Consider the following 57,671-nt stretch of genomic DNA (forward strand, 5'->3'; position numbering starts at 1 on the left):
CATAGTCGGAAATCAGATCAACAGAGCTATACAAGGCGATAAAACTCGGGATGAGGTCGTATTCTTAAAGAGCGATGCCGCTTTTGCGCAGCTGCGCGGTACCCGCTGACAAAGTCACTGATTCAGATCATAAGCATTATTCAAATGAATCGTGTCTTCATGAAAACCATACGTACCATTTTTATGGTCTTCAATAAACAGTGTCAGTGTTTTAGTGACACTGCTGAAAGCTAATTCATCCCAAGGAATATCTTTTAAGTCAAACAGCGCCACTTCTGAGCTTTCTTCTGTCGCGTGAAAATCATCTCGTTCTAGTTCTGCAATATAGAATAAATGAATCTGGTTGATATGAGGGATGCTAATCATGCTAAAAGCTTGCTTGCAAATGGCAACAGAACCGCTTTCTTCCAGTGTCTCTCTTAACGCACCCTCAGAGGTAGTTTCCTGGTTTTCCATAAAACCAGCAGGCAGTGTCCAAAAGCCAAGACGCGGTTCTATATTACGACGACACAACAAGAGCTTGCCCTTGTAAAGAGGAATGGTGCCCGTGATGACTCTTGGGTTATCGTAATCAATAAAGTCACAACTAGGGCACACTGCTCGAACGCGATTGTCCCCTGGTGGGGTTGTCATATTAACGGCATGACCACATTGCGGGCAGTATCTCATGATGCTTCCTTATCTTTTAAGTTGAACGCGAGCGTATTTGACGACTTTGTCTTCAATTTCTTGAATTTCTATAATGTAGTGGCCCACTTTTAAGCTAATGGGGTGCTCCGGTATAAATTCCAAGGTTTCTATTATCAGTCCGTTGAGTGTTTTTGGGCCATCGGTTGGCAAGTGCCAATCAAGCGTTTTGTTGATCTCTCGAATATGTGTGGAGCCTTCGATTCTAAAGGCGCCATCATCAAGGATTTGAATCTCTTCTTCTTCATCTTGTGTGGGTGGGGTAAATTCTCCCACGATTTCTTCCAATACGTCTTCGAGCGCGGCAATACCTTGTACGTCACCGTATTCATCGACCACGATCCCCATCTGCTGGTGATCTTTTTGGAAGTTGAGCAAGACCGTATTCAAAGAGGTGCTTTCAGGGATGAAGTAGGGTTCAAAAGTGGCTTTTAATAGCGCTGCTTTTGATGGTTCTGGATCGCGCAAAAACATCGCCGCATGGCGAGCATGTAAAATACCGATGACTTTATTGATCTCACCATTGTATACCGGCATGCGAGTGTGTCGACTTTGACAAATTTGCTCAATGATTTCTTCAATAGAGTCTTCTATATCGATTCCTACTACATCGTTACGAGGAATCATAATATCTTCAACGGATACCTTTTCTAAATCTAAAATAGAAATCAGCATTTCTTGGTGTGCCGCAGGGATGAGTCCGCTGGCTTCATTGACGACCGTTCTAAGCTCTTCGGAGTCGAGGGTATCTTGATTGCCTTGCGCGGTACTGACCCCTATTAATCTTAATAGGCCGTTTGACAAGGTGTTCACCAAGAAGACTAATGGGTAAAGCACTTTGAGTAAGATGGCCAGAATCCAAGATGCGGGAAAAGCAATTTTTTCTGGGTGTAGGGCTGCCAAAGTCTTTGGTGTTACTTCAGCAAAAATTAAAACCACCATGGTAAGGGCTGCTGTCGCGATTGCTACCCCTGCATCGCCCCAAATTCTTACAGCGATAATGGTTGCAATGGCCGAGGCCAGTATATTGACGAAGTTATTACCAATAAGAATAACACCGATTAATCGATCGGGTCTTTCTAAAAGAGAGCTGACTTTCATCGCCGATTTATTTTTGCCTTTAACGAGATGTTTGAGTCGATATTTGTTAATCGACAACATGCCTGTTTCAGAGCTTGAAAAAAATGCTGATAGCAAAATAAGACAGAACAGTATTCCACCAAGAATACCTAAGGGTACTTCGTTCAAAAAGGGATCGCCTCGATTGTTTAGATAACAGGATTATTGGTTCTTAAGATCAGACTGTCAAACATACTTTACAGGATTTTGAATCAGCGCTGTAAGATTTCTAACGCAATTTGACTGCCAAAATACCCAAGCATCAGTAAAAAGAAACCGCTTAGTGTAAGTTTCACGGCCAACTGGCCGCGCCAACCGGCGTAGTGTCTACCGATTAGCAGTCCAGCAAACACAAACCAAGAGGCAATAGTGAAGAACGTTTTGTGGACAATATGCTGCGCAAACATGTCGTCGATAAAGTAGAAGCCGGTTGCGATTGTAATGGTCAATAAAACAAAAGCGGCCCAAATAAACTCGAACATAAGTTGTTCTAATACTTGCAATGGCGGAACACGAAGCAGTTGTTTCAGTTTGTGGTGTTTGAGCTGATATTCCTGGATAGACAGCAAGATGCCAACACCACATGCGGTGGTAAACAAACTATAGGCGACTGACGCAATCAGAATGTGTGCACTGGTTCCCCAAGAGTTACTGTGTAGCTGAGTGATGCCCCAAGGCTCAAGTGCATTAAAAGCGATAACAATTGCGCCGAGAGGGAAGGCCGCACCCAATAATAGAGAGAGGTCTTTGTCGCGGTTACTAAACCAAAGCAGGCTGTTACCAATTAATGAAATCAATAACCCGATGGTCAAAAAGTTAAAACCATCGCGACTTAATAAAAGCTGAGTCAGGGAAAATGTATGAATAATGATGGCTGCCGCGCCTGCAAACTGAGTTGCACGGCTTTTCGGACGCATAAAATACGCTGTGCCAGCAACAAAACAAGCAATACAAGCAAGCCAAAGCGATAATTGAGTCATGAAACTAAAGGTTCCGCAGAGTAAAGGTATAGGGCGATAATCATTTATCCGTTATAATAGAGACAATTTCATCTTGGATAAACTGAAACCGTAGGTTTTTTCCATTCAGAACCAAAATTTGAGGGCAATATGTTCGACAATTTATCGAATCGCTTAACTTCCTCGCTTGATCGTATTCGAGGTCGAGCTAAATTAACCGAAGACAACATTCAAGAAGTGCTTCGTGAAGTCCGCATGGCCTTGTTAGAAGCTGATGTGGCTTTGCCTGTTGTTAAAGACTTCATTGCCGCCGTTAAAGAGCGTGCTATTGGCACGGAAGTCTCAAAAAGCTTAAGTCCTGGTCAAGTGTTCCTGAAAATTGTTAAGCAGGAACTTGAAAATGTGATGGGGCAGGCTAACGACGGCCTTAACCTTAGAGCGGCTCGTCCTGCTGTTATTCTATTGGCGGGTCTTCAAGGGGCGGGTAAAACCACCTCGGCTGCGAAGTTAGCAAAATACTTAAAAGAACGTGAGAAGAAGTCCGTATCTGTCGTCAGTGCCGATGTGTATCGTCCGGCGGCGATCAAGCAGCTGGAAACTCTAGCGGGCGAAGTAGGGGTGAATTTTATCCCTAGTGACTTGTCGCAAAAGCCAATTGATATCGTCAACAACGCGATTGATTATGCGAAGAAAGCGCACAAAGATGTGCTTATTGTTGATACCGCAGGTCGTCTTGCTATAGACGATGACATGATGGTTGAGATTAAAGCTTTGCACGCCGCGGTGAACCCCATTGAAACCTTGTTTGTGGTCGATGCCATGACAGGTCAAGATGCGGCGAACACAGCAAAAGCATTTGGCGATGTATTGCCATTGACCGGTGTCGTACTGACTAAAACAGATGGCGATGCCCGTGGCGGTGCGGCCTTATCTGTTCGTCATATTACTGGTAAGCCGATTAAATTTTTGGGTGTTGGTGAGAAAACCGACGCATTAGAGCCTTTCCACCCTGATCGCCTCGCTTCTCGTATTTTAGGCATGGGTGATATGCTTTCCTTAATCGAGCAGGCTGAGCAGCAGATCGATAAAGGTAAAGCCGAGAAACTGGCCGGTAAGCTGAAGAAAGGCAAAGGTTTTGACCTAGAAGACTTTAAAGAGCAGCTTCAGCAAATGAAAAACATGGGGGGAATGACCTCTATGTTGGATAAGCTCCCCGGTATGGGGCAGCTAGGCAATATTCAAGATAAGGTAAACGACAAAATGTTTGTGCAAATGGAGGCACTCATCAACTCCATGACTCAAGCCGAGCGTCGTAACCCAGACTTAATTAATGGTTCTCGTAAAAAACGTATCTCAGCGGGTGCGGGCTTACAGATTCAAGATCTAAATCGTTTGCTAAAACAGCATAAGCAAATGCAAAAGATGATGAAGAAAATGTCCGCCAAAGGTGGAATGCAGAAAATGATGCGTGGATTGGGTGGTATGATGCCCGGCGGTGGTTTCCCTGGTAGTCGTTAGACCTTCCATGAGATGTATCTACTTGTTCTAATTGGAAGATTGAAAAAACTTCTAATTAAAGTGTGGGGGTGAGTAATTCGCCCTTTTGTTTTTCTGGTTTATCGACTAGAATATGCCGCCTTCTTGTAGTATGAGTCAAAAATTCGACTCGGCAAGGGGTGTTTCGTTAAGCAATAAGGAACCAATAATATGGTAACTATTCGTCTTTCTCGTGGTGGCTCTAAAAAGCGCCCATTCTATCATTTGAACGTGGCTGATAGCCGTCGTGCACGTGATGGTCGTTATATCGAGCGTTTGGGTTTCTTTAACCCGGTTGCTCGTGGTCAAGAAGAACGTCTACGCATCGATTTAGATCGCGTAAACCATTGGGTTAGCCAAGGCGCTCAACTTTCTGACCGTGCTGCGCAGCTTGTAAAAGATGCTAGCAAAAACGCTTAATACTGAGGTAATGCTATGTCTGCATTAAAACAAGCGGCCGCTCCTGAGCAAGCCCTTGTGGTCGGACGCATTACATCGGTTTATGGTGTTAAAGGGTGGGTGAAACTTTATTCACACACCGATCCAATGCAAGGAATCTTTGATTACAAGCGTTGGTGGTTGAAAACTCCTAGTGGGTGGAAAACCGTAGAATTAAGCCAAGGACGTTTGCAAGGACGTGGTTTGGTGGCATCTGTAAAAGGTTATAGCGACAGAGATCAAGTAAAAGAGATCTGCGGTATGGACGTTTACATCGATGCGGCAGAATTGCCAGAACTTGATGAAGGTGATTATTACTGGAGTCAGCTGGAAGGTCTGCGGGTAATTACCAAAGAGGGTGTCCTCTTAGGGAAGGTTTCTCAACTGATGGAAACCGGTGCGAATGATGTGGTTGTTGTCCGTGCGTGTGAAGGTAGCTTTGATCGTGAAGAGCGATTGATTCCATATGCTCCAGGAACCTATGTTTTAAACATCGATTTAGAACAGCAGGAAATGGTTGTTGATTGGGATCCAGAATTTTAAACAGATAAGCTGAGGTCACGACGTGAAGGTTAGCGTTATATCGCTCTTTCCGGAGATGTTTCAAGCTATTACTCAATATGGGGTAACGGGCAGAGCCATCAAGTCTGGGTTAGTTGAAGTGGATTTCTTTAATCCTCGCGACTATACGCATGACAAACATAAAACAGTAGACGATCGGCCTTACGGTGGTGGTCCAGGGATGCTCATGAAAGTGCAGCCTCTCAAAGATGCGATTGACAGTGCCAAATTATTGGTACCCAACGCAAAAGTTATTTATCTGTCCCCTCAAGGGCGTACGCTAACGCAAGAAGGCGTGCAACAGCTTGCTAAACAAGCAGAACTTATTCTGGTAGCAGGTCGTTATGAAGGCGTTGATGAGCGTTTGATTCAATCACAGGTTGATGAAGAATGGTCAATTGGCGACTTTGTCCTAAGCGGTGGTGAGTTGCCGGCTATGGTGCTAATGGATACCGTGTTTCGCATGGTGCCTGGTGTGCTTGGAAAACAAGCGTCTGCAGATGAAGATTCATTTGCTGATGGTTTGTTGGATTGTCCGCATTATACTCGCCCTGAAGTATTGAATGGCCAACCTGTGCCGTCAGTGCTACTTAGTGGCAACCACGAGGAGATCAGACGCTGGCGTTTAAAGCAGAAACTCGTAAGAACTTTGCAGCGCCGGCCAGACCTTCTGCAAGACCTTGAGTTGGACAAGGAACAGCAGTTGTTGTTAGAAGAGTTTATTCGCGAAACTGAAGATTCAACCTCGGCAGAGTAGGAATTGCGAGCTTATTGAACCGAAGAACCTTCATTCAATAAGAAACCATATCATTAGGAGTTACATCCATGAGTAACAAGACTAAACTGATTCAGCAATTAGAAGCTGAACAGATGACAAAAGACGTCCCAGCCTTCGGTCCTGGTGACACTGTTGTTGTCCAAGTTAAAGTTAAAGAAGGTTCACGCGAGCGTCTACAGGCCTATGAAGGCATTGTAATCTCCAAGCGTAACCGTGGTCTAAACTCAGCATTCACCGTTCGTAAAATTTCAAGCGGTATTGGTGTTGAGCGTGCTTTCCAAACTTACAGCCCATTGGTTGAAAGCATCGAAGTTAAACGCCGCGGTGACGTGCGTCAAGCTAAGATCTACTACCTACGCGAGCGTTCTGGTAAATCTGCACGTATTAAAGAGAAGTTGGCAAAACGCTAAGTTTTCTTATTTAAAAAAGGCGACGCGAGTCGCCTTTTTTAATGCTACTTTTTAATGGAACTCCCCCCCTTTAGTATGGCCTAATAGAAGCATATTTATGATGTTTTGAGGTTAACTATGACGCGTTTTCTCCGTTCTGTCTCTCGCACTACTTTGGCGAGCTTATGTATCTTACCCTTATCCCATTTTGCTTTTGCAGACCAATCTGCTGTTATTTCTGCGGTTGAAACGGCTTTACCTCAATATGAGATTGACAGTGCTACCTTACACCAAGGGTCAGGACTGTACGTTGTTGCTTTAAAGGAAGGGCCTACCATACACGTCACACAAGATGGGCAGTATTTTATAGCGGGCGATTTGTACCGCATGGACAATACTCGTCTTGAGAACGAAACTGAAAAAGCAAAATTGGCGAAAGTGAATGCGGTGCCTGAATCTGAAATGATTACTTATAAGGCCACCAATGAAAAAGCGCACATTACGGTATTTACTGATATAGATTGCGGTTACTGCCGTAAGCTTCATGAGGAAGTGCCCGAGTTAAATGCCGCGGGTGTTACCGTGCGTTACCTTGCTTATCCGCGAGCCGGTATTGGTTCTGAGTCGTATCAAAAAATGGTCAGTGTCTGGTGTTCTGCGGACCCTCAGGCGTCATTGACGCAATCAAAAGAAGGCTTAGACGTTCCTGAAAATACCTGCGTAAACCCAATAGCGGATCAGTACAAGCTGGGTAATGAGGTCGGAGTACGTGGCACACCAACGATTGTGCTAGAGAATGGTTCACGCTTACCTGGGTATTTACCGGCGGATGCATTGCTTAAAGAGTTAGGCCTGTAATTTTAATCGTTAAAAATCCCTCTGATATGGCCTCGTATGTGTGCTTTCTTCGTTGGGTTTGGGTTATACAGGCGCTATAATATGTGTACATTATTGTTTACTGAGTGCGATTTTTGTCGATAAATCGGTAAACAACCAATAAAAATTAAATTATCTCTGTGGGGTGTTCTTTTGAAACCGGTAAAAGTCGGAATTTGTGGGCTTGGGACAGTGGGGTCCGGTAGTTTTAACATTCTTCGCGATAATGCAGAAGAAATCACACGACGTGTTGGTCGCTGTATTGAAGTTGCTCAAGTGGGAGCGCGCCGCGACAATGATGCGTGTGATACCTCTGATATTCAGGTAACTCGTGACGTATTTGATGTCGTTAATAACCCAGAGATTGATATTGTTCTTGAGCTAATTGGCGGCACGACGGTGGCCAAAGAGCTTGTGTTGTTGGCCATCGAAAATGGCAAGCATGTGGTGACAGCAAATAAAGCCTTAATTGCAGAGCATGGCAACGAAATTTTTGCCAAAGCTCAAGAGAAAGGCGTCATTGTTGCGTTTGAGGCGGCGGTGGCTGGTGGCATTCCGATCATCAAGCAAATTCGTGAAGGTTTGTCAGCCAATCAAATAGAGTGGTTAGCAGGTATCATAAATGGTACAGGGAACTTCATTTTAAGCGAAATGAGCCAAAAAGGTCGTGACTTTGAAGATGTTCTAGCCGAAGCCCAAGCGTTGGGTTACGCGGAAGCCGATCCAACGTTCGATATTGAAGGCATCGATGCTGCCCATAAGTTAACGATTCTTGCGTCGATTGCGTTTGGTATTCCCCTGCAGTTTGAAAAAACATACACCGAAGGGATCAGTCGCATTACCTCCGAAGATGTTGCGTTTGCGAATGACCTTGGGTATGCGATTAAGCACTTAGGCATTGCACGACGTTCTAAGACAGGCATCGAGTTGCGTGTTCATCCAACGTTGATTTCACATAAGCAGCTCTTGGCTAACGTGAATGGTGTTATGAACGCCATTATGGTCCAAGGCGACGCTGTTGGGCCTACTCTAACTTACGGTGCAGGGGCAGGCGCTTTGCCAACAGGGTCTTCTGTGATTGCAGACGTTATCGATGTCGCGCGTACATTAACGGCAGACCCAACCAATCGTGTGCCGCATTTGGCGTTCCAAGCGGATGCTTTGTCTGATGTGCAGGTATTGCCGGTCGAAGAAATTGAATGTGGTTTCTTCTTGAATATGACTATTAAAGACCGTGCGGGCGTGTTGGCAAACATCACACAAATCTTATCCCAGAACGATATTAGTATTGAGTCCTTGATTCAGCGCGAGCGCGAAGGCAGTGAACTTGTGCCTCTAGTGGTGATGACTCATGATGTGAAAGAACGCAACATGAATGCCGCTATTGCTGCGATTGAAGCCTTGCCCGATGTAGCAGGCACTGTGCAGCGTATCCGTGTTGAAAACTTAGCGTAAACAGAGAGCATTTTATGAAATACATTTCTACTCGTGGACAAGCCCCCACTCTTTCATTTGGTGATGTGTTGCTGGCTGGTTTAGCGAATGACGGTGGTTTGTACGTACCAGAAACCTTGCCTCATTACAGTAAAGAAGAAATTGCCTCTTGGGCGAACTTAAGCTATCAAGAATTGGCTTTTAAAGTGATGTGGCCGTTTGTGGAAGGCGATATTCCTGCAGATGCGTTTAAAAGTATGATCGATGAGGCTTATGCCAGCTTCAACCATGCTTCCATTGCACCTATGGTGCAGGTAGGCAACAACGAATGGATTTTAGAGTTGTTCCGTGGGCCGACCTTGGCGTTTAAAGATTTTGCATTGCAGTTACTTGGTCGCTTGATGGATTATGTTCTATCTGAGCGCAAAGAGAAATTGGTGATTTTGGGGGCTACCTCTGGTGACACAGGATCGGCAGCGATCGAAGGTTGTCGCCATTCTGAGCACCTTGATATTTTTATTTTGCATCCGTATCAGCGTGTATCAGAAGTGCAACGTCGTCAAATGACGACGATTATCGATGACAACGTATTTAACGTTGCGGTAAAAGGAAATTTCGACGACTGTCAGAGCATGGTAAAAGCCAGCTTTGCCGATCAGTCTTTCTTGAAAGGCGGCAAATTAGGTGCCGTTAACTCGATTAACTGGGCGCGTATTATGGCGCAAATCGTGTATTATTTCTCTTCTGCTTTGTCTGTAGGCGCACCGCATCGTAAAGTGTCTTTCTCTGTACCAACGGGGAATTTCGGTGACATTTTCGCTGGTTACCTAGCGAAACAAATGGGTTTGCCTATCGATCAGTTGGTTGTGGCAACGAATCAGAATGATATTTTGCATCGTGTTATTGCTGAAAATGACATGAGTCGTCAGTCATTAGACGTCACTTTATCGCCTAGTATGGACATCATGGTATCGAGTAACTTTGAGCGTTTATTATTTGATGCGCATGGTCGTGATGGGGAAGCCATTGCCGATCTGATGGCGCGCTTTAATAAAGGTGATGTGGCTTTAAACGACGAGGCTTGGTCATTCGTTAAAGAACATTTTGACAGCTATAAAGTCGATGATCAGAAAACCTGTGACGTGATCTCAGAGGTGTTTGCAAAGACACAATATTTGCTTGATCCACACACGGCGATTGGCTTGGAAGCGGCGCGTCAATGCTGGAAAGACACCTCTGTTCCCATGATTACGCTAGCAACGGCGCACCCAGTAAAATTCCCTGAAGCGGTGGAAAAAGCAGGTTGTGACACACCAGCATTGCCTGAGCACATGAAAGATTTGTTCGAACGTGAAGAAGCGTATACTGTGTTAGAAAACAGTTTAACGGACGTTCAAGCTTTTGTGGCAGAGAACATCTAACGTTCCTTCTCTGATTAAAGTTTGTTGAGCAAGCCAGCAGTACAAACACAAACGGCCAATCCTCGATTGGCCGTTTCTTTTTTTTACCCTTAATAAGCGATTCATACCTTTCCATGAACAGTATTCTTCTCAACCCTGATCACACGCTTAGCGCGGGGCAATATCGACTGACAGCAAGACAACAGCAACATATCTCCAAAGTGATTAAGGCCGAAGCCGGTGCGGTATTACGTGTTGGGCTATTAAACGGTCAGATGGGAGAGGGAATCTACGAGCCGCCTAGTGAGGGCTTTGATCAGAATAAAGAGATAAGTGACTGTGGTTATATTCATTCATTAAATTTATTTCGTTCGCCGCCAGCCCCCTTACCGATGGTGCTCGTGATGGCACTGCCTCGACCCAATATGCTCAAACGTACTTTGCACAATATTACGGCGATGGGCGTGAAGGAGCTGTATTTGATTCACTCAGCCAAAGTAGAAAAGAGCTACTGGCAAAGCCCTGTGTTACAACCTGAGTCAATCGAGCAGTGTTTGCTAGAAGGGTTGGAGCAGGCCAAAGATACCTTAATGCCAAAGCTGACGTTTGTGCCACGTTTTCGCCCCTTTGTTGAAGACCAGCTTCCCGCTCTTTTAAACAATAAGATGGGGTTGTTAGCGCATCCATACAAAGCGATACGCTGTCCTGTTGACCTACAACAGCCTTGTGTTCTGGCTTTAGGGCCGGAAGGGGGGTGGAATGAATTTGAAGTAGAAAAATGGCTTGAAGCAGGGATGCAAGCCGTTCACCTAGGTGAGCGGATTTTAAAAGTCGAAACTGTTGTGCCGGCGCTGTTGTCGCGTTTATATCCTAGCTGAACACTGACACAGTCGTGCTTTATTTTGTGATAATGAGTTGAGTTTTTATGCGTATAGAACGTCGATCTGTTCCTTTTAGTAATGATCATTTACCGGCTGAGATGCCATTAAGCCTGCGTCGTATTTTTTTAGCGCGTGGCGTAACAACGAGTCAAGAGTTAGATTATCGATTGCCTCATTTGTTAAGACCAGATGCCTTATTTGATTTGACTGTTGCTGCCAAGGTGTTAGCGGATGCGATTGAAGCGGGGCAGAAAATTCTAATCGTCGGTGATTTTGATGCCGACGGTGCGACAAGTACCAGTCTTGGCATATTAGCATTAGAAGCGATGGGCGCTATTGCCCCTGAATATTTGGTGCCAAACCGTTTCGAATTTGGCTATGGTCTCACTCCCGAAATCGTTGAGGTTGCACAAGGCAGTGCGCCTGATGTGTTGGTCACCGTAGATAATGGTATTGCCAGTATTGAAGGTGTGGCGGCCGCTAAAGCTTATGGCATGAAAGTGGTGGTGACGGATCATCATTTACCGGGTGATGCTCTGCCAGCCGCCGATGCCATTGTGAACCCCAATCATCCTGAGTGTGGCTTTCCAAGTAAAAACTTGGCGGGCGTTGGTGTCATTTTTTATGTGATGTCAGCGTTGCGTGCTGAACTTAAAGCGCGAAATTGGTTTGTTGAGCAGCATATCCCTGAACCCAAAATGGCCGATTATTTGGATTTAGTGGCATTGGGCACGGTGGCTGACGTGGTTTCTTTGGATGCGAACAATCGTATTTTAGTACAACAAGGGTTAAAACGAATTCAAGCGGGTTTGGCGCGACCCGGTATTTTGGCTTTATTAGAAGTAGGGCGTCGGGATCATACTCAGTTAAAAGCCTCTGACTTAGGGTTTGTCGTTGGACCAAGATTGAACGCGGCAGGACGACTGGATGATATGTCAGTGGGCATTGAGTGTCTGCTGGCGGTGCATCCCCATCAGGCTAAAGATTACGCGCAACAGCTGGATCAATTTAACCGCGAACGTAAAGCCATTGAGTCCGATATGAAAGAGCAAGCGGAATTGGCGCTGACCACCTTGTTAAACGATGAGCAAGACATGCCGAACGGCATGTGTTTTTATGATTCAGACTGGCATCAAGGTGTGATTGGGATTCTTGCCTCGAGAATGAAAGAAAAGTGTCATCGCCCAGTGATCGCGTTTGCCCGAGTGGGTGAAGACGAACTAAAAGGCTCGGCGCGCTCTATTCCTGGTGTTCATATCCGTGATGCATTAGACCTACTGGCGAAGCGACACCCGCCACTGCTGAGCAAATTTGGTGGGCATGCTATGGCGGCTGGTATGTCGATTAAGGAATCTCATTATGAGGCTTTTCGTTTGGCGTTTGATGCCATTATTACTGAATGGGTGACGCCAGAGCAGCTTGAGGCCACTTTATTCACCGATGGTCCTCTTGCCCCCGAAGATTTTAGTCTCAGCTTTGCTGAACAGGTGCGTCTGTCAGGGCCTTGGGGGCAACTGTTTCCTGAACCCTGTTTTGATGGTGTTTTTGATATTTTGCAGCAACGTATTGTTGGCGAAAAACATTTAAAGTTGCTGGTCCGAGAGCCAAATAGTGGTCTGTTATTGGATGCGATCAGTTTTTTTGTTGATCTGGATAAGTGGCCAAACCACACCGCAGAGCAGGCGCGTCTAGTGTATAAATTAGACATTAATGAGTTTCGTGGTCAGCGTAACTTACAGCTTATGGTGGATTACTTAGAAGCCGTGTAAAGAGGATCGGCTGTTTTCACATTGGTCACGACGTAACAAAAGAAAACTTGGGGTATAATATGACTCCCTTTTTACACCACTTTATTTTTATTGGAGCTCATTCATGACGGCATTGGTTCTTGATGGCAAACGTTGTGCTAAAGACACAGAAATTCGCTTAGAAGCACAGGTTACTGAGTTAAAAGAGCGTACTGGTCGCACGCCTATTTTGGCGACAATTTTGGTGGGTGCTGATCCAGCATCGGCAACGTACGTGAAAATGAAAGGCAATGCATGTCGTCGTGTTGGTATGGATTCAATGGCGATTGAGTTATCGGAAACGACCACCACAGAGCAACTGCTAGCAAAAATTAACGAGTTAAACGACAACCCAGACGTGCATGGTATTTTGCTACAGCACCCTGTTCCGGCTCAGATTGATGAGCGTGTATGCTTTGATGCCATTGCTGCACACAAGGATGTTGACGGTGTGACTTGCTTGGGGTTCGGTCGTATGGCCATGCAAGAACCGGCTTACGGTGCTGCGACGCCTGCGGGTATCATGCGCTTATTGGAAGCGAATGACATTGCCTTAGAAGGTAAGCACGTTGTGGTTGTCGGTCGTAGCCCGATTTTAGGTAAGCCAATGGCAATGATGATGCTGAACGCGAATGCGACCGTGACCATCTGTCATTCACGCACACAAAACCTACCCGAATTTGTTAAGCAAGCGGACGTTATTGTTGGTGCGGTGGGTAAGCCAGAGTTTATTAAAGCCGACTGGATTAAAGACGGTGCGGTTGTGGTGGATGCCGGTTACCACCCCGGTGGCGTCGGTGATATTGAATTGGCGCCTTTGGTTGATCGTGTTGCTGCTTATACGCCGGTACCGGGTGGCGTTGGCCCGATGACAATAAACACGCTTATTTTGCAAACCGTGGTGTCTGGCCTAAAACAGCTTGCTGAGTAAGTATTCTCTATATTGCGCCGTTAATGCAGGGGCGTTAACGGCGTATTCTTTTTGCTATTTCCAATAAAACAGGTAGACAGTGTATGTCCACAGAAAGGTTAAAAGACGCGTTGGACTTTGACTTAATCGCCGACGTATTTGTAACAGAATCCATCACCGCATCGCCGTCAGAATTGCACGGGCAGTTATCAGGCTATTTGGCGTCTGGTGTGATGTTACCACTAGAAGACTGGCTCACCATGGTGGCAGAATTTTGCGATATTGAAGGTTGGAAAGAAGACGCGAGTCGTGCGGTTATGGTTGAGCTTTATACAGCCACATTGACACTGCTGCAAAACGGTGAGTTTGCCTTCTCCCCCAGTATTTGTGATGAAGATGCCGAGTTGTCTGAACGCGGTGTTACCTTATCCCAATGGGCGCATGGCTTTTTAGCAGGGTACGGTTTATCCGGTCAGAAAAAAGATTTATCCGACGAAACCAAACAGATCCTGCGGGATCTTGCTAACATTTCAGCCATGCAATCCGAAATGCGAAGCTTAGAAGACAACAACGACAATGAAGCCGATTTAACCGAATTGGTAGAATATGTGCGTTTATCCGCCATGATGATGTACACAGAGCATCATGATATTAACCCTGACGTAGACCACACAAAAAAAGCGCCTTTACATTGATCCCTTTCGACCACAACAGAGACGAATGACTCCACGAGGTTTTATGAACATCAGCACGCAAACTTATCAGGCACGCCGCGCACGCTTAATGGCATCGTTACCAGAAAATAGCGTGGTGGTGATTCGAACGGGTGAATTAGCGACACGCAACAACGACTGTGAGTATGAGTTTCGCCCCCACAGCAGTTTCTTTTATTTGACTGGGTTTCCTGAGCCCGGTGCGTACGCGTTTATTCATGGGCAAGGGAATCTAACCCTGGTGACTTTGCCGAAAGACCCAGAAAAAGAGCAATGGGAAGGCTTTCGGTTTGGTACCGCAGGTGCTGTGTCGGAATTTGGGGCTTATGGTGCCGCTGAATTGAGCGATTTAGATAAGACCGCTGTGTCTTTAATCGACGGCGCTCATCAGTTGGTGTATTTGTTTAATGACCAAGTGTTACGTGAGCAGGTTGCCGACTGGCACGATGCCGTGGCGGCGAAAGCGCGCATGGGCGCAGTGGCGCCGACACAGTTCAGTGATTTATCACCTTTGGTGGCTGAGATGCGCTTGTATAAAGACGCTGAAGAAATTGCCATCATGGAAACTGCCGCGCAGATCAGCGTAGAAGCGCACAAGCAAGCGATGCGTACGGTGCAAGCCGGCATGTATGAGTATCAGCTTGAGGCCGAGCTCAATTACGTCTTTATGAAATCCGGCGCTCGACAGCCTGCGTATAACAATATCGTCGCTTCGGGCAGTAATGCGTGTGTGTTGCATTACATCAAAAACGACGAAAAAATTGCAGAAGGCGATTTAATACTGATCGATGCTGGGGCGGAATTAGGTTGTTATGCAGCGGACATCACCCGAACTTTTCCAGCGACAGGACGATTCAGTGACGCTCAAGCGGCTTTGTATCAAGTCGTATTAGATGCTTACCATGCCGGAATGAAAGAGCTGAACGTTGGGACACCCTATGAAGCTTGCCACACTGCCGCCGTGAGAACGCTAACGCAAGGCTTGGTGACGCATGGTTTGTTAGAAGGCGATCTTGATAGTCTGATTGAGAACAAAGCATACCGTGATTTTTACATGCATAATACCGGACACTGGTTGGGTTTGGATGTGCATGATTGCGGTGCATACAAGGTGGACGGCCAGTCTCGCTTGCTTGAAGAAGGCATGGTGCTGACAATTGAGCCGGGCTTGTACGTTTCTGCAGATAACATGTCAGTCGATGCAAAATGGCGTGGTATCGGTATCCGTATTGAGGATGATGTGCTAATTCGTGCTGATGGTCCCTACGTGTTGACCCATGGGTTACCAAAAGAAATAGCAGATATTGAAGCCTTTATGGCGCAAGGCGAATAGCGACTCGCAGGGCTTGAGTCGATAACACAGCCTTAGTTGAGACACAAAATAGGATGGAATAAGTAAGATGGCAAAATCATACGATCTGATCATTGTGGGCGCCGGTATGGTCGGTGCTTTATCGGCGGTGTTATTGGCAAAGTCTTCCCTACGAGTGGCGCTGGTCGACAAACACGACGGTGAGCACGTATTGTCTGTGCCACCGGCCTACGACGCCAGAGTCAGTGCGATTTCCAGTCAATCGAAGAGCTTACTTGAAGCAGCCAACGTGTGGCAAAATTTACCCTCGGGGCGTGTCACTTCCTATGACAATATTGTTGTCTGGGATGGACTAGGGGCAGGCTACATCGACTTTAATGCTGGTTTTGCTGCCATGCCAGAGTTGGGGGATTTGGTGGAAAACATCGTGTTAAGTCAGCAACTTATGACGCAAATAAAGCATAACGCCAATATTGACCTTTATTTGGGTAATGGGTTGGAATCCTATGAGTTGAGTGAGTCTGGCGCAACGGTAGATCTGCTTTCTGGTGACCGATTGGTGTCACAGGTATTGATTGCGGCAGACGGCGGCTCCTCTTCATTGCGTTCAGAAAATGGTTTTGAAACCGTTGAGTGGGATTACGGGCACACTGCAATTGCAGCAACGATTGAAATTGATCAAGCCCATCAAAATACGGCTTGGCAGAGTTTTGGAGAAGAGGGCGTGTTGGCCTTCTTGCCTCTACCTCCCGTTAACGACCGACATTTTGTTTCTATTGTCTGGTGTGTTCCCCCAAAAGACGCGCAACAATTAACAGAATTATCCGACGATGATTTTTGTCGTCGCGTACACTATGCCATAAACAAACGTTTTCAGGTGGTCGGTATCACTCGCCCTAGACAAGCAATCCCATTGCGTCAGCGTCATGCCAAAGAATACATTAAATCGGGCATTGCTCTTATTGGTGATGCTGCGCACACGATTCACCCGCTGGCGGGGCAAGGAGCGAACCTTGGCTTTGCCGATGTGAAAGCTTTAGTAGAGGTGCTTTCAAAAGCGCATAAACGTGGCGAGCCCTTAGGGCAAAGTAAAGTATTGAGACGTTATCAACGCGCAAGAATGCTGGATAACATGGCCATGACGGCAGGGATGGAAGCCTTTAAACGCCTGTTTTCAACGCAACAGCCTTTGATTGTTCAGTTACGTAATGCTGGCATGAAGCAGTTTGATCGCAGTTTGGGTATTAAGAAAAAAATCATTGCACGGGCGGCAGGGTTGTCGTCTTTTTCCTAACGTTAGGGTTTTCAACACGGCCTTAAACGGCATACAAAGAATCAGAGGCAAGCATGCAAATACAGGATCTTCTTAAGCGCACGGATAAGTTACCCAACGTCCCCGACGTTGTTCGTGAATTGATTCAACTGTTAAACGATCCTAACGCGAAATATTCTGATATTGCTGCTCGTGTCTCCCATGACCAAACGATTTCTTTGAAAGTATTGCGAATTGTTAACTCTGCTTACTTTGGTTTGGCGAGAAAAATCTCGTCCATCGACGAGGCAACTGTGCTGCTGGGCATGGATAGGTTAAAAACGCTCGTTATTGCGTCAGGTTTTGCCAGTTCAGTGACGAAGGTAGATGGCATTGATTTACCTGAATTTTGGACAGAGTCATTTCGTGTGGCGGAGCTATCGCAATGGTTTGCGAAGCGCACAGAGTCGGTTGACGCAGACGAGGCATTTACCATTGGCATCGTACATAACATCGGTCGACTACTTTTACATCTAACAGCACCTGACGTGGCGCACGACATTCAGACACGGGTTTCTAACCGTCAAGCAAGCCGTTTTAAAGCCGAGCAGGATCTGCTTGGTTTTACATCACAAGACGCCGGTAAGGCATTGATGGATATGTGGCACTTTCCTAAAGCGCTTGGTTTTGCTGTTCAACAACATAAACGCCCCTTTGCTGATGGTGACCCCGATCCGTTGGCGTGTGTGTTGAATTTAGCTTGTTATTTAAACGCCTGTATTCGTACTGAACGAGAGATCGATTTGGTGCGTGAAGGGCTTCCCATGGCGGTGATTGAGGCGGCGGGTTTATCGCCCAGTATCGTGTATGAGCTTGATGACGCCATGGCGGTCAGCGATGGCTTAGGGCATCTAATACACTGATCCTTTTATGACGCTTTCTGAATGCGGCGAGGCACATTGTTGCCTTCATAATAAATGATAATCGCTAGTGTTTAGCGTCCTGTTGTGCTAATTTCTTATTTTATTTTTTGAGTCTTATATTGCGTAAGCCATGCTTAACCGCCTTGGTATTTTGTGCGCGAAAAAAGACCCATTCATTCAAGTATGCGGAAGGTAGAGATGTCTTTTAAGTGGTACAAAAAAGAGAAAACTGGGTTGAATGGCGTAGGTTTTGTTGCGTTAGCGTCATCACTTTTATTGTCAACTGGTTTGCAGGCGAAAGGTGAGTTAAATATTTACTCTGCCCGTAAAGAATCTCTTATTAAACCTGTATTAGACACATTTTCCGAACAAAATGATGTGACCGTCAATCTGATTACGGGCTCTGCCGACGCATTATTGAGTCGTCTAAGAGCCGAAGGCGATGCCAGTCCAGCAGACTTGTTTATTACCGTTGATGCAGGCCGGTTGCACCGTGCGAAAGACGCTGGGGTGTTGAAGTCGATAGAAAGTCCTGTGCTTAGCGCAAACATCCCCAGTCACCTGCGTGATGATGAGGGTTACTGGTTTGGCTTATCACAACGTGCACGGGTGATTTTTTACAACCCAGAGACCGTGTCTCCTAGTGAGTTGTCGACCTACGAAGATTTGGTTAACCCAAAATGGAAAGGGCGTATTTGTGTACGCTCTTCCGCGAACATTTACAACCAGTCCCTTGTTGCCTCAATGATTGATGCCGATGGCCATGAAAAGACGCAAGCTTGGATAGAGGGGTTGATGTCTAACCTTGCTCGCCCACCTTTTGGTGGGGATGTGGATTTGCTGAAAGCAGTGGGAGCAGGGGTCTGTGATCTTACACTGGCCAATACCTACTACTATGGACGTTTAGGTCAAAGTGATAATCCGGCGGAACGTGCCGTGTACCAAAAAGTGAAATTGTTCTGGCCCAACCAAGGTGAAGGCCAACGCGGTGCGCATGTAAACGTCAGTGGCGCTGGATTAACCGCGGCGGCAACCAATATTGACAACGCCAAACTGTTGCTGGAATTTTTAACCAGTCAGGCATCTCAAGAGTGGTATGCCCATGTAAACAATGAATATCCCGTTGTCAGCGGTGTTAGTGCACCGGAAATGTTGGCACCTTTCGGTCAATTCACATCTGATACCATTTCTTTGAGTACTCTGGGTGAAAATAATCGTGAAGCAGTAGAAATTATGGATTCAGCCGGCTGGAAGTAATCTAGTCCCTGGCGTCTGTTTGATATTCGTATGGTAAACAAGTCGATCGTCGTACGTAAGCGTGTCTTGTGAGCAATAAATAGGTTGTGATTCTTAATGGCTGAGTTATCTCATACAAAGTTAGCAAAGAAGCCTAAATGGAACTGGCTTAAGATGGCAGCGGTATTGATCGCTGCGATATTAGCACTGCCTATTTTGGTGATTTTGGTCAATGTTCTGATTGGTGATGGTGACGTCTGGCAGCATCTCTATGAAACCGTGTTAGCGGAGTATATTTCAAACTCTTTGTTGTTAATGGTAGGGGTTGGCATAGGAGTATTAGCCATTGGGGTTCCTTGTGCTTGGCTTACTAGCATGTGTGAATTTCGTGGCCGTCACTTTCTTTCTTGGGCGTTATTGTTGCCCATGGCGATGCCCGCTTACATCATTGCCTACACCTATACTGGCGTCTTAGATTTTGCTGGGCCGGTACAAACCTTTATTCGTGACCTAACTGGATGGCGATATGGTGAATATTGGTTTTTTGAGATTCGCTCTCTAGGCGGTGCAATGACAATGCTGACGTTAGTTTTGTATCCTTACGTTTATCTAATGAGCAGGGCCGCATTTTTAGAACAGTCTGCCAACACGTTAGAAGTCAGTCGAACGCTAGGTTATTCTGGTCGGGCCGCTTTTTTTAAACTGGCGTTGCCTTTGGCACGTCCAGCGATTGTGACAGGATTGACGCTCGCCTTGATGGAAACGCTGGCGGATTATGGAACCGTACAGTATTTCAGTGTTAATACTTTCACAACGGGTATTTTACGTACGTTTTACGGCTTTGGGGATGTGGCCGCGGCATCACAGCTCGCCGGCATACTACTGCTGTTTGTTGCTATGCTAATATTGCTGGAGCGTTATTCTCGTCACCGCATTCGTTATCATGCTTCTGGACTCAAAAAAGCCAGCCATCGACGCATTTCTCTCGCGCGCCGACACGCTGTTTGGGCTTGGGTGTTTTGCGCACTCCCTATTTTAGTGGGTTTTTTGATTCCCGTTATGGTGTTGGCCTATTGGGCAATCTTTAAAGCAGAAATGCCGGGTTCTAACTTCGTTGAATTAGCATGGAATTCCTTTTACTTAGCGGCCATGGCGTCTCTTATTGTCGTGGGATTGGCGTTGGTATTAGGTTACGCGATTCGCCTAAATAATAGTCGTAGCGTGAAATTTTCGGTTGGTGTCGCCGGTATGGGGTACGCTTTACCGGGGACGATTATTGCTATTGGTACCATCGTGCCTTTGGCCTGGTTGGATCATAGGGTCATCGACTTTGTGAAGCACTACAGTGATGAAAGAGTGGGCTTGCTGTTCTCTGGCACTTTATTTGCCCTGTTGTTTGCGTATACGGTGCGTTTTATGGCGGTGTCGTTGGGCGCGGTACAAAATGGCCTAGGCAAAATCAAGCCAAGCATGGACATGGCAGGTCGTTCATTAGGTATGTCGCCTTACAAGGTACTGACTCGCATTCATATCCCTCTATTGAAAGGCTCGGTGCTAACAGCAATTTTAATTGTTTTTGTTGATACATTGAAAGAATTGCCTGCGACCTTGGTGTTGCGCCCTTTTAATTTTAATACCTTAGCAGTCAGAGCCTTTGAGTTAGCATCGGATGAGCGTTTAATTGATGCTGCGCCAGCGTCTCTGATGATAGTGCTAGTAGGACTGGTGCCTGTGGTACTGTTGAGTCGTTCCATTTCTTCTCGTAGCAGGCACGCTAAATAGGACTTCACATGAGCTTTTCTACCTCGCAAAAACAGTTACCGATTCAAAAACAGTTAAAGAGCATGACTCTGAATGCCGTCTCTGTTGGATACGAAGGTCAGCCTATTGTTAAGCAGGCTTCTTTTGAATTAAAAGAAGGTCAGATTGGGTGTTTGCTGGGGCCGAGTGGCTGCGGGAAATCAACCTTGTTACGTGCACTGGCGGGGTTTGAAACGTTAATGACGGGAGAAATTCGGGTTGATGGTGAGCTGATTGCAAGTGAAGACAGGCATGTCAATCCAGAAGACCGTCACATCGGCATGGTGTTTCAAGATATTGCGCTGTTTCCCCATTTAAGTATTACTGAAAACATTGCCTTTGGTTTATCCGCTTGGCCTAAAAGCGATGCCCAAGAACGCGTCTCCTATTTACTTAATCTGGTTGGCTTATCTGGGTTTGAGTCACGCTATCCTCATTCTCTATCGGGTGGGCAGCAACAGCGTGTTGCTTTAGCAAGAGCGATGGCGCCCAAGCCTAAATTACTGCTGATGGATGAGCCATTCTCTGGTCTGGATGCCAAGCTACGTGAAGAGCTGGTGCCAGACATTCGTGATATTTTAAAACACGAAAAAATGGCTGCGATTTTGGTTACCCATGACCAAATGGAAGCCTTCGCCATGGCTGATCAGGTGTCTGTTATGAGTGCCGGTGAGATCCATCAAACGGGAACACCCTACAATATTTATCATGACCCTGAGACACGCTTTGTGGCGGAGTTTATTGGTCACGGTGATTTTTTAACGGCAACCGTGTGTGGGGCGAACTGTGTTCATTCTGATTTAGGAACGATTCGTGGCGACCTAGACCATGGATTTGAAGCCAATCAAGAAGTGGATTTATTGGTGCGACCTGATGATATATTGCACGATGACGACAGTGAATTTGTGGGTATGATCGAGAGTAAGTTTTTCCGTGGTTCACACTTTTTATATCGAGTTAAGTTGTCCTCAGGGAAAATCGTTTTCTGTTTTGCCTCTTCTCATCATGACCATGCCGTTGGCCAAGAAATTGGTTTGAGTGTTCACCTTGATCACCTTGTGATGTTTCCTCGCTAATGTGTTTTTCTATTTCGACGACTTTTGGCGGATGAATCTATGCAGGGAGAAGGTCACAAAGTAGCCAATCCCTGCTCATGACAGGTCTCTACCAAACCTTCAAAATCGTATTCGCTGAGTTCCAAGTGGTCTAAAACGTAGTGACCCACCTTTTGCCACTCATGGTCCTCATCCGCACGCCCAATATGATGATACGTTCCCGCAATATGCTCGGCGATCTTTAGAATCGCTGCCATGGTTAGGGTAATGCCGTCCCCCGGGATACGATGGGTAAAAAGATAGTCGATACGATGATGTTTGGCGATCACAGCGCAACTGGTTTTTGGTAATCCCCACGATTTGGCTAGGTAATAACCGACGACTGAATGGTTGGTTTTAAACGCTTGGTTTTCAATATCAGTCAGATTGAATGCTGTGTCGTTATAGCCCTGCTGAAGCACGTCTTGATATCGTTCGAAACGCTTCATCATCAATGGAATACCGGCATTGTGAAATAGCCCGAGTGCATAGCATTCATTGTGGTATTTAAAGTTAAGCTGACTGGCCAAGCTCGAACTAATGGCCGCAATGTCTGTTGCGGTGTCCCAGAAGCCGTGTAGGGATTGGATCGCATCATCAGACAATTCACTTTTTACCGCCAAGCCATTCACCAGGTTGGTCACGCTTTTGGGGCCAAGAAAAACCACCGCTTGCTGAATCGAGGTGATTTTTTTGGGCAGATTAAAAAAAGCGGAGTTGACCAGTTTCAAGACAGCCGCCGATAAGCTGACATCTTGTGAAATAATCTCTGAAATACGTGCCATGTCCGGATCTGGCATGGCTTGTTCCATGTGCAAATCGACAAGTATTTGTGGTTGAGGTGGAATACTAATGCCTTGTAGTATTCTTTTTAGTTGGTCTTCGTTGAGTTGTGATGACATAAAAAATAGGCACGCTTCTTAAAAGGCAAGTGACGTTACTACGGCGTATTTCGTAGCAATTGAATCGAGAGTCTTTATAATAGCGTTTTTTTAAATATACTGGGTGAAAAATTTTGAGTGTAATTCGACTAAAAGGCCAAGCTGATCGTCGTTTAAGAGCGGGACATCAATGGATCTACAGCAATGAGGTAGACACGTCAGCAACGCCATTAAAGCAATTTACGCCAGGTGATCAGGTGGTGGTCGAAACAGCACAAGGAAAAGCATTGGGTGTGGCGACAATTAATCCAAATACCTTAATTTGTGGTCGACTCATCAGTCGTAGTACCGATACGGTATTGAATAAGTCTACCCTAGTTCATCGTTTGAAAATTGCCTTGTCATTGCGCGACATGACCTATGCTGCGCCGTATTATCGCTTGGTATTTGGTGATTCTGATGGTTTGTCTGGATTAGTGGTTGATCGCTTTGCAGATATCTTGGTTGTGCAAATTTCGACCGCAGGCATGGAACGTGTTAAAAATGAAATCATTGAAGCATTGCAAGATGTTGTCAAACCAACCGCTATTTTGATGAAAAATGACGGTAAAATGCGTCAAATCGAAGGGTTGGACACGTATGTAGAAGAAGCTTTTGGCACCGTACCAGAATTGGTCTATCTACAAGAAAACGACGTTTTGTTTCAAGCGCCAGTATGGGATGGACAAAAAACGGGCTGGTTTTATGACCACCGTGAAAACCGTAAAACCATGCAAAACTATTGCGATGGTAAGCGTGTCCTCGACGTCTTTTCTTATGTGGGCGGTTGGGGGGTACAGGCCGCTTCTGCCGGTGCAACCGATGTCACTTTTATCGATGCATCTGAAAGTGCATTAAGCCATGTAGACGCTAACTTGAAATTGAATCAGTACGAAGGCGATGCAAACCTAATGCACGGCGATGCCTTTGAAGCCATGCAGTCGTTGATTGAAGATAAAGAGCGTTTTGATGTGGTGGTAATGGATCCACCGGCGTTTATTGCCCGTCGTAAAGACATCAAAGCAGGGGAAGGGGCATACCATCGTGCGAATCAGCTTGCGATGAGGTTAGTCGCTAAAGGCGGGATTTTGGTAACAGGATCGTGTTCAATGCATCTAGAAACCGCACGTTTGCATGACATCGTTCGCAGCAACAGCCGCCAGCTAGAGCGTTTCTCACAGTTGATTTACCGCGGTACGCAAGCGCCAGATCATCCGGTGCACCCTGCAATTGAAGAAACAGAATACCTAAAAGCCTTGTTTTACCGTATTCATAATAATATGGGTTTGTAAGACAAGCGCAAAACAGACAGATAAAACGCCGTTGCTTTGCCAACGGCGTTTTTATTTAAAAATCAGTCTCTTAACGAAATATGTTGCCAACCACGATCGTTGGCGATTCTGCTTAATGTTTCATCCGCATCGACTGCAATAGGGTGTTCGACCAATTCTAATAATGGTAAGTCGTTACGTGAGTCGCTGTAAAAATAACTGCCTTCCATTGAGTGACCTGTTTGCGCCAGCCAATCATTAAGACGTGTTACCTTGCCGTCTTGGAAGCTTGGCACGCCAACAATCTTGCCGGTATACGCGCCATCGATGACTTCTGGAATAGGGGCAATGATGTGATCCATACCCAATGCTTCTGCGATAGGACCTGTGACAAACTGATTGGTGGCCGTAATCATCAACAAAAAGTGCCCTTGATCTTTGTGGTGTTTTAGCAACGCATGTGCTTTTTGTTGCATCATAGGTTGGATTTTTTCTGTCATAAAGGTCTGATGCAGCTCAGCCAATTCTTCTGACGTGAATCGTGTCAAAGGCGCTAAGCTGAACGCGAGGTATTCATGAATGTCCAAGGTGCCTGATTGATACTGCACAAAGAATCTGTCATTGGCCTCTTTGTAAGCCTGAACATCGACTAGTCCTTTCTCTACAAGAAACTGCCCCCACGTATAATCACTGTCACCGCTTAACAAGGTACCGTCTAAGTCAAATATTGCGAGTGTCACAAGCTGTCCTCAATTCGTCAAAAGTGCATGGATTATAGCCTCCAGATGAATAAATAACAGCCGTCTTAATTGTGCGAATCGGGGAATTATGGAACAATGAATCTAAATTATTCTTATATTAGAAGGTGATAGCTCGTGATTGATGCAGACGGATACCGACCGAATGTGGGCATCATATTGATGAACGAGCGTGGCCAATTGCTTTGGGCGAGACGGGTTGGGCAAAACGCTTGGCAGTTTCCTCAAGGTGGTATCAAATCCGACGAAACCCCTGAAGACGCTTTATTTCGAGAACTGAAAGAAGAGGTGGGCTTAGACCCACACCAGGTTGAAATCATAGGTAAAACTCGGGGTTGGCTGCGTTATCGACTCCCCAAGCGCATGCTAAGACACAACAGTAAGCCCTTGTGTATCGGACAAAAACAAAAGTGGTTTCTTCTATCCATTCGCTGTCCTGATGCGTCTGTGTGCGTAGATGGTACAGACTGCCCTGAATTTGATGGCTGGCGCTGGGTCAGTTATTGGTACCCATTGGGGCAAGTGGTTGCGTTTAAAAAGGATGTTTATCGACGTGCGCTAAAAGAGCTTATTCCCAGTGCCCATCGACGACTGGAAAAGTGATAAACTCAACGAATAAGCGCGATTAGACGGATAGGAGAGCTATGCTAAGTTTACTAAGACGTATTACTCAAGAGGTGACGGCTGCACAGTCTTTGCCTGCGGCACTGGACATTATTGTTCGACGTGTACGCAGGGCAATGCGGGCAGAAGTCTGCTCTATCTACTTAGTGGATGCCAATACGAAAGAGTATGTTTTAATGGCGACCCGTGGCTTGAACGCTGATGTAGCGGGTTTAGTGAGTTTGAAGGCTAACGAAGGCTTAGTGAGCTTAGTTGGGCGTAGAGCGGAACCTGTCAATTTAGACGATGCTCATATCCATCCCTCTTTTCATTATTTAAAAGGTTCTGGCGAAGAACGCTATCGCTCTTTCCTCGGTGTGCCGATCATTCACCATCGTCAAGTATTGGGCGTGCTGGTGGTACAGCACGAAGATAAACGTCGTTTTGACGAAGGGGAAGAAGCCTTTCTTATTACGCTTTCGGCACAATTAGCGGGCGTTATTGCACACGCTGAAGCAACCGGTGCCATTGCCAGCCTCACGCCAAATAATATCCCTAACGGCTCTGATTTTCGTTACAAGGGCGTACCCGGTAGCTCGGGTGTCGCCATTGGGCGTGGTGTGGTGGTTTTTCCTCCAGCAGATTTGGATGTGATACCCGACAGATACACCACAGAGTTTGACGCAGAAATTCAAGATTTTTACCAAGCCCTTGAAGCCGTAAGACAAGACATCCGTCGTGCTAGCAATCGCATTAGCCAGCATTTATCAGCGGATGAGAAAGCCTTATTTGATGTGTATCTCAAAATTTTAGACGACAACTCAGTAGCGGGGGAAGTCGTTCGCAAAATTAAAGAGGGCAACTGGGCGCAAGGTGCCTTAAGACAAGTTATCAAAGCCCACATCAACCAGTTTAACCGTATGGATGACCCATACCTGCGCGAACGTGCTTCCGACTTGCGCGATTTAGGCCGTCGTATTTTATCGCACTTGCAAGAAAAAGCGCCCACGGTCATCGAACGCTTTAGTGAACCTTCGATCATTATTGGGGAAGAACTCACGGCGTCCATGTTGGGTGAGATTCCGATTGATAAGATTAAAGGGCTGGTTTCAGTCATGGGCTCGGGTAACTCTCATGTGGCGATTTTAGCCCGTGCTATGGGAATACCCACGGTGATGGGCGCGCTGGATTTACCTTATGCTCAGCTCGATAAAGTCGATTTGATCGTAGATGGTTATTTAGGCAAGATTTTTACGCACCCGTCTGAGGCTTTGCTGGAAAATTATCAGCAAATCGTTGATGAAGAGCGCTTGCTCGAAGAAGAGTATGAAACCCTTAAAGATTTGCCTTGTGAGACGCTCGACGGTCAGCGCTTATCTTTATACGTGAACACGGGCTTGTCAGCAGACATTGTTCGCTCGTTGGATCGTGGTGCAGAAGGCATTGGTTTGTATCGGACGGAAGTGCCTTTTATGGTGCGCGATCGTTTCCCTACCGAAGCGGAACAGGTGGTCATTTATCGCCAGCAATTAGAAGGGTTTGCGCCAGCACCGGTAACCGTACGTACCTTAGACATAGGGGGAGATAAGGCGCTTTCTTACTTCCCGATTAATGAAGAAAATCCATTTCTAGGGTGGCGTGGCATCCGAGTGACCTTGGACCATTTGGAAATCTTTATGGCTCAAATCCGAGCCATGATTAAGGCCAGTGCTGGTCTGCATAATTTGAAAATCATGCTGCCAATGATTTCTAATGTGGCCGAAGTGGAAGAAGCCATGGCGCTGATTCGCCGAGGTTATGCGGAAGTCAAAGAAGAAGGTCACGACGTCAGAATGCCGAAAGTCGGTGTGATGATCGAGATACCGGCTGCGGTGTATCAAGTCAAAGAGCTGTCAGAAATGGTCGATTTTTTATCGGTGGGCAGTAACGATTTGACGCAATACTTATTGGCGGTTGACCGTAATAATCCCCGTGTTGCCGATCTGTACAATTCTTTTCACCCTTCTGTGTTGCGTGCGCTCTTGAGCATTGTCGACCAGGTGCGTGATGAAGACGTAGGGTTAAGCGTTTGTGGTGAAATGGCTGGTGATCCAATGGGGGCTATTTTATTAATGGCAATGGGATACGAAATTCTCTCTATGAGTTCAACCAGTCTGCCAAAAGTCAAAGCCGTGATTCGGAACATTTCAAAGCAACAGGCACAATTTATGTTGGCCGAGGTCATGAAACTCTCTCATGCTGAAGCGGTCACACAAACCATGACACGACTGATGCGTGAGGCGAACATTGAGCGCCTTATTCGTCCATCAAAAACCACCGAAGTAGAGTGATTTTTATCCGAGGTTTGCCAACAATATTATGATTTCTTATCCGAACATTGATCCCGTTGCGATTGCAGTGGGGCCGATTGCCGTGCATTGGTACGGTATTATGTATCTAGTTGGCTTTGCGGGGGCTTATTTATTAGGTATGTATCGCGCTAAGCGTTCAAATGGATTATGGACGCCAGATATGGTGAGTGACGTCATCTTTTATGGCGCACTAGGGGTGATTTTAGGGGGGCGAATTGGCTATATCCTGTTTTATCAATTCTCTGCCTTTGTTGATAACCCTATGATATTAATTAGGATTTGGGAAGGCGGCATGTCTTTCCATGGCGGTTTACTGGGTGTGATTCTTGCCATGCTGGTGTTTGCTCGCCGTTACAAAAAACACCTAGTGGACGTTACCGACTTTATGGCACCTTTCGTACCCATTGGTTTGGGGGCAGGGCGTTTGGGTAACTTTATTGGTGGGGAACTATGGGGCAAACCGACAGACGTATCTTGGGCAATGGTGTTTCCTGCTGACCCTTTACAGCTGGCCCGTCACCCATCACAGCTTTATCAGTTTGCCTTAGAGGGCGTCGTTCTGTTTGGCGTTTTATGGCTTTTCTCACAAAAAACCAAACCACGTTACTGTGTTTCTGGCCTGTTTCTACTTTGTTACGGTTTATTCCGTATTCTTGTGGAATTTGTGCGACAGCCAGACGTACAAATCGGCTACCTTGCTTTTGGCTGGTTAACACAGGGTCAATTGCTGTCTTTGCCTATGGTGATTGTGGGCTTAGCGTTGGTAGTGATGGGCTTTAAGCTGAAAGCTTTCCCTAAGGCATAACGACAATAAACTCTGTCTTACGCCGATTTTATTGCATGCTTTGTTGAATGGCTGTTCTTTCTTTTAAAGTGATATCAACAAAAGCCGTTATTAAGGCGTCTTGATCAGACGCCTTGTACTGTAGCTCCGTCATAACCGCTTTCTTTGATTGCTTTATGCTAAGAAAGTGGCACCCTTCACTGTACAGTTTGCGAATGCAGTAGGGACCAATACCGACGCCAAATCCAGCAGACACTTCGGTTAATAAGGTTTGCATGTGTTTTGGCTGGCTAATGATATTAGGCGAAAACCCTGCTTCTTTGCACATCAAAATGACATCATCAAATAAACCAACAGCCTCTTCTCGGTTAAATAAGATAAATTTATTCGTTTCTAATGCCTTCAGGTCCACTTCTTTTTGATGGGCGAGCGGGTGATCTGAACTAACGATGGCAACGAGTTGATCGGTATACACATCATGACAAAGAAAGTCATGTTGTAGGGAGGGCGGTAGAGGTCGTGAAAAACCAATATCAATTTTATTTTCTAAGAAAGCCTCTATTTGTTCACTAACGGTCATTTCCAACAAACGGACAGTCACCTTTGGGTAACGTTCTCGATAACGACGAACCAAGGGGGCCATAAAGGTCAAACAAGCCGAAGGAAGGTAGGCAATAGTGAGGCTTCCAATGTCACCATTATGAGCGCGAATGACTTGCTGCTTGGCTTGGTTCGACAAAGAGAGTATCTGTGTTGCGTCCTTTAACAGCTGCCTGCCCGCCCGGGTAATGGTCACTTGTCGAGAACTTCGTTCAAAGAGTGTAACCCCAAGCTCCTCTTCAAGCATGGAAATATGTCGACTCACTGCCGGCTGAACAGTATTAAGGTCCTTGGCTGCGCCTGAAAAGCTTCGGTGGGTGGCGACAGAGACAAAGCTCTTGAGCGTCTTAAAATCCATGATGTTACCTGCTATACAGATTGTTGATAAATTCTATAAAATATTAACATTTTTTATATAGATTATTTGGCTTTATCCTATCGTTCGTTTTATGAATCTTCAATAACACCGTTAAAGTAGAGAAACACATGCACCCTTCTAATCAGTTATCGTCACTGGGTCGTTACACGCTTTTATGCATTGCTAGCTTAACCGTTATGGTGGGCGCATTAGTTGCACCAGGGTTACTCAGTATTGCCAATGGCCTTGGCGTTAATGGCTCACCAACTTGGTTGATGACTTTACCTTCACTCGGTGCGGTGGTTTGCGCGCCCATAGCAGGCAAGGTTATTGATCGTTACGGGGCGTATTCTTGCCTCATCATTGGTCTGTTTTTATACGGTGCAATAGGTGCGTTTGTTTTTGTGTTATATGGCCCTATTCCTGTGTTTATCAACCGCTTTGCACTGGGTGGCGTGACCGCGATAGTGATGGCCAGTGGGACCGTCCTGATTTCGGAGTGGTACACGGATAAAGAACGCCTTGGCATGATGGCACAGCAAGGGATGGCCATTGAGCTGGGTGGCGTGATATTTTTATTTTTAGGCGGTCAATTGGCGGTACAGCATTGGGGATTACCCTTGAGTCTTTATTTAGCAGGCTGGGTATTTTTGGCAATGCTGTTGTTTTTTGTACCTCGTCACTCCCCCCAATTTGAAGACGAGTCCAAAGGTGATGGGTCAGCGGCTTTAACGCTTAACTATTTTTCGTTAAAAAAAGTGTATCTTTGTACAACCCTCGCCATGTTGGTGTTTTTCTCGTGCATGGTCGTCTTGCCAATTGCCATGCATCAACAGGGTTATCGAGAAGAACAAGTGGGTTATTTGTTAGCATTAATCTCGTCTATGGCGGTTGTTTCAGCGCTTTTCATGCCTCGACTTGAAAGAAGGTTGGGGCAAGCTGGCTTACTCATATCAGCTTTTGCTTTATATGCATTCGCGTATTGGTGTTTTGGCCAGGCGAGCCTTTGGGTATTAGTGCTAGGGGCTCTATTTGTCGGTACGGGCTTTGGGTTTAGTATTCCTTTGCTGAACCACATGACCGTAGAAAGAAGCCCTGCGGCGGTACGAGGGCGTAATTTGTCTTACTTCACCATGGCGATATTTTCTGGTCAGTTTTTGACGTCATTTATCGAGTTGATTCCAGGTGATATAAACAACGTCTTTATCGCTTGTATGGGGGCGGCCAGTTTGGTTGCTTTGCTGCTACTGATCAGTCGCTTTCAGCAAAAAGGAAACCCATAGCCGTATTTCTTAGCCACCCTTTACAGAGAAGATCTTGGGCATCCTTTATACAGAGAAAGGATAGGCGATGGGATCGTGGAATTCATAGCCTTCCACTGAAAAGTCATCCATAGTCACCCAAGTTTCAATGTCTTCTAAGGTTTTGATTTTTGGATTAATCTTCAATGTGGGTAGGGCGTAAGGCTCTCGCTTGAGTTGTACGTCACGCATTAATTCTAATTGATCTTCATAGATATGAGCGTTGACGATTTTGTGGAATGCCTTACCTGGTTTTTTCCCTGTAATCTGCGCCACAATCGCCAATAACACATAGACTTGAACCATGTTGAAATTTAATCCCAAGGGGACATCGCAGCTTCGTTGAGTGCTGTTTAAATATAAGGTGTCACCCAGTAATGAGAAGTGATGGCTATACATACAAGGGCGCAAACAGGCCATATGAAAAGCACCTGGGTGATAAAAAGTGAGGATTTCCCCACGGTTATCCACACCTCGCGTTAAATCATCGATAATTTGTCTTAATAAATCGATTTTTCCACTGTTGTCCGCTTTTGGGAAGTTACGACCAATGGCGCCATAACACAGCCCCATGTCATCTTCGCCTTTACGAAATGAATTATTAAGCCAAACGTCGTTTTGATTCGCGTTAGCATCCCATGTTTTCGTCCCTAGTGCGCGAAAGTCAGCGGCGTTGTCGTAACCACGTAAATAGCCAATGATCTCTGCGATAGCAGACTTAAAGTAACTTTTACGAGTCGTTACTAATGGGAACTCACCGTTACCAACATCGTAGGTTAAGTCGGCGTTAATCACAGTAAGACAACGCTTACCAGTGCGTTCATTTGCTACCCATTCACCTTCATCAACAATGCGCTGACAAAGATCTAAATACTGTCTCATAAAAGTGCCTTAGCGTTCGCTTGCGTCATGACACGCAGCTGAGTAAATGTAATCTAAGTTCGATATAGATATGATAAAATCTTCTCATTGTATCAGAATCAAAATAAATTCCTAAGCTCATAGAAAAGGCCATTTATATGCTTTCATTAATTGTTGCTATGTCGACGAACCGAACCATCGGCATTAATAATGCTTTGCCATGGCACTTGCCAAATGATTTAAAATACTTCAAACAAGCCACCATGGGAAAGCCCATTGTGATGGGACGTAAAACGTTTGAATCTATTGGTAAGCCTCTGCCTGGCCGCCGTAATATTGTGATTAGCCGCGATCCAGACTATCAAGCAGAAGGCGTTGATGTGGTATCAAGCCTTGAGCAAGCGATTTCTCTTGGAGAAGACATCTGTTTAGTAAATGGCCAAGAAGAAGTGATGATTATTGGTGGTGCACAGATTTATGAGTTGGCTTTAGAGCGAGCGGATCGTTTGTACATTACACATGTGGATGCGGACGTTGCAGGCGATGCCTTTTTTCCTGAAGTGGACTGGCCTTCCTTTACTCTGCTAGGGGAAGACGCGTTTGAGGCATCAGGCCATAACCCATACGATTACCGCTTCTCCGTTTATCAACGAACCAGCGCGGAATAACAAAAAGCCACGTCGTACGCAGTTTACTGACGTTGTGCGACGTGGTGTGTTTGCGACTAACGTTTAATTCACAACGATTTGTTGATCATTGGCTTGACCGGTTTCAACAGCTTGGTTAGCGCTTAAAGCCAACTCATCAATGGTCTCACCATCTTCTGGGAAGGCGGCAATACCGACACAAAAATCAGCAGGCTCGGATCCCCCTAATAAGAGCATCGCGCGCTCTGCTTCAGTGGGGTTCACCATGTGTTTTAAACGCTTTTGAGCATCGCGAACACTGGTATTAGGCAGTAATAGCAACAATTTGTCCGCCTCTACACGGGCGAGTACATCAGATTCGCGCATTTTCTTATAAAGGTAGCGTGCTGAAGTTTGAATGGCAATATTGCGTGTTTCCATCGGCAAGGTATTCAGTCGATTGTTTGCATCGAGATGAATTTTCGCCATGGTAAGCGGTGTGTACTGACGTTTTGCTAAGCCCAGCTGCTTTTTAAAATGCGTCATGGCCGCGCCACGTGTTAATAAGCCCGTTAACTCGTCAAAAGTCGCTTGATTGCGTAAGTGTTCTTCAAGGGCTTTTTGATGACTGATATCAACCACAAAACCAATCACTTTTTTGATGCTGCCGTCTGGCCCTTTTGAGTAACTTCTGCCGCGCTCTTTTACCCACATGTATTCCTGTAGGCCGGTCAAAATTCGGTATTCGACTTCATAATAGTCTTGGCTGAGGGACACATGTTCACGAACCACATTGGCCAGTTTCGTGACATCATCAGGATGGACAAGGCGGTGCCATTCCAATGTGGAACGCGGTGCTTGATCAAGTGAGTAATGCAGTAACGTGGCAATCGATTTAGAACAAGAGATCAGGTCAGAATCGGTTTCCCAAACCCAGAGGCCCGCAGAGGATTCGGTCAAAGCGAACTTGAGTAATGTGTTGTCTGCCGCCGATAAATCCATGTTGTCGGTATTGTAAGCGCAGGCAAGAACACAGTGACCTAGGTGTTGCACGTTTAACTGCATGGGCACCAGTTTGTCACCGATACGTACCAAGGTTTCACAACGCTCTATGGCGCCGTTCTGGATTTTTCGATCCAGTGTTGACCAGTCTTCTGTGTGTAAAGGGTCTTCACACAGCAGTGACCAGTTAGAAGGCGGTGTTGCGTCTACCTTATCGTAAAGTATTTTGAAGTTACGATTGTAAGACAACAAGTTTCCCGTACCGCTTTCGATAATAAACGCGGGAGTAGGCATATAGTCAAAGGCTAGTTCGAACGGGGTGCTCATGTGGACAGGCTCCTTTTTGTCGTCCTTGGTTATTCTGGGGTAATCCAAGTGATTTGGTAGCCCGCCTTTTGATCTTCTGCCAGTAATCGACTTAATACTGGCAAAAAGGTGTTGGCTTCTTTTTCGAGCGTCCAAGGTGGATTAACAATAATCATACCGCTTCCTGCCATGCCGCGCTCTTGTTCTGTGTCTCGAATACAGAGTTCAAGCAATAAAACATTGCGAATTTTCGTTGCCTTGACATTTTTCAGCAAGTCATTGGCTTGTTGGCGATTAAGAACAGGGTACCAGATGGCGTAGGTGCCTTGAGGAAAGCGCTTGTAACCTTCTTCGAGTGCTTGTACGACGTATTGATAATCCTTTTTCACCTCATAGGGCGGGTCCATTAAGACAAAGCCACGTTTTTGTGGCGGTGGCAACATGGCTTTGACTGCGGCAAAACCATCGTCTTTGACCACATTCGCTTTGCGTTTATTAGGAAATAAGGCCGCCAACGTAGGGTAGTCGTTAGGGTGCAATTCACACAGGTGAAGCTTATCTTTTTGACGAACATAATAATCGACAATTTTTGGGCTGCCGGGGTAAACCTCAAGTGCGTCAGTTGGATTAAGGTCGCGAACAATATCCAGTAACTGCTCGATGTGCTCAGGCAGGTCCTTCTCAGCGAAAAGTCGTGCAATACCGGAGTGAAACTCCTTGTTCTTCTGCGCTTGCTCAGACTGAAGCGAATATTGACCAATGCCAGCGTGGGTGTCTAGGTAGAAAAAGGGCGCGTCTTTTTTGACGAAATGACGACAAATTTGGCTGACGGTGAGGTGTTTTAAAATATCAGCGTGGTTGCCTGCATGATAAATATGGCGATAGCTGAGCATGGGGTGTCCTGTGATAAGTCATCTAAGAAAGGATAAAAAAGGCCGCGACACCGATAGGGCAAAGCGGCCTTTTACGTCGTTTACAATGGTTTAATTTATTTTACTGATGTCTCGAACGGCACCCTTATCAGCACTGGTCGCGAAGTGTGCATACACTTTTAATGCGGGCGACACCTTGCGTGGGCGATCTTTCTCTGGCTTCCAAGCATCAATGCCTTTTGCTTCCATCGCTTCGCGACGTGTTTGCAACTCTTCATCGCTTAGCAACACGTCAATAGTACGATTTGGAATGTCGATACGAATAATATCACCATTTTCTACCAGACCAATTGCTCCGCCTGCACCAGCCTCAGGAGACACGTGACCGATAGATAAACCAGAGGTACCACCCGAGAAGCGACCATCAGTCAGTAAGGCACAGGCTTTTCCTAGCCCTTTTGACTTGATGTAAGACGTTGGGTAGAGCATTTCCTGCATACCAGGTCCACCTTTTGGCCCTTCGTAACGGACAATAACCACTTCACCCGCTTTGACCTCATCTTCTAAGATGTTCTTCACGGCTTCGTCTTGAGATTCGGTGATGTGAGCTGGGCCTTCAAAAACCAAGCAGGACTCATCAACCCCGGCACTTTTTACCACACAGCCGTCAAGAGCAATGTTGCCGTAAAGCACCGCTAAACCGCCCTCAATAGAGAAGGCATTTTCAATCGAACGGAAACAACCGTCTTTACGATCACCATCAAGGGAAGGCCAGCGAGTAGATTGACTAAACGCCGTTTGCGTTGGAATGCCTGCAGGGCCCGCTTTATAAAACTCGATAATTTCAGGCGTTGGAGAGCGCATGATGTCCCAAGTCTCAAGTGCTTCTTTCATTGTGCTGGTATGAACAGTATGACATTGATTATGCAATAGACCTGCGCGATCCAGCTCGCCTAACAAACCAAAGATACCCCCCGCACGGTGTACATCTTCGATGTGATATTTAGGCGAGTTTGGCGCGACCTTACAAAGCTGAGGCACTTTACGGGACAAACGGTCGATGTCTTCTAACGTGAAATCAACTTCGGCTTCACGTGCAATCGCCAGTAAGTGCAAAATTGTGTTGGTTGAGCCGCCCATTGCGATATCAAGTGTCATGGCATTTTCAAACGCTTCGAAACTGGCAATGGAACGCGGTGCCCAATTTGATTCATCGTTTTCGTAAAAGCGTTTGGTAATATCAACAATGCGATGACCCGCTTCGACAAACAAGCGATGACGGTCGGAGTGCGTTGCCAATGTTGTGCCATTGCCTGGTAAACTTAGCCCTAATGCTTCTGTTAAACAGTTCATTGAGTTAGCGGTAAACATACCAGAGCAGGAACCACAGGTAGGGCAGGCAGAGCGTTCATACTCAGCGACTTTTTCATCCGTTGCTGTTGGGTCCGCCGCGATGACCATGGCATCCACTAGGTCTAGTTTGTTTTCAGAAAGCTTGGTTTTACCGGCTTCCATTGGACCACCAGACACAAAAATAACAGGAATGTTGAGGCGCATTGCCGCCATTAACATCCCCGGTGTGATTTTGTCGCAATTAGAAATACACACCAACGCATCTGCACAGTGTGCGTTCACCATGTATTCTACGGAATCTGCGATCAAGTCACGGGAAGGAAGGCTGTAAAGCATACCGTCATGACCCATGGCGATACCGTCATCCACTGCAATGGTGTTAAACTCTTTTGCGACACCGCCGGCTTTTTCAATCTCACGCGCGACCAATTGCCCCATGTCTTTTAGATGAACATGACCTGGAACAAATTGCGTGAAAGAGTTGGCGACAGCAATAATAGGTTTTTGAAAGTCATCGTCTTTCATACCAGTTGCACGCCATAGGGCACGGGCTCCAGCCATATTACGGCCAGAGGTGGTTGTTTTAGAACGGTATATTGGCATTATTTTCCCCACAGATTTTTGCTTTATTATGCTTTATCTAACGGCTCATGTTACCAAGATTATTGTCTGCGCCCAATGGCAATTTTAAAGCAATATTGAGACACTTGATAAATTCACCTTGAATACTTTTTTGCACGACCTGTTTGGAACCAAACCTTATGCCTGAAACTGCTCCTCTCGCCTATGCTAATGTTGCCCTAGCAAGACAACCGATCGTTGACAGTCGCCTTGTGGTGATGGGGTACGAGTTATTTTATCGTCAAAATGCCGTCGCTGTGGAAGCCGATATCATGGATGACGTAGGCGCGACCGCTCAGGTCATTGCCGCCAGTTTGCTGGAGATTGGCATGGGTAACATGGTCGGTAGCAGTAAAGCGTTTATCAATTTCTCTCGTTCTTATTTATTGAGCCCAACCGGTGTCCCCATCAATAAAGAGAACATGGTGATCGAGGTGGAAAAAGAGGCAGGATTTGATGCCATTTTACTGTCGTCGCTGCGCCGTTGGGTCAGAGAGGGATGTTCGGTTGCATTAGATGGTTTTGTGTTTCACAGTAAACTTGTGCCGTTTATTGAATTAGCAGAGTACATTAAGTTGGATATCCTAGCCTTAGGGCGTGACCAATTTCACCAGCAAATAGAGTCTTTAAGAGGTTTTGACGTTAAAATTATTGCCGACAAAGTGGAGACATGGGAAGACTATCAATTTTGTCGACTGCTGGGGGTTGAGTATTTCCAAGGTTATTTCTTCGAGAAACCGGAAATAATGTACAGCAAGGCATCGAAAGTGAACAGTATGACCTTGTTGCAATTGATGTCGTCCTTGCTAAATACCTCTACTTTAAGCATCGATAAGTTAGAAAGTATTGTTAGCCAAGATGCGGGTTTGGTGCACAAATTATTGCGTTATCTAAACTCCCCCGTGACGGGGTTAGTCGCTTCCGTTGACTCAGTAAGACTGGCCATCATGTTGATAGGCGTAGAGCAGTTGAAATCCCTGACCAACTTGCTGTTAATGTCAGAAATGGTGGGGGAAAAGCAAGTGCTATTAGAGCAAATTATGGTGCGTGCGAAACACGCCGAGTTATTTGCCGAAGCGCGTGGCTATAACAATCAAGACAAATACTTCCTCGCTGGGATGCTGTCGATGATTGATATCTGTACGGGAATGAAACTAGATCAAGTGTTAGGCGAATTGCCTTTGCCCAGTGAATTTATTAACGCCATTATTCACCGTTCTGGAAGAGTGGGTCACACGCTGGATTTGGTTGAGCATTACGGTAATGGTTATAAAGTCAAAAGTACTCAAGACATCGACGATTTAAAGACAACGTATTTAAAAGCCATACGCTGGACAGATGAATTTATGGGTGTCTTGTAAGTATTTCCTTACATGGCTGTAGGCATTCTTTCTTTATTGAGTAGTAAAAGGAAGATTTTGCCGTAATTTTTTTATAAGTAATTGATAATAAACAATTTTGTTTTATTTTTTTGTGTTTTTGAAAGTTTGTCAATTCTACAAAAATAGGTAAACTAGCTCTCATTCAGACAGACTTCATAGACGAAGTGCAGAAAAGCAGTAAACAACACTAGGACAGTGTTTTTGGATTGAACAAGACGTTCAAAAACGACGGACAGTTGAAAGGACAAGCTCAGCATAGTGGAAATGTTGAAGCGATAGGACAGTTTGATAGCTTCAGTAAGAAGCGAACAGTGATGTTTTACTTAACGGATGAGTGACTTAACAGGATGTGAGCAAAAAGTAGGGTGGCCAAAAGCGACCCTTTTTTTTGGTCTAAATTTTGTGCCAAAAAAAAAGCGATGGTCAGTCGCTTTTTATCAATCAGCCAATGAAAGCAAAATAATTAGCGTTCTAGGTACTCTAGTTTATCTTCTACACCATCCCATTGTGCGGCATCAGGTAGAGCGTCTTTCTTCTCTGCAAGGTTTGGCCACTCCATCGACAAATCACGGTTTAATTCAACAAAAACTTCTTGATCTTCTGGCAGCTCATCTTCTGAAAAGATCGCGTTCGCAGGGCATTCCGGCTCACATAATGCGCAGTCAATGCATTCATCTGGATTGATGACTAAAAAGTTAGGGCCTTCATAAAAACAGTCAACAGGACAAACCTCGACACAGTCGGTGTATTTGCAACGAATGCAGTTATCGGTCACGATGAAAGCCATTCGACTTCTCCTTACAAGCTATAAAAATAATTACTGGTTATTTTAGAGGCATTGACTATTTGGCGGCAAGTAACAATCACGAATACGCTACATTTATCCGCTATTAGCTTATACCGTCTCTGCCTCAAGTGGCCTGACTACAACTGTGATTGTAGCTCATACAGTGCGTTCAGTGCTTCTCGCGGCGTCATGGCGTCTAAATCAAGGGCACTTAATGACGCCTTAAGAGCGTTTTCTTCCGCTTGGATAAACATATCCCCTTGTTGTGGCTGATAGTTTCCCTGTGGTTCTTTGGTCTTAGGCTGTGTCGTTTCAGGGGCTTTGGCGCTAGGCGTTTCTTGTGCGTGACTGTTCACGTTACCTTCCACGTCAATGCCGGTTACGACCTCTAGTTCTTTGAGTTTCTGTTTGGCGTGACGGATGACATCACGCGGTACGCCAGCCAGTTGAGCAACCTGTAAGCCGTAAGATTGGCTAGCCGGCCCTTCATGCACCTTGTGTAAAAAGACGATATCGTCCTCGTACTCTGTTGCGGTGAGATGCACATTAGCGGCATTATCGAGTTGATCGGCCAAGGTGGTTAATTCAAAATAATGCGTAGCAAACAACACATAACATTGCAGAGTGTTGGCAAGATACTCGACCGCGGCCCATGCCAAAGACAAGCCATCGAAGGTGCTGGTTCCGCGTCCAACCTCATCCATTAAAACGAGGCTGTTTTTGCTGGCGTTGTTAAGAATGTTAGCCGTTTCTGTCATTTCGACCATAAAGGTTGAGCGGCCACCAGCCAAATCATCAGATGACCCCATTCGCGTGAAGATACGATCAACCACCGAAATAGACGCAGATTCTGCCGGCACAAAGCAGCCGGTGTGTGCTAACAAAGTGATCAAGGCAATTTGACGCATATAAGTCGATTTACCGCCCATGTTTGGGCCGGTAATCATCAGTAAAGAACGTTCCGTGTTGAGTTCTAAATCGTTTGGTACAAAGGGGTCTGAAATAACCGTTTCCACCACAGGGTGCCGTCCTGCCACAATATTGACACCGCCACGGTTGTGCAGTTCAGGGCAACAAAAATGCAGTGAAGCCGAACGCTCGGCAAAGTTGTTTAAGACGTCGAGTTGCGCCAAGGCTTGGCTGGTGGTTTGTAATTCGCTAAGAATGGCATTGAGCTGATCAAGTAAATCTTCGTACAGTTCTTTTTCCCGAGCCAATGACTTTGACTTTGCGCTGAGTGCTTTGTCTTCGAAAGCTTTGAGCTCTGGGGTGATAAATCGCTCAGCGTTTTTCAACGTCTGACGACGAATGTATTCCACTGGTGCTTGGTCTGAGTGTAAGCGACTGATTTCAATGTAATAGCCGTGTACACGATTGAAGCCTACTTTTAAGGAGCTGATACCGGTACGTTCTTTTTCAGTCCGTTCCATCTCTGCCAAAAAGTCAGTGGCATTGGTGGAAAGCGCCAGCAGCTCGTCTAATTCTTCATCGTAGCCTTTCGCAAAAATACCGCCATCGCGTACAACCGACGGTGGGTTTTCTACCAGCGCCTTGGTTAATGTCGTTGTTGTCTCTGGTTGTGCGAGAATGCGTTGATTTAAGGCGATAAGGCGAGCAGATTGGGCGGTATCGAGTTGTGCCTTAATGTCAGGTGTGGCCTCTAGGGCAAAACGCAAACGCAGCAAATCTCTAGGTCGCGCCGAGCGTAGGGCAACACGAGATAGAATACGCTCTAAGTCGCCGACTTTTTTCAGTGTGCTTTCGAACCCATCGTAGGCTTGGGTTGACTGTAATTCATGCACAACCTGTTGACGTGCCTGAATTTCATCCAGATCTCGAATAGGCGTGTGTAACCAGCGTTTTAGCAGTCGACTTCCCATCGGCGTTGCACAATTGTCTAACACCTCAATCAGTGTATTGCTGGTGCCGCCGGTTAAATTAATGTCGATTTCCAAATTACGGCGGGTCGCGCCATCGATCAATACGGAGTCGTCTTTGTGTTCGACCGTGATGGATTGGATATGCGGTAACGCGGTGCGCTGAGTGTCTTTGGCATATTGCAATAATGCGCCCGCAGAAGCAATGGCCGAGGTCAGCGCTTCACAACCAAAGCCGGATAAGTCCTTGGTGTTAAACTGTTGTATTAACTGTCGGTAGCTGGATTCGTAATCAAAATGCCAAGGGCCTAATTCAGACACGCCCTTTTCGAGTTTTAACAGGCTGCGGGCGGGGAAATCTTCAGAGACTAAAATCTCACGGGGAGACAGGCGTTGTAATTCGCTAGAGAGCGCCTCGTGTCCGTCCACTTCAAACAGACAAAAGCGTCCGCTGGCCATATCAAGATAGGAAAAACCAAACACGTCTAAGCCCTTTCGAGTTTGGTGAGCAAGAGACAGCAAAAGGTTTTCGCGCTTTTCTTCTAAAAAAGCTTCATCGCTTAGGGTTCCGGGCGTGACAATACGGGCAATTTTCCGTTCGACAGGCCCTTTGCTGGTGGCTGGGTCGCCCGTTTGTTCAGCCACCACCACGGATTCCCCCATACGCACGAGGCGAGCGATGTAGTTTTCTGCCGCATGAAATGGAATGCCCGCCATAGGGATGGGCATACCCCCTGAATGGCCACGAGCGGTGAGGGTAATATCCAGCAACTGAGCAGCACGCTTGGCATCGTCATAAAAAAGTTCGTAAAAATCGCCCATGCGGTAAAATAGCAGTTGATTAGGGTGCTCTGATTTTAGGCCGAAATATTGGCGCATCATGGGCGTGTGATTATCTACCGGTGTTTTACTCATGGAAAAAGCTCGATTGTGATCTAAAAAATAGGGGGGTATTCTACGGGATATTGTCTTAGGAATTAAGGGATAAACAGCATGAATCAACAGCAAAACATGACACAGTTGGCTGCGCAGGTTGGGGAAGAATTACAAGCGCGTAATCAGATGCTCGTCACTGCGGAATCCTGCACGGGCGGTATGATAGGCGCCGTATGCACGGATGTTTCAGGCAGTTCATCTTGGTTTTTTGGCGGTATCATCAGTTATGCCAATGAAGCAAAAATGCGAGCCTTGTCCGTTAAGGAAGAAACGCTGTCATCATGTGGTGCCGTTTCTGAAGAAACGGTTAAAGAAATGTGTGCAGGGGCGTTAGCGTTGGGTGGCGACGTGGCCGTTGCCGTCAGTGGTGTGGCAGGTCCTAATGGTGGCTCAGTTGAAAAGCCAGTAGGTTGTGTGTACATCGGCTGGCAATGGCGTGACGAAGAAGCGGTTGCTATGCGTTTTCAATTCGTTGGAGATCGACAGGCTGTCCGTGAAGCCACGGTGCTGGCGGCCCTTCAAGGGATTAAAAAACGCTATGAAAACCTTAAAAAATAACACTGTTTTTATATACAGTATTTTCTTGAGCTTACTCTAAAAAACCGCTAGAGTTAGCGATAACAAAATTGGAAACAAGGATCACATAATGTCATCTATCGCAGACAACAAGAAAAAAGCACTGGACGCTGCCCTGTCCCAAATTGAGCGTCAATTTGGTAAAGGAGCCATCATGAAGATGGGAGAAGGAACCAAGCTGGACATTGATACCGTATCGACCGGATCGCTAGGCTTGGACATTGCGCTAGGGGCAGGTGGTTTACCTTACGGCCGTATCTGTGAAATTTATGGGCCAGAGTCTTCTGGTAAGACGACTCTGACCTTGAGTGTGATTGCTGAAGCGCAAAAGCAGGGTAAGACGTGTGCGTTTATCGATGCTGAGCATGCTTTAGATCCTGCTTACGCTGAAAAACTGGGTGTTAACATTGAAGAACTGTTGATTTCTCAGCCGGATACGGGTGAGCAAGCGCTAGAAATTGTTGACATGTTGGTACGCTCTAATAGCGTCGATGTGGTTATTGTCGACTCGGTAGCCGCTTTGGTGCCTAAGTCTGAGATTGAAGGCGAAATGGGCAGTTCTTCAGTGGGTGTACAAGCACGTTTGCTGTCTCAAGCCATGCGTAAGTTAACAGGCTCCATTAAGAGTGCTAATTGCTTGGTGATCTTCATCAACCAGATTCGTATGAAAATTGGTGTAATGTTTGGCTCACCGGAAACCACAACAGGTGGTAACGCACTGAAATTTTATTCTTCCGTTCGTTTGGACATTCGTCGTATTGGCTCAGTGAAGCAGGGCGATGAAGTCATTGGTAATGAAACGCGAGTGAAGGTGGTGAAAAACAAGATTGCTCCGCCATTTAAACAAACAGAGTTTCAAATTATGTACGGTGCAGGTATTTACCGTATGGGTGAAATCATTGATTTGGGTGTCAAGCAGGGCTTTGTTGATAAAGCGGGGGCTTGGTACGCTTACGGCGGCAGTAAAATAGGCCAAGGTAAAGCCAATGCGGCTCAGTATTTAGCGGATAATCCTGCTATCGCCACGGAGATTGAAGCGAAAATACGGGAAGTCTTGTTACCCAAAAAGGGCAAAGCGGATGATAAGGCAGAAGCTTCTGCAGAAGACAATGATGCCGAAGACGATGCAGATGCGTTGGACTTTTAATCCACTTTTCGTGCAGTAAGTAAGAATCACTGTCGGGTTATTAGAAAGCAGATCTTTGGATCTGCTTTTTTTATGTCGGTATTTGTTATGATGTTCTTTATTTTTTAAGAGTGTTTAACATGTATCAAGCCTCTTTGTGGCAACCCACTGTGACTCTTGCCACCTTGCAACAGCGTGCGCGTTTACTGAAAAAAATACGCGCTTTCTTTGATGCCCGTGACGTAATGGAGGTTGATACCCAATGTTTGTCATTGGCCAGCATCACCGATCCACACATTGAAGTCTTAACCAGCCAGACCCGTACTCAAGGTCAAGACGTGACCTACTATCTGCAAACGTCGCCGGAGTTTGCCATGAAACGCTTGTTATGTGCGGGGGCGGGCTCCATTTATCAACTAGGGAAAGTGTTTCGAGCAGAAGAGGTCGGGCGTCGCCATAGTATTGAATTTACTATGTTGGAATGGTATCGACTGCACTTTGACCATTGGCAACTTATGGATGAGATGCAGCAATTATTGGCGTCTTTAATCGACAATGACGCTTTGCAGTGCGAACGACTCAGTTATCAAGCCGCTTTTTTACGCCACACAGGGCTTGACCCTTTTCGTGCGACGCTACAGCAATTACAACAAAAAGCCCACGAACATACCGAATACGGCTTGCAAGAAGGCGATAGAGACACCTTGCTGGAGCTGTTATTTGCCAGTGTGGTAGAGCCTGCAATCGGTCAGCATGCGCCCTGTTTTATCCACAGTTATCCGGCCTCTCAAGCCGCCTTGGCGAAAACGTATGTAGATGAAACCGGTCACTTGGTTGCGGCACGCTTTGAGTTGTATTGGCAAGGCATGGAGTTAGCAAACGGTTACCATGAACTCACCGATGCCGATGAGCAAGCGCGTCGTTTCATCGCAGACAAACAGGCTCGTGCGGACATGGCGCTTGTTGATCGTCAATTTGATGAACGCCTGATTACGGCCTTGCAAAGTGGTTTGCCTGATTGTGCTGGGGTGGCGTTAGGGGTCGATCGATTATTGATGTTGCTTTGCCAAAAATCACACATCAAAGAGGTTTTGCCTTTTGCACACGACCACGCCTAGCCATACTGCGAGTCAGCTGATTAAGCACCGAGCTTGGTTGTACCTGTTGATGTTTGTGTTGACGGCACTGTTGACGTGGAAAGGGGGAGAAGCGCTGAAAAATCAGCAGGTCAAAACTCTCAGAATGAACACGTCGGAACAACTCGCCCAGCTTGCCAATGTATTGGAAAGCGCCATTGCGAAATACCAGCATATGCCGACCTTGCTGGCTTCTAATGACAGGGTCATCAAAGCGTTACGGAATGGGCTTCCCGAGGACATCGCACAGCTTAACCGCGAGCTGGAGCAAATCAATCGTATTACAGAAGCATCAGACAGTTATATTCTCAATACCGATGGCTTGACCATTGCCGCCTCGAATTACCGCCAAGGTGCCAGCTTTGTCGGCAATAACTTTGCTTTTCGGCCATATTTTAAAGTCGCTATGGCAGGGAAATCGGGACGGTATTATGCACTTGGCACCACTTCTAATCGCCGTGGGTATTACTTTTCTTATCCGGTGTACGCTGAGAGAAAGGTGATTGGGGTTGTGGTTGTCAAAGTGGATTTGACGCAATTTGAAAAGCGTTTTGCCAATCAAAGCTATGAGTTTTTGCTGTTAGACCCAGATGGTATTGTGTTCAGTAGCTCACAACAGCGTTGGTTGTATCGTGTCCTAGGAGAGCTGTCTTTTGCTGAGTTACAGCGCATTGCCGAGTCTCAGCGTTACTTTGGTCAATCCATTGAAAAATTAGCCATTGTGTATCAACAACCGTTCGACGATGAATCGCATATTATCGATATCTTGGAGAACACGTCGATCGCTGATAGTACGACATTAGAACGCTCAGCTTACTTGCGTATGAGTCGGCCTATTCGATTATTAAACTTTCAAATTTCTATCCTAGCACCGCTTAAAACCATCAATGAAGAGATTGCATTATGGCGGGCGATTTTTGCTGGGGGCGTAACCATTGCCGCTCTGTTATTTGGGTTGGCTGTGTTGCGTGGCCGCATGTTACGAGAGCGTTCCGACGCCAATGAAATGACACGCCATAATCAGGCTTACATTCGAGAGGTGATTCAAAATACTCAAGCGGGGTTGGTAACACTCGATGAGAAACATCAAATAGAGTCGTTTAACCCCGCGGTGGAAAAACTCATTGGTCAACCGTTAGCGCCTTTGGTCGGACAACCTCTTAGTGTGCTGTTTCAATCAGAAGAACAGGGTATGGCGGCGTTGTCCTTGCATCCAGATGTTTTTGATTCGACCACACCCCGCGGTTTGGGCATTAAGGTGCTGACTCAAGAGGGCCACTTATGTGACTCGGAGCAAAATACGGTACCGGTTGAAATGACGTTATGTGAAATGCAATTACCGAATCGTTTGAGCTATTTGGTCACGTTTCATGACATGACGGAGCGTAAGCGGTATGAGCAAGACATTACTCAGGCACGTATTGACCTTGAACAACGTGTTAAAGCGCGCACCGCTGAATTGGAAAGCGCTAACTTGCGCTTGCGTCAAGAAATTGAAGAACACAAAGGCACCCAGCGAGAGCTGATCCAAACGGCAAAATTGGCGGTGTTAGGGCAGTTAACAGCGGGGTTAAACCACGAATTGAATCAGCCATTGACCGCTATTCGTGCGTTTGCTGGTAATGGGTTAAAGTTTTTAGACCGAGGCCTGTACGAGCAGGCGCACGCGAATTTACAGCACATCAGCCAGCTCGGCCATCATATGGGTGACATCATCGCACGGTTTAAAGTGTTTGCTCGTAAGGGGGACGTACAACAGGGGCCTATTGCGGTACAGACGGCGATTATGGGGGCGTCTAAAATCATGAGCCCACGTTATAAAGAGGTGGGCATTGAGTTGGTCGTACAAGAAGATCAAGGCTTTATCGTCAATGGGGATATGGTGTTTCTAGAGCAGGTGTTGGTTAATCTTTTGGCCAACGCCGCTGATGCCATTTTGGAGGCCCCTAACCATTCTCGGTGTGTTGCTATTGAGCAACGCCTGTCTGACGATCATATTGTTATTTGCATTCAGGATTCGGGCAATGGCCTGAGTGAAGAGGCGATCAAACATTTATTTGAACCCTTTTTCACGTCCAAATCATCTGGCTTGGGGCTGGGGCTTGGGTTGTCGATTAGTCAGCGCATCATTGATGCGATGGGTGGGCAAATTCGAGCGTCGAATCGTTCATCAGGAGGCGCCGAATTTTGTGTTAGTCTACCGTGTTTCCATCACCAGCCAAAAGAGGGAGTCTGATGTCAGAGAACAAGCATGTTTTACTCATTGATGACGAACAAGCCGTACGTATGGCGATTTCTCAGACATTGCAGTTAGAGGAGTTTCATGTCACCGAATTTGCTTCGACACAGGGCGTCATGGAACGTTTATCCCTAGATTGGTCAGGGGTGATTGTCAGCGATATTAACTTGCCGGGCAAAAGTGGTCTTGAATTGTTTGAAGACGTCAAAAAAATTGATGCAGAGATCCCTTTTATCTTGATTACGGGGCATGGGGACATCAGCATGGCGGTGAACGCTATTCGTGATGGTGCCTATGATTTTATTGAAAAACCTTTCTCGAATGAAGACTTTCTTGAAGTAGTACGCCGAGCCTCAGAGAAGCGTCAACTGACCTTAGAAAACCGCCACTTGCGTCTTGAGTTAGCCGCACAAAATGCACCGGGTCCTCGCATCATTGGTAATACACCAGGGATCCATCGCCTACGTCAAGCACTGTTGCATGTTGCCGACACAGGGGCTGACATCCTGATTCAGGGCGAAACGGGCACCGGTAAAGAGTTGGTGGCACGCTATATTCATGAACACAGTTCGCGTCGCAGCCATACGTTTGTGGCCATTAACTGTGGTGCTGTGCCGGATTCTATTATGGAGTCGGAATTGTTTGGTCACGAAAAAGGGGCCTTTACGGATGCGAAAACCCAGCGCATCGGTAAGCTTGAACATGCCAATGGCGGTACACTGTTTCTGGACGAAATTGAAAGCATGCCTATGTCGATGCAGATTCGCCTGTTGCGTGTATTGGAAGAGCGTCGTTTGGAGCGTTTAGGCTCTAACACCGCGATCGATTTGGACCTACGTATCTTGGCGGCCACCAAGGTTGATTTGAAACAGTTAAGCGAAGGGGGAACCTTTCGGGAAGATCTCTACTATCGACTAAACGTGGTGCGTGTGGATATTCCGCCACTGCGTGAGCGAAAAGACGACATCTCTTTATTGTGGCAGCACTTTTGCCTCATTGCCATCGCGCAATACAAACGTGAATCTGAACCTCTGTCTGCCGCACGTATGCACAGTTTATTGAGCTATGATTGGCCAGGTAATGTGCGTGAGCTACGTAATCTTGCCGAGCGTTATGTTTTGATGGGAGAGGCTGGCTCTTTTGAATTTGATCAAATCATTATTAATGAAAACAACCCCGGTGTCATGACCTTGCCAGAGCAACTTGAACGCTTTGAAAAAACCTTGTTAGAACAAGAGTTGATGCGACAAAAAGGCTCGATCAAAGACACCATGGACGCATTGGGGCTACCGCGCAAAACACTGTACGACAAGATGCGCAAATATGGCTTAGACAAAGACCTTTATAAGCAATAATCTAGCCTCTTCTAATTATAAAACGAAATAAGAGGCGATGTATGCCAGCTCAGTTAAAAGGAAAAGTCGCCGTGGTGACCGGCGCGGCATCAGGCATTGGTTTGGCCAGTGCGCAGGCGATGATCGCTGAAGGGGCCAAAGTGGTGTTTGTTGACCGTGATGAAGAGGCACTACTCGCCTTGTGTGAGAAGCACGGTGATGCGGCGGTGCCAATGGTGGTTGACCTATTGGATGCGCAAGCATGTAAACAGCTGATTCCGCGTATTTTAGAGGCCGTTGGCGTTATTGATATTTTTCACGCTAATGCAGGCTTGTATGTGGGTGGCGATCTGGTCGATGCGGACCCAGATGCCATTGATCGCATGATGAATTTGAACGTCAATGTGGTGATGAAAAACGTGCGCGATGTGATTCCACATATGGCGGCTCGCAAAACGGGGGACATTGTGGTGACCAGCTCATTGGCAGCCCATTATCCCACTCCATGGGAGCCGGTCTACGCCTCATCAAAATGGGCCATCAATTGTTTTGTGCAGACCACCCGCCGCCAGGTGTTTAAAGATGGGTTGCGCATTGGGTCTGTGTCGCCAGGTCCTGTGGTAACCGGTTTACTGGCGGATTGGCCAGAAGATAAGCTAGCGCAAGCCAAAGCCAGTGGTAGCCTGATAGAGGCCAGCGAAATTGCCGAGATTCTGATTTTTATGCTGACCCGACCACGCGGTATGACTATTCGTGATGTGGTGGTTATGCCTACCAATTTTGATTTATAGGTCAAAAAAAGCGCCCTAAATGGGCGCCAAACGCTATGATCATTTGAGGGGTTGAAATCGTTATTGCACGATTTCTGGTCCCATGATGCTGTACGGTAATGCCGTAGACAACGCTGGGATGTAAGTCACTAATAACAAGAACACCATAAGTACGAGCACGAATGGCATTGCGGCTTTCACCACACGCGCCAAGCTCATGCCGGTGATGCCTGAGGTAACAAACAGGTTCAAACCGATCGGTGGTGTGATCATACCAATCTCCATGTTAACCACCATGATGATACCTAGGTGAATCGGGTCAACCCCCAGCTCCATGGCAATCGGGAAGACAACCGGTGCCACGATAACCAGTAGGCCTGATGGCTCCATAAATTGGCCACCGATCAACAACAAGATGTTTACTGCGACTAGGAAGGTAAACCAGTTAAAGCCGACGCCCAGCATCCATTCTGTGATCATTTGTGGAATACGTTCTGCAGACAAGGTGTGCGCGAATAGAAGCGCATTGGCAATAATGAACATCAGCATGATGGTCGTTTTGGTGCCTTCTAACATGACTTTGCGAGACTCTTCACCAAATAAAGAAGGGAAGAAGCCACGTAGCATCATCGATAAGTTACGGCCCCAAATTGGCATACCCGCGAAGATACAAGCGGCAATAGACTCTTCAAGTTTGCTGGCGCGTTTGTAAACATAAAAGATGGCCAATGCAACGGACATGATCGCGCCCCAGGTGGCACGGTCGCCGCCAGTGACGGTTTCGCTTTCTGCAAACACAAAGAAAGACATGATTTCCCAAACAAGGAAGAAAGACACACCGTAAACCGTGCCGTTAAAACCGACACGGGCATGTTGTGCATCGTCATCATTAGTCCATGTTTTGCCTTTTAATGGTCCCATATCACGGTAAACAAAGAGGGCGATAAACATCGAGTAAACCGCTGCGACAACCGCGGCTTCGGTTGGTGTGAACACACCACCGTAAATTCCTCCCATGATAATGACAACAAGGAACAAGCCCCAGCCAGCCTCTTTACCACCACGGACTAAGTGACCAAACCCTTTCCATTCTTCTGCAGGAAGTTTTTTGATGCGCGCGACCACATAAATGGCCAACATCAACATACCGCCTGCCATCAGACCAGGAATGACCCCGGCTAAGAACATACGTCCAACGGACACATCAACCGACGCGGCGTAAACCACCATTACGATAGAAGGCGGAATCAAGATACCCAATGTGCCTGCGTTGGCAATAATACCCGCCGCGAACTCTTTTGAGTAACCTACTTGGGTCATGCCCGCAATGGCGATCGTACCAATGGCGACAACGGTCGCTGGAGAAGAGCCAGACAAGGCGGCAAACATCATACACGCCAACACAGACGCCATCGCCAAGCCGCCACGGAAGTGACCGACACTGGCAATCGCAAAGTTAATCAAACGCTTTGCCACGCCGCCTGTCGACATATAAGACGAGGCGATGATAAAGAAGGGGATTGCCAGCAAGGTGTAATGTTGCCCTGCACCGAACAAGGAAATCGCCACAGACGACAAGGAGTCGTGGGAGAAAAAGGTAATAAACAAGATGGACGATAAGCCCAACGAAATACCCACTGGCAAGCCAACAAACAGCAGGACAAGTACCAATGAAAAGAGAATGATAGATTCCACAATAGTGCTCCTGCGGCTAGTCTTTTAAGACGTTTTTGTTTTCTTCGACAAGTTCTTGCGCTTCATGACCGCTGATCAACATGTCGCGTTTGCCACGGGCAATGTCGATAAAGGCTTGCAAAGAACGGTAAGCAAGCAACGCCAAACTGATCGGCAGAATCACAAGTACAATCCAGCGGTGTACACGTGGACGCAAACCAAACATTTCTTGGACAAATTCTGGGTAACGCAATTCGTTCGAGCCTATGCCAATTTTGTACATTTTCAACCAGTACTCGATCGCACCGCCTCTTACATCAACGCCCAGCATGGCCACCCAAGTGGAATCCAGCAAGATTAAGCCGTAAAGCATGGCCGCGGCGGCACCGAATAACGACAAGCCTTTCGCAATGCGTTTTGGAACAGCATTTAAGACAATGTCGACACCCAGGTGTAACCCTGTTTTGATGCCGTAGCTCATGCCCAATAAAATAAGCCAAGAGAACGCCACTGTGTTGAACTCCAGTGCAGCGTCCCACCCAGTATTAAACCCGTAACGTGCGATTACTTGCCCAAAAGAGACCGCCATGATGGACGAGATCACGATCATTAGAAGGTTTTCTTCTGCCCTCTCCATGACCTTTGGGAAGCGCTTTTCCAGCACCCACAGGATGACAATAAAAATCAATAAATAAAGATGTGGCCAAAGTGCCATGGGGGTCTCCTAATCAGACAACAAAAAGCTGACCCGTTTGGGTCAGCTTACTGCAAGGTAAAATTTGAATTACGCGCCAGCGGCAGCGTTGATCAAATCTTTACCAATGTATTTCTCAAATTGCGTCCAAACAGGTTTCATTGTATCGACCCATTCTTGGCGTTGCTCTGGTGTCAAGGTATTGATCTTGCCACCGGCTTTTAGGATGTTGGCACGGTTTGCTGCTTCAGCGGCTTTAACGCTCAAGTTGGCTTCTTGTGTCACATCATCGGCAATTTGTAAAAATTGAGCGCGGTCTTCATCGGATAGGCTCGCTAGGAAGTCAGAAGACGTCATGAACAAGTAAGCCAACAACTGGTGGTTGGTTTCTGTGATGCTGTCTTGTACTTCGTAGAATTTTTTCGTGTAAGTGTTAGACCAAGTGTTTTCTTGACCATCGACAACGCCGGTTTGCAACGCGCCGTACACTTCAGAGAAGGCCATGGCTTGTGGTGAAGCGTCCATCGCCGAAATCATTTGCTTGGCGACATCAGAGGTTTGTACGCGGAATTTCATGCCTTCCGCATCGCTTGGTAGTAGAAGAGGCTTGTTGGCAGAGAAGTACTTCATACCAGACATCCAGTAACCCAGACCAACGAAACCAGCGTAGTCGTCCATTTCTAGCAGTAAGTCTTTACCTTCAGGTGTATTGGTAAAGCGAATCGCGTGATCCATGTCTTTAAAAACGAAAGGTAGATCAAAAACACCGAATTTTTCAGTGTAAGAACCAAACTTAGAAAGAGACGGTGCAAGCAGTTGAACATCACCCAGTAATAGGGCTTCCAGCTCTTTAGAATCACCAAACAGTGTAGAGTTAGGGAACACCTCGATACACATTTTGCCATTCATTTCTTTGTTAACACGGTCAGCAAAATTATTTGCTGCAACCACTTTAGGGTGGGTAGTTCCGCCGGTTACATGGCTGAATTTAACAACGCGTTCGCCTGAATCACAGTTTGCAACCGCGGTGCCAGCAGAAAGGGCAAGGGCGAGAGAGGTTAAAGCAAGGCTGATTTTTTTCATTTTTATAAGACTCCAAAAACTGAATTATTATTGTTTACCTGATTTTTAGCCGGGTCGCTGTTTTTGGTGCAACCGTTTGACAGAGCAAAACAGGTGATGCTAACCATAGTTATTACACAATCTATGCCAACTCTTTATTTAATCTGTAAGTGTCTGATCTATATATAAATTATTGATATTTATAAGAAGTGATAAAGAATATAGAGGTTTTAATGACATGTAATAGGGGGGATTACACACATAAAGAGATTCAATATGGGGGGAATCCCACCCATATTGTTAATGGTATGTATCTTGTGTGTCTGAGCGCTATTTTGACTCTAAAAGCGTCGACAGTTGCGTCTTGAACATCGCCATCATGGCTTTTTTGCCAGAGAGGTGAGCGGCTTGGCGTGAGGCCTCCGTATCTCGCCCAAGAGCGGCTTCCAATAATACGCTGAGTTCTGGGTGAAAAGAGCGATCGTTTTTTTGTCCAATAATCGTTAATACCGCTTTTAAAAAAGAGGGGCGAATGCTGTCAAAAGGGCGATGATGTTCAACAAAAAGTAAGATATTGCGTCTATCGTGCGGGCTAAGAAGGGTATCTTGATCGTCTGCTGATCCTTGTAACAGCAAGATAATCAGTTCGGTAGGAAGATCAGCGTATTGCAGTAATATATTGATTGAAAACGTCGCTACGAAGTGTTTATGCCATTGATTTGCACGTTGTTTGGCGTCGTCATTGAGAGGCTTGACCATCATTAACGAATAACTGCCGCTGGCTTGATCTTTTGATGTGCCAAGGCGAACCGCTCGATAGCCGTTCTTCAACCAGAACATTACGACATCTGTGGTGGCGGCAAAGCTGGTGCATAAAAAGTCGACCTTGGGCAGCGCGACCTCTTCAATGGCGGTCAGCAAGTCGCTGGCCACCCCCTGTCTTTGTTGATCTGGGTTGGTGGCAATGCGACTAATACGCCAATAACGGTAGTGTCCCGCTTCTTCTATGCCTTCGTGAGCCAGCAAAGATTGAGGCAATAAATGACCTCTAGGCCGACGTGTCCCTTGCAATACGGCTTGGCTTAACGCCTCAGGCAAGTCGCCTTCTTCCGTGACTATGGCAACGCTGTTGAGTGGGTGGTCGTGTGCGGTTGGGTGTTGTGGGTCAGTGAGACAGGCCTGATCGGTATTAATAGATAAATACGTGGTAACAGAAGGGTCATCCATTACCCAACGAACGTTATCGGGTGACGTTTGATAGTGTGCACTTACTAACAAATGGAATGCTTGGGCCAAAAGCTGAGGGTAGGCGAGCCAGTCCGCCCCAGTCAAAGCAAGGCAGGGTTTTTTCTGGGGTGCCGTGCTCTGCTCGTGAGATTGAGATTGAGACAGTCTTGGTGTTTGATCAGAAGGGGTTAAAAAGAAGGTAGCATTGACCCAATTTTCCAGTGGGTCATTTCCCCCCCATCGAACCGGTGTCACTAAAGTGAGTCGTTGTAAAGGCTCGATAATAGGGGATGACGACGTGTGCTGAGGGATTTTTTGGTGCGCCAAGAAGCGACAAAAACGCAAACCAAACCCCTTACCTGCCCCTTCGTAACCATAATCCGTGGTACTGAACACGTTGTGTATGGCGATTTTGCTGAGCGCCTTTAGCATGGGCAAAGGCAGCATCGAGGCTTCATCAACAAACAGGTAATCCCACATCGGTGTGTCTGAAGACGTTAATATTAAGGCGTCGGGGGCGATAAAAGGCAAATCAAACGTCTGTTCACTGTTGGTCAGTGATGCAACAAAGCGTTGCTTTAATGTCTTGATAGCCTCTTGATTGGGAGCGGTGACCGCTACTTTTTTTCCGTTTTGTAGCAATTTGGCTAGGGTGTCTCCTAGCAGGGTGGATTTTCCTCGTCCACGTGGCGCAATCAATACGTACGCTTTTGCTTGAGCAGCGAGTAAACAGTGTTGTACCTGACGTTGCTCTTGAGTTAGGGCGGGGTAGTCTGCGATGGGGGCTAAGGCCGGTAAAGGGGGGAGAGCACCCAGTGAGGTACGAAGAAAAGGTGAGTCATCTTGGTACAAACGCTCCAATAGGTAACGTTTAAAATATGAGGTCACTTGCTCGGGTTGATACGGCCAAGGCAGATAGCGGGTAAGATCTTGGTCGGTCATAGAGCACCAGCCGTCTTCTGGTAAAGCTATGGCAAAAAGACCATGACCGCGTACGGTGCCCGCTAAAATAGTGAGGGCGCTGGCTGACACACCGTGCTGTAAATCCAGCAATACCGCCTCATGGCTACGACCTAAATGTTGCCGAGCCTGCTTAAAAGTACAAAGTGACAGTGTGTTGCCTTGCAATAAATCGGCGTGCTTTTCCTGATAAAGAGACACATCGTGCGTGACAATAAGCGGGGTAGACAAATGCTGACTCAAATGCAAAAAATCCGACAGAGTGTCTTCGCTGGAGCCGGTGAACAAATAACAGTGGCGATGGTTGTCAGACATAGGGTACAAAATCTCCTTGTGGTCGCACCATGATACTGCGACCACAAGGCAGAGCCAATTAACCTATCACGAGTAAATCCATAAATCGGTTTACAGGGTGGTTTTCCAATGCTGTTTGATCTTTGCAAAGGGTGAAAATCGTGTCGCATTGACGAGGTGGGAATCGCGTCGCTAGGTTATGTTTAAATTTTTGTTCCAATAAAGGAATGCCTTCTTTCCGGCGACGTCTATGACCAATAGGGTATTCCACAACCACTTCCTCTGTACTGCTGCCATCGTTAAAAAAGATTTGGATGGCATTGGCAATGGAACGCTTGTCAGCGTCTAAGTAGTCTGCACTGAACCTTTTGTCTTCTACGATTTCCATCTTGTCTCGTAAGGTATCAATCATCGGGCTCGCTGCGTGGAAACTGTCTTCGTAATGTTCGGCAATTAAATGACCAAATAGTAGCGGGACAGCCGTCATGTATTGCAGACAATGATCTCGGTCGGCTGCATTCGCAAGAGGGCCTGACTTAGAAATAATGCGAATAGCGGACTCATGGGTACGAATGACGATCTTGTCTATTTCCGACAAACGGTCTTTTACTTCTGGGTGTAAAGTAACGGCGGCTTCGGCGGCGGTTTGTGCGTGGAATTCCGCTGGGAAAGAAATTTTAAACAGCACATTCTCCATCACATAGGTGCCGTATTCTTGAGGAAAAGTAAATTGACGTTGTGCTTCCGGTTTGATGGCTTGATCTTTATTAGTTTTTGCAAAAGACACATCATAAAAACCCCATTGTGGCGCGGTAAGCACACTGGGAATGCCCATTTCTCCCCGCATGGACATATCGGCTAGGCGGACTGCTCGCGATGTGGCGTCGCCTGCCGCCCAAGATTTTCGTGAGCCGGCATTCGGGGCGTGTCGGTAGGTGCGCAGTGCCGAGCCATCGACCCAAGCTTGTGAAATCGCCGCCATAATCTGCTCGCGATCACCGCCCATCATCTTGGTGACCACCGCGACAGAAGCAACACGCACTAATAGCACATGGCATAAACCGACACGATTAAACGAATTGTCCAGCGCGATAACGCCTTGAATTTCGTGAGCCATGATCATGGCTTCTAATACCTCACGCATGGTCAGTGGGTCTTCACCACGAGCTAAACGCACCTGAGATAGGTGATCGGCAACCGCTAAGATGCCGCCAAGATTATCTGAAGGGTGTCCCCATTCTGCGGCCAGCCAAGTGTCATTGTAGTCTAACCAGCGGATAATACAGCCAATGTCCCAAGCGGCTTTAACGGGGTCAAGAGAAAGTGAGGTGCCGGGTACGCGTGCTCCATTAGGTACCAGAGTTCCAGGTACAATAGGGCCTAAATGCTTGGTACATTCAGGAAAGCGTAACGCCAATAAACCACAGCCTAAGGTGTCCATAAGGCAGTTACGTGCTGTGTCTAGGGCTTCTTGACTGTCGACTTTATAATGGATGACGTAGTCGGCGATGTCTTGAATAACCTGATCATAATCAGGGCGATTGTTGGTGTCTACGTTGTTACTCATTGTCTTCCCTTATTCAATAATGTGTTTTGTCATGTGTAATGTATTGAAGGCGACGGCATGAGCGTTGCCTTCGACTTTGCCTTATGAGCGCTGATCGATATCGATCCAGCCGGTGTGGTCGGGTCCAATATAATCGGCGCTCGGACGAATAATGCGGTTATTGGCCCTTTGTTCCATCACGTGTGCCGCCCAACCTGTAACACGCGCACAAACAAAAATCGGTGTAAACAGCTTGGTGGGAATGCCCATAAAGCGATAAGCGCTGGCATGGAAAAAGTCTGCGTTACAAAAGAGTTTTTTCTCCCGCCACATCACGTCTTCGCAACGCTCAGAGACGGCGTATAAATAGGTGTCTCCAACCTCGTCACTGAGCTTTTTTGCCCACTGCTTGATCACGTCATTACGTGGGTCACGTTCACGGTAAATGGCATGACCAAATCCCATAATGGTTTCTTTGTTGAGCAGTTTTGTCATCAGTCCAGCTTCGGCCTGATCGGCGGTTTGCCAGGGTTCTATCATGTCCATCGCTGCTTCGTTTGCGCCGCCGTGCAAATGCCCCCGTAAACTGCCAATGCCACCAGTAATGCAAGAGTGCATGTCGGATAAGGTTGAGGCGCAAACGCGGGCGGTAAAAGTGGACGCATTGAATTCATGTTCGGCATACAAGATAAGGGAGGCATTCATGACCTGTACTTCTAGGTCACTCGGTGCCGTGTCTTTTAACATGGTTAAAAAATGCCCTGCAAGAGAGGCAACGCCAGTGTTTGTGGTGTCGACACGCACGCCATCATGACTAAAGCGATACCAATACAAAACCATAGCAGGCAGGGTTGCGACCAGTCTGTCGGCCACATCCTGTTGATCATTCAGCGGGCTCTCTGGCTCAAGGTTGCCTAACACCGAACAGCCTGTGCGCATGACATCCATGGGGTGAGCATCTTTTGGGATCAGTTCAAGCGCTTGTTTTAATGTCTCGGGTAGTGGACGCAAACTCAGCAGTTTGGCTTCGTATTGAGTGAGCTGTTGGCGAGTGGGTAAATCACCATACAGCAGTAAATAGGCAACCTCTTCAAAACTGGCTTTATCGGCCAATACGTCGATGTCATAACCACGATAAGTCAGTCCTGCCGCGGCTTTTCCGACCGAGCAGAGTGCTGTTTGTCCCGCGCTTTGTCCACGCAGTCCTGCGCCTGAAAGTACTTTAGTCATAATGTTCTCCATTTTTATTTTTAGCGAGAATCTAAATGAAAGTCAGTGATCTTGTGTTGCGTATTAAGTATGTGAAAACAGTGCGTCTAATTTGTCCTCGTATTCATGGTAGTTTAAAAATTCGTACAACTCGTTGCGGGTTTGCATGC

The 57,671-nt window shown here is 46.5% G+C and carries 50 protein-coding genes (1 of these 50 running past the window's edge); 31 read left to right on the plus strand and 19 right to left on the minus strand.

The genetic code is table 11. The features are described from left to right. Window positions 1–114 precede the first annotated feature (114 nt). The 3 genes from LG368_RS12220 to LG368_RS12230 form a co-directional block, all read right to left on the minus strand. Window positions 115–669 carry an NUDIX hydrolase gene (locus LG368_RS12220; RefSeq protein ID WP_226755009.1) on the minus strand — a complete coding sequence of 185 codons (555 nt, stop codon included), beginning with the start codon at window positions 667–669 and terminating at the stop codon, window positions 115–117. A gap of 9 nt (window positions 670–678) precedes the next feature. After that, window positions 679–1,935, minus strand: coding sequence for an HlyC/CorC family transporter (locus LG368_RS12225; protein WP_226755010.1), 1,257 nt, complete (start codon window positions 1,933–1,935; stop codon window positions 679–681). 83 nt (window positions 1,936–2,018) lie between these two features. Further along, entirely contained in the window at window positions 2,019–2,786 is a 768-nt protein-coding gene (locus tag LG368_RS12230; protein WP_226755011.1) for a cytochrome C assembly family protein, read from the minus strand. A 129-nt stretch (window positions 2,787–2,915) separates the two neighbouring features. Between LG368_RS12230 and ffh the strand changes: the two genes are divergently transcribed. The 18 genes from ffh (at window position 2,916) to LG368_RS12320 (ending at window position 22,067) form a co-directional block, all read left to right on the plus strand. Continuing rightward, a complete protein-coding gene (gene ffh / locus LG368_RS12235) occupies window positions 2,916–4,283 on the plus strand; it encodes a signal recognition particle protein (RefSeq protein ID WP_226755012.1) in 1,368 nt (455 codons plus the stop codon). Window positions 4,284–4,472: 189 nt separating this feature from the next. Then, on the plus strand, window positions 4,473–4,721 hold the full coding sequence (gene rpsP, locus LG368_RS12240) for a 30S ribosomal protein S16 (RefSeq protein ID WP_012071436.1): 249 nt from the start codon (window positions 4,473–4,475) through the stop codon (window positions 4,719–4,721). Between the two features lie 15 nt (window positions 4,722–4,736). Continuing rightward, window positions 4,737–5,282 carry a ribosome maturation factor RimM gene (gene rimM, locus LG368_RS12245; RefSeq protein ID WP_226755013.1) on the plus strand — a complete coding sequence of 182 codons (546 nt, stop codon included), beginning with the start codon at window positions 4,737–4,739 and terminating at the stop codon, window positions 5,280–5,282. A 22-nt stretch (window positions 5,283–5,304) separates the two neighbouring features. Continuing rightward, window positions 5,305–6,057: a tRNA (guanosine(37)-N1)-methyltransferase TrmD gene (trmD, locus tag LG368_RS12250; protein ID WP_226755014.1), complete on the plus strand. Its 753-nt coding sequence runs from the start codon at window positions 5,305–5,307 to the stop codon at window positions 6,055–6,057. Between the two features lie 68 nt (window positions 6,058–6,125). Next, the gene (gene rplS, locus LG368_RS12255; RefSeq protein WP_226755015.1) at window positions 6,126–6,488 is read left to right on the plus strand and encodes a 50S ribosomal protein L19; all 363 of its coding nucleotides are present in this window, start codon (window positions 6,126–6,128) and stop codon (window positions 6,486–6,488) included. A 117-nt stretch (window positions 6,489–6,605) separates the two neighbouring features. After that, window positions 6,606–7,325, plus strand: a complete 720-nt coding sequence (locus tag LG368_RS12260; RefSeq protein WP_226755016.1) for a thioredoxin fold domain-containing protein — start codon at window positions 6,606–6,608, stop codon at window positions 7,323–7,325. A gap of 171 nt (window positions 7,326–7,496) precedes the next feature. Continuing rightward, the gene (locus tag LG368_RS12265) at window positions 7,497–8,798 is read left to right on the plus strand and encodes a homoserine dehydrogenase (protein ID WP_226755017.1); all 1,302 of its coding nucleotides are present in this window, start codon (window positions 7,497–7,499) and stop codon (window positions 8,796–8,798) included. 14 nt (window positions 8,799–8,812) lie between these two features. Further along, window positions 8,813–10,198 (plus strand): threonine synthase, encoded by a 1,386-nt coding sequence (gene thrC / locus LG368_RS12270; RefSeq protein ID WP_226755018.1) that lies wholly within the window; start codon window positions 8,813–8,815, stop codon window positions 10,196–10,198. Between the two features lie 113 nt (window positions 10,199–10,311). After that, window positions 10,312–11,055: a 16S rRNA (uracil(1498)-N(3))-methyltransferase gene (locus LG368_RS12275; RefSeq protein ID WP_226755019.1), complete on the plus strand. Its 744-nt coding sequence runs from the start codon at window positions 10,312–10,314 to the stop codon at window positions 11,053–11,055. A 47-nt stretch (window positions 11,056–11,102) separates the two neighbouring features. Continuing rightward, window positions 11,103–12,827, plus strand: a complete 1,725-nt coding sequence (recJ, locus tag LG368_RS12280; RefSeq protein ID WP_226755020.1) for a single-stranded-DNA-specific exonuclease RecJ — start codon at window positions 11,103–11,105, stop codon at window positions 12,825–12,827. Window positions 12,828–12,930: 103 nt separating this feature from the next. Then, window positions 12,931–13,776: a bifunctional methylenetetrahydrofolate dehydrogenase/methenyltetrahydrofolate cyclohydrolase FolD gene (gene folD, locus LG368_RS12285; RefSeq protein ID WP_226755021.1), complete on the plus strand. Its 846-nt coding sequence runs from the start codon at window positions 12,931–12,933 to the stop codon at window positions 13,774–13,776. A gap of 83 nt (window positions 13,777–13,859) precedes the next feature. Then, window positions 13,860–14,450 carry a UPF0149 family protein gene (locus LG368_RS12290; RefSeq protein WP_226755022.1) on the plus strand — a complete coding sequence of 197 codons (591 nt, stop codon included), beginning with the start codon at window positions 13,860–13,862 and terminating at the stop codon, window positions 14,448–14,450. Between the two features lie 43 nt (window positions 14,451–14,493). After that, complete coding sequence (locus tag LG368_RS12295; RefSeq protein ID WP_226755023.1) at window positions 14,494–15,801, plus strand: aminopeptidase P N-terminal domain-containing protein; 1,308 nt, start codon at window positions 14,494–14,496, stop codon at window positions 15,799–15,801. A gap of 67 nt (window positions 15,802–15,868) precedes the next feature. Continuing rightward, window positions 15,869–17,074, plus strand: a complete 1,206-nt coding sequence (locus LG368_RS12300) for a UbiH/UbiF/VisC/COQ6 family ubiquinone biosynthesis hydroxylase (RefSeq protein WP_226755024.1) — start codon at window positions 15,869–15,871, stop codon at window positions 17,072–17,074. 53 nt (window positions 17,075–17,127) lie between these two features. Next, window positions 17,128–17,955: an HDOD domain-containing protein gene (locus LG368_RS12305; protein WP_226755025.1), complete on the plus strand. Its 828-nt coding sequence runs from the start codon at window positions 17,128–17,130 to the stop codon at window positions 17,953–17,955. Window positions 17,956–18,153: 198 nt separating this feature from the next. Next, a complete protein-coding gene (locus LG368_RS12310) occupies window positions 18,154–19,212 on the plus strand; it encodes a Fe(3+) ABC transporter substrate-binding protein (protein WP_226755026.1) in 1,059 nt (352 codons plus the stop codon). A 96-nt stretch (window positions 19,213–19,308) separates the two neighbouring features. Continuing rightward, window positions 19,309–20,973 carry an ABC transporter permease gene (locus LG368_RS12315; protein WP_226755027.1) on the plus strand — a complete coding sequence of 555 codons (1,665 nt, stop codon included), beginning with the start codon at window positions 19,309–19,311 and terminating at the stop codon, window positions 20,971–20,973. Window positions 20,974–20,981: 8 nt separating this feature from the next. Further along, the gene (locus LG368_RS12320; protein WP_226755028.1) at window positions 20,982–22,067 is read left to right on the plus strand and encodes an ABC transporter ATP-binding protein; all 1,086 of its coding nucleotides are present in this window, start codon (window positions 20,982–20,984) and stop codon (window positions 22,065–22,067) included. A 53-nt stretch (window positions 22,068–22,120) separates the two neighbouring features. Here the strand turns inward: LG368_RS12320 and LG368_RS12325 are convergent, their stop codons facing one another. Continuing rightward, the gene (locus tag LG368_RS12325; protein ID WP_226755029.1) at window positions 22,121–22,987 is read right to left on the minus strand and encodes an HDOD domain-containing protein; all 867 of its coding nucleotides are present in this window, start codon (window positions 22,985–22,987) and stop codon (window positions 22,121–22,123) included. A 113-nt stretch (window positions 22,988–23,100) separates the two neighbouring features. Between LG368_RS12325 and LG368_RS12330 the strand changes: the two genes are divergently transcribed. After that, on the plus strand, window positions 23,101–24,297 hold the full coding sequence (locus LG368_RS12330; protein ID WP_226755030.1) for a class I SAM-dependent rRNA methyltransferase: 1,197 nt from the start codon (window positions 23,101–23,103) through the stop codon (window positions 24,295–24,297). Window positions 24,298–24,359: 62 nt separating this feature from the next. On the opposite strand, the gene LG368_RS12335 is transcribed toward LG368_RS12330, so the two are convergent. Then, a complete protein-coding gene (locus LG368_RS12335) occupies window positions 24,360–25,016 on the minus strand; it encodes a histidinol-phosphatase (RefSeq protein ID WP_226755031.1) in 657 nt (218 codons plus the stop codon). 135 nt (window positions 25,017–25,151) lie between these two features. On the opposite strand from LG368_RS12335, the gene LG368_RS12340 reads away from it, so the two are divergent. Genes LG368_RS12340 through lgt form a run of 3 tightly spaced genes read left to right on the plus strand, consistent with a single transcriptional unit; the run spans window position 25,152 to window position 28,793 of the window. Continuing rightward, on the plus strand, window positions 25,152–25,637 hold the full coding sequence (locus LG368_RS12340; RefSeq protein WP_226755032.1) for an RNA pyrophosphohydrolase: 486 nt from the start codon (window positions 25,152–25,154) through the stop codon (window positions 25,635–25,637). 41 nt (window positions 25,638–25,678) lie between these two features. Continuing rightward, entirely contained in the window at window positions 25,679–27,967 is a 2,289-nt protein-coding gene (gene ptsP / locus LG368_RS12345; RefSeq protein WP_226755033.1) for a phosphoenolpyruvate--protein phosphotransferase, read from the plus strand. Window positions 27,968–27,995: 28 nt separating this feature from the next. Further along, complete coding sequence (gene lgt, locus LG368_RS12350; RefSeq protein WP_226755034.1) at window positions 27,996–28,793, plus strand: prolipoprotein diacylglyceryl transferase; 798 nt, start codon at window positions 27,996–27,998, stop codon at window positions 28,791–28,793. Window positions 28,794–28,821: 28 nt separating this feature from the next. Here the strand turns inward: lgt and LG368_RS12355 are convergent, their stop codons facing one another. Then, entirely contained in the window at window positions 28,822–29,730 is a 909-nt protein-coding gene (locus LG368_RS12355) for a LysR family transcriptional regulator (RefSeq protein WP_226755035.1), read from the minus strand. 128 nt (window positions 29,731–29,858) lie between these two features. Between LG368_RS12355 and LG368_RS12360 the strand changes: the two genes are divergently transcribed. Next, complete coding sequence (locus tag LG368_RS12360; protein ID WP_226755036.1) at window positions 29,859–31,013, plus strand: MFS transporter; 1,155 nt, start codon at window positions 29,859–29,861, stop codon at window positions 31,011–31,013. A gap of 45 nt (window positions 31,014–31,058) precedes the next feature. Here LG368_RS12360 and LG368_RS12365 read toward each other — a convergent pair whose 3' ends face one another. After that, entirely contained in the window at window positions 31,059–31,913 is an 855-nt protein-coding gene (locus tag LG368_RS12365) for a thymidylate synthase (RefSeq protein WP_226755037.1), read from the minus strand. A 137-nt stretch (window positions 31,914–32,050) separates the two neighbouring features. On the opposite strand from LG368_RS12365, the gene folA reads away from it, so the two are divergent. Then, complete coding sequence (gene folA / locus LG368_RS12370; RefSeq protein ID WP_226755038.1) at window positions 32,051–32,560, plus strand: type 3 dihydrofolate reductase; 510 nt, start codon at window positions 32,051–32,053, stop codon at window positions 32,558–32,560. A gap of 63 nt (window positions 32,561–32,623) precedes the next feature. On the opposite strand, the gene LG368_RS12375 is transcribed toward folA, so the two are convergent. The 3 genes from LG368_RS12375 to ilvD all read right to left on the minus strand — a co-directional run bounded on the left by LG368_RS12375 (window position 32,624) and on the right by ilvD (window position 36,654). Next, on the minus strand, window positions 32,624–33,847 hold the full coding sequence (locus LG368_RS12375) for a sensor domain-containing diguanylate cyclase (protein WP_226755039.1): 1,224 nt from the start codon (window positions 33,845–33,847) through the stop codon (window positions 32,624–32,626). Window positions 33,848–33,876: 29 nt separating this feature from the next. Next, window positions 33,877–34,719, minus strand: coding sequence for a 23S rRNA (adenine(2030)-N(6))-methyltransferase RlmJ (locus LG368_RS12380; RefSeq protein ID WP_226755040.1), 843 nt, complete (start codon window positions 34,717–34,719; stop codon window positions 33,877–33,879). A 90-nt stretch (window positions 34,720–34,809) separates the two neighbouring features. After that, complete coding sequence (gene ilvD, locus LG368_RS12385) at window positions 34,810–36,654, minus strand: dihydroxy-acid dehydratase (RefSeq protein ID WP_226755041.1); 1,845 nt, start codon at window positions 36,652–36,654, stop codon at window positions 34,810–34,812. Window positions 36,655–36,812: 158 nt separating this feature from the next. Between ilvD and LG368_RS12390 the strand changes: the two genes are divergently transcribed. Then, on the plus strand, window positions 36,813–38,033 hold the full coding sequence (locus LG368_RS12390; protein ID WP_226755042.1) for an EAL and HDOD domain-containing protein: 1,221 nt from the start codon (window positions 36,813–36,815) through the stop codon (window positions 38,031–38,033). Between the two features lie 484 nt (window positions 38,034–38,517). Here the strand turns inward: LG368_RS12390 and fdxA are convergent, their stop codons facing one another. Then, window positions 38,518–38,841: a ferredoxin FdxA gene (gene fdxA / locus LG368_RS12395; protein WP_226755043.1), complete on the minus strand. Its 324-nt coding sequence runs from the start codon at window positions 38,839–38,841 to the stop codon at window positions 38,518–38,520. A 137-nt stretch (window positions 38,842–38,978) separates the two neighbouring features. Beyond that, on the minus strand, window positions 38,979–41,633 hold the full coding sequence (gene mutS, locus LG368_RS12400) for a DNA mismatch repair protein MutS (protein WP_226755044.1): 2,655 nt from the start codon (window positions 41,631–41,633) through the stop codon (window positions 38,979–38,981). Between the two features lie 78 nt (window positions 41,634–41,711). Here mutS and LG368_RS12405 point away from each other — a divergent pair, with 78 nt between their 5' ends. The 6 genes from LG368_RS12405 to LG368_RS12430 all read left to right on the plus strand — a co-directional run bounded on the left by LG368_RS12405 (window position 41,712) and on the right by LG368_RS12430 (window position 48,856). After that, a complete protein-coding gene (locus LG368_RS12405; RefSeq protein ID WP_226755045.1) occupies window positions 41,712–42,212 on the plus strand; it encodes a CinA family protein in 501 nt (166 codons plus the stop codon). An 88-nt stretch (window positions 42,213–42,300) separates the two neighbouring features. Further along, window positions 42,301–43,377: a recombinase RecA gene (gene recA, locus LG368_RS12410; RefSeq protein ID WP_226755046.1), complete on the plus strand. Its 1,077-nt coding sequence runs from the start codon at window positions 42,301–42,303 to the stop codon at window positions 43,375–43,377. 119 nt (window positions 43,378–43,496) lie between these two features. Then, window positions 43,497–44,474 carry an EF-P lysine aminoacylase EpmA gene (gene epmA / locus LG368_RS12415; RefSeq protein WP_226755047.1) on the plus strand — a complete coding sequence of 326 codons (978 nt, stop codon included), beginning with the start codon at window positions 43,497–43,499 and terminating at the stop codon, window positions 44,472–44,474. Further along, window positions 44,455–46,728 (plus strand): ATP-binding protein, encoded by a 2,274-nt coding sequence (locus LG368_RS12420; RefSeq protein ID WP_226755048.1) that lies wholly within the window; start codon window positions 44,455–44,457, stop codon window positions 46,726–46,728. Before epmA ends, LG368_RS12420 begins: the two co-directional genes overlap by 20 nt. Next, on the plus strand, window positions 46,728–48,086 hold the full coding sequence (locus LG368_RS12425) for a sigma-54-dependent transcriptional regulator (protein ID WP_226755049.1): 1,359 nt from the start codon (window positions 46,728–46,730) through the stop codon (window positions 48,084–48,086). Before LG368_RS12420 ends, LG368_RS12425 begins: the two co-directional genes overlap by 1 nt. 41 nt (window positions 48,087–48,127) lie before the next feature. Next, window positions 48,128–48,856: an SDR family oxidoreductase gene (locus LG368_RS12430; protein WP_226755050.1), complete on the plus strand. Its 729-nt coding sequence runs from the start codon at window positions 48,128–48,130 to the stop codon at window positions 48,854–48,856. A gap of 60 nt (window positions 48,857–48,916) precedes the next feature. Here LG368_RS12430 and LG368_RS12435 read toward each other — a convergent pair whose 3' ends face one another. The 7 genes from LG368_RS12435 to prpB form a co-directional block, all read right to left on the minus strand. Beyond that, window positions 48,917–50,530: a TRAP transporter large permease gene (locus LG368_RS12435; RefSeq protein ID WP_226755051.1), complete on the minus strand. Its 1,614-nt coding sequence runs from the start codon at window positions 50,528–50,530 to the stop codon at window positions 48,917–48,919. Window positions 50,531–50,546: 16 nt separating this feature from the next. Beyond that, window positions 50,547–51,224 (minus strand): TRAP transporter small permease, encoded by a 678-nt coding sequence (locus LG368_RS12440; protein ID WP_226755052.1) that lies wholly within the window; start codon window positions 51,222–51,224, stop codon window positions 50,547–50,549. Between the two features lie 69 nt (window positions 51,225–51,293). Continuing rightward, entirely contained in the window at window positions 51,294–52,286 is a 993-nt protein-coding gene (locus LG368_RS12445) for a TRAP transporter substrate-binding protein (RefSeq protein ID WP_226755053.1), read from the minus strand. Window positions 52,287–52,595: 309 nt separating this feature from the next. Continuing rightward, complete coding sequence (locus LG368_RS12450) at window positions 52,596–54,767, minus strand: tRNA(Met) cytidine acetyltransferase TmcA domain-containing protein (protein WP_226755054.1); 2,172 nt, start codon at window positions 54,765–54,767, stop codon at window positions 52,596–52,598. A 58-nt stretch (window positions 54,768–54,825) separates the two neighbouring features. Next, window positions 54,826–56,313: a 2-methylcitrate dehydratase gene (gene prpD, locus LG368_RS12455; RefSeq protein WP_226755055.1), complete on the minus strand. Its 1,488-nt coding sequence runs from the start codon at window positions 56,311–56,313 to the stop codon at window positions 54,826–54,828. An 81-nt stretch (window positions 56,314–56,394) separates the two neighbouring features. Continuing rightward, the gene (gene prpC, locus LG368_RS12460; protein WP_226755065.1) at window positions 56,395–57,525 is read right to left on the minus strand and encodes a bifunctional 2-methylcitrate synthase/citrate synthase; all 1,131 of its coding nucleotides are present in this window, start codon (window positions 57,523–57,525) and stop codon (window positions 56,395–56,397) included. Window positions 57,526–57,585: 60 nt separating this feature from the next. Then, window positions 57,586–57,671, minus strand: partial view of a methylisocitrate lyase gene (prpB, locus tag LG368_RS12465; protein ID WP_226755056.1) — the 3' end only. Its footprint extends 793 nt past the window's final position; the window shows 86 of its 879 coding nt (coding positions 794–879); its start codon lies off the right edge, out of view — the gene reads right to left on this strand; the stop codon is at window positions 57,586–57,588.

The organism is Marinomonas algarum (genome assembly GCF_020532605.1).
GTDB lineage: Bacteria > Pseudomonadota > Gammaproteobacteria > Pseudomonadales > Marinomonadaceae > Marinomonas > Marinomonas algarum.

Coding starts and splice junctions, on each gene's coding strand:
- LG368_RS12260 (WP_226755016.1), top strand. CDS start 6,606: ATGACGCGTTTTCTCCGTTCTGTCTCTCGCACTACTTTGGCGAGCTTA.
- LG368_RS12440 (WP_226755052.1), bottom strand. CDS start 51,224: ATGGCACTTTGGCCACATCTTTATTTATTGATTTTTATTGTCATCCTG.
- rimM (WP_226755013.1), top strand. CDS start 4,737: ATGTCTGCATTAAAACAAGCGGCCGCTCCTGAGCAAGCCCTTGTGGTC.
- LG368_RS12380 (WP_226755040.1), bottom strand. CDS start 34,719: ATGCTCAGCTATCGCCATATTTATCATGCAGGCAACCACGCTGATATT.
- rplS (WP_226755015.1), top strand. CDS start 6,126: ATGAGTAACAAGACTAAACTGATTCAGCAATTAGAAGCTGAACAGATG.
- LG368_RS12430 (WP_226755050.1), top strand. CDS start 48,128: ATGCCAGCTCAGTTAAAAGGAAAAGTCGCCGTGGTGACCGGCGCGGCA.
- folD (WP_226755021.1), top strand. CDS start 12,931: ATGACGGCATTGGTTCTTGATGGCAAACGTTGTGCTAAAGACACAGAA.
- ffh (WP_226755012.1), top strand. CDS start 2,916: ATGTTCGACAATTTATCGAATCGCTTAACTTCCTCGCTTGATCGTATT.
- LG368_RS12220 (WP_226755009.1), bottom strand. CDS start 669: ATGAGATACTGCCCGCAATGTGGTCATGCCGTTAATATGACAACCCCA.
- mutS (WP_226755044.1), bottom strand. CDS start 41,633: ATGAGTAAAACACCGGTAGATAATCACACGCCCATGATGCGCCAATAT.
- LG368_RS12230 (WP_226755011.1), bottom strand. CDS start 2,786: ATGACTCAATTATCGCTTTGGCTTGCTTGTATTGCTTGTTTTGTTGCT.
- rpsP (WP_012071436.1), top strand. CDS start 4,473: ATGGTAACTATTCGTCTTTCTCGTGGTGGCTCTAAAAAGCGCCCATTC.
- LG368_RS12355 (WP_226755035.1), bottom strand. CDS start 29,730: ATGGATTTTAAGACGCTCAAGAGCTTTGTCTCTGTCGCCACCCACCGA.
- LG368_RS12405 (WP_226755045.1), top strand. CDS start 41,712: ATGAATCAACAGCAAAACATGACACAGTTGGCTGCGCAGGTTGGGGAA.
- LG368_RS12375 (WP_226755039.1), bottom strand. CDS start 33,847: ATGAGCACCCCGTTCGAACTAGCCTTTGACTATATGCCTACTCCCGCG.
- LG368_RS12445 (WP_226755053.1), bottom strand. CDS start 52,286: ATGAAAAAAATCAGCCTTGCTTTAACCTCTCTCGCCCTTGCCCTTTCT.
- LG368_RS12450 (WP_226755054.1), bottom strand. CDS start 54,767: ATGTCTGACAACCATCGCCACTGTTATTTGTTCACCGGCTCCAGCGAA.
- fdxA (WP_226755043.1), bottom strand. CDS start 38,841: ATGGCTTTCATCGTGACCGATAACTGCATTCGTTGCAAATACACCGAC.
- LG368_RS12300 (WP_226755024.1), top strand. CDS start 15,869: ATGGCAAAATCATACGATCTGATCATTGTGGGCGCCGGTATGGTCGGT.
- lgt (WP_226755034.1), top strand. CDS start 27,996: ATGATTTCTTATCCGAACATTGATCCCGTTGCGATTGCAGTGGGGCCG.
- LG368_RS12365 (WP_226755037.1), bottom strand. CDS start 31,913: ATGAGACAGTATTTAGATCTTTGTCAGCGCATTGTTGATGAAGGTGAA.
- LG368_RS12315 (WP_226755027.1), top strand. CDS start 19,309: ATGGCTGAGTTATCTCATACAAAGTTAGCAAAGAAGCCTAAATGGAAC.
- LG368_RS12425 (WP_226755049.1), top strand. CDS start 46,728: ATGTCAGAGAACAAGCATGTTTTACTCATTGATGACGAACAAGCCGTA.
- ilvD (WP_226755041.1), bottom strand. CDS start 36,654: ATGCCAATATACCGTTCTAAAACAACCACCTCTGGCCGTAATATGGCT.
- LG368_RS12325 (WP_226755029.1), bottom strand. CDS start 22,987: ATGTCATCACAACTCAACGAAGACCAACTAAAAAGAATACTACAAGGC.
- LG368_RS12275 (WP_226755019.1), top strand. CDS start 10,312: ATGAACAGTATTCTTCTCAACCCTGATCACACGCTTAGCGCGGGGCAA.
- prpD (WP_226755055.1), bottom strand. CDS start 56,313: ATGAGTAACAACGTAGACACCAACAATCGCCCTGATTATGATCAGGTT.
- LG368_RS12360 (WP_226755036.1), top strand. CDS start 29,859: ATGCACCCTTCTAATCAGTTATCGTCACTGGGTCGTTACACGCTTTTA.
- LG368_RS12390 (WP_226755042.1), top strand. CDS start 36,813: ATGCCTGAAACTGCTCCTCTCGCCTATGCTAATGTTGCCCTAGCAAGA.
- ptsP (WP_226755033.1), top strand. CDS start 25,679: ATGCTAAGTTTACTAAGACGTATTACTCAAGAGGTGACGGCTGCACAG.
- LG368_RS12295 (WP_226755023.1), top strand. CDS start 14,494: ATGAACATCAGCACGCAAACTTATCAGGCACGCCGCGCACGCTTAATG.
- folA (WP_226755038.1), top strand. CDS start 32,051: ATGCTTTCATTAATTGTTGCTATGTCGACGAACCGAACCATCGGCATT.
- recJ (WP_226755020.1), top strand. CDS start 11,103: ATGCGTATAGAACGTCGATCTGTTCCTTTTAGTAATGATCATTTACCG.
- epmA (WP_226755047.1), top strand. CDS start 43,497: ATGTATCAAGCCTCTTTGTGGCAACCCACTGTGACTCTTGCCACCTTG.
- thrC (WP_226755018.1), top strand. CDS start 8,813: ATGAAATACATTTCTACTCGTGGACAAGCCCCCACTCTTTCATTTGGT.
- recA (WP_226755046.1), top strand. CDS start 42,301: ATGTCATCTATCGCAGACAACAAGAAAAAAGCACTGGACGCTGCCCTG.
- LG368_RS12290 (WP_226755022.1), top strand. CDS start 13,860: ATGTCCACAGAAAGGTTAAAAGACGCGTTGGACTTTGACTTAATCGCC.
- LG368_RS12320 (WP_226755028.1), top strand. CDS start 20,982: ATGAGCTTTTCTACCTCGCAAAAACAGTTACCGATTCAAAAACAGTTA.
- LG368_RS12310 (WP_226755026.1), top strand. CDS start 18,154: ATGTCTTTTAAGTGGTACAAAAAAGAGAAAACTGGGTTGAATGGCGTA.
- LG368_RS12305 (WP_226755025.1), top strand. CDS start 17,128: ATGCAAATACAGGATCTTCTTAAGCGCACGGATAAGTTACCCAACGTC.